Genomic DNA, 57,671 nt, shown 5'->3' on the forward strand with positions numbered 1-57,671 from the left:
GCCGTGCCCCGGTCACCGTCGCCGCCCTGCGCCGCAACGCCCCGGACATGCCGCGCCCGTTCCGGGTCAAGGGCATGGGCGTACTCGGCCCACTGTCGTTCATCATCGCCGCACTGATCGTGTACTGGTCGGGCTGGAACACCGTGTCGTGGCTGCTGGCCCTGCAAATCGTGATGTTCGTGCTGTACCTGCTGTGCGGCCGCTTCGTCCCCACCCAACACCTTTCGCTGGGCCAACAGGTGCGCTCGTCCGCCTGGCTGATCGGCTTCTACGCCGTGACCATCCTGCTGTCCTGGCTCGGTAGCTTCGGCGGCCTGGGCGTCATCGGGCATCCGTTCGACACCGTGGTCGTCGCTGCCTGCGCCTTGGGCATCTACTACTGGGGCGCCGCGACCGGCGTGCCGGCCCACCTGGTGCGCCTGGATGGTGATGACGAAAGCGAGGCTTTCACCGAGTCGACTGGCCTCATCGCCGGCAAGCCGGCTCCCACACCTACAGCGGTGAGCCACTAAGCGCAGGCTTGCCGGTGATAACGCCGCGACAGCCTCCCAAGCCATACGTTGAATACTCAATGGACCCGAACATGAAACACATCCATGTCATCGACTCCCACACCGGCGGCGAACCGACCCGCCTTGTGATCAAAGGCTTCCCCTTGCTCAATGGTCGCAGCATGGCCGAGCAACGCGACGAGCTGCGTGAGCTGCATGACCACTGGCGCCGCGCCTGCCTGCTGGAGCCACGCGGCAACGATGTGCTGGTGGGCGCGCTGTACTGCGAGCCAGTGTCGGCGGACGCCACCTGCGGGGTGATCTTCTTCAACAATGCCGGTTACCTGAACATGTGTGGCCACGGCACCATCGGCCTGGTCGCTTCGCTGCAGCACCTGGGGTTGATCGAACCCGGCGTGCACAAGATCGACACCCCGGTCGGCCAGGTCAGCGCCACGCTGCATGACGATGGCGCCGTGACCGTCGGCAACGTGCCAGCCTACCGCTTCCGCCAGCACGTCGCGGTCGATGTACCGGGCCATGGCGTGGTGCATGGCGATATTGCCTGGGGTGGCAACTGGTTCTTCCTGGTGTCCGAGCACGGCCAGCGCATCGAGCTGAACAACGTCGAAGCCCTCACCGACTACACCTGGGCCATGCTCAAGGCCCTGGAGGCCCAGGGCATCACCGGTGAAAACGACGCGCCCATCGACCACGTCGAGCTGTTCGCCGCCGACGAAAACGCCGACAGCCGCAACTTCGTGATGTGCCCCGGCAAGGCCTACGACCGCTCGCCCTGCGGCACCGGCACCAGCGCCAAGCTGGCCTGCCTGGCCGCTGACGGCAAGCTCGCCGAAGGCCAGACCTGGACCCAGGCAAGCATCACCGGCAGCCAGTTCCAGGGCCGATTCGAACGTGAGGGCGAGCGCATCCGCCCGTTCATCACCGGTCGCGCCCACATGACCGCCGACGCCACCCTGTTGATTGACGAACAAGACCCTTTCGCCTGGGGCATCTGACCTGCCTTCGGCACCTTCCCTCGACACCTGAATACTGCAAGGAGTGACACCCATGACCGACAACATCTTCACCGGCTGCATGCCTGCTTTGATGACCCCCTGCACCGCCGAGCGCAAACCCGACTTCGACGCGCTGGTGCGCAAGGGCCACGAGCTGATCGAAGCCGGCATGAGCGCCGTGGTGTACTGCGGCTCGATGGGCGACTGGCCGCTGCTGACCGAGGCCGAGCGCCAGGAAGGCGTGGCGCGCCTGGTGGCCGCTGGTATCCCGACCATCGTCGGCACCGGCGCGGTGAACACCCGCGAAGCCGTTTCGCATGCGGCCCACGCCGCCAAGGTCGGTGCCGCCGGCCTGATGGTTATCCCTCGGGTGCTGTCCCGTGGCGCCTCGCTGATCGCCCAGAAGCACCATTTCTCGGCCATTCTGCAGGCCGCGCCGAAACTGCCGGCGGTAATCTACAACAGCCCCTACTACGGCTTCGCCACCCGCGCCGACCTGTTCTTCGAACTGCGCCGCGAGTACCCGAACCTGATCGGCTTCAAGGAGTTCGGTGGTGGCGCCGACCTGCGCTACGCCGCTGAGCACATCACCTCCAAGGACGACGACGTGACCTTGATGGTCGGTGTCGACACCCAGGTGGTGCATGGCTTCGTCAACTGCAACGCCACCGGCGCCATCACCGGTATCGGCAATGCCCTGCCCCGTGAAGTGCTGCACCTGGTGAGCCTGAGCAAGCAGGCCGCCAAGGGCGATGCCAAGGCCGTCGCCTGGCCCGCGAGCTGGAGTCGGCGCTGGCGGTGCTGTCGTCGTTCGATGAAGGGTGCGACCTGGTGCTGTACTACAAGCACCTGATGGTGCTCAACGGCGACAGCGAATACACCCTGCACTTCAACGAGACCGACGTGCTCACCGACGCCCAGCGCAACTACGCCGAACAGCAATACGCGCTGTTCCGCCAGTGGTACGCCAACTGGTCGGCCGAACAGAACGTCGCCTGATTAGCGGGGCGCAGCGCGCCCCCAAGCTCTGAACCTGATTCCCAAGGAGGCCCCATGCCCCTGACAGGCAACCTGCTGATTGGCCAACGCGCCGTCACCGGCAGCCGCGAAGCGATCCGCGCCATCGACCCTGCCACTAACCAAACGCTCGAACCGGCCTACGCCGGTGGCACTGGCGAGCATGTGGCCCAAGCCTGCGCACTGGCCTGGGCGGCGTTCGATGCCTATCGCGAAACCACACTGGAACAACGCGCCCGCTTTCTTGAAACCATCGCCGAACAGATCGAAGCACTGGGTGATGCCCTGATCGACCGCGCCGTCGCCGAAACGGGCTTGCCCAAGGCGCGTATCCAGGGTGAGCGCGGTCGTACCTGCACCCAGCTGCGCACCTTTGCCCGCGTCGTGCGTGCGGGTGAATGGCTGGACGTGCGCGTCGACAACGCCCTGCCCACGCGTCAGCCATTGCCACGCCCTGACTTGCGTCAGCGCCAGGTGGCCCTGGGACCGGTGGCGGTATTTGGCGCCAGCAACTTCCCCTTGGCCTTCTCCGTTGCCGGTGGCGACACCGCCTCTGCGCTGGCAGCCGGCTGCCCGGTAGTGGTCAAGGCCCACAGCGCCCACCCCGGCACCAGCGAATTGGTCGGCCAGGCCGTGGCCCGCGCTGTAGAACAATGCGCCTTGCCCGAAGGTGTGTTCTCGCTGCTGTACGGCTCGGGGCGTGAAGTCGGTATCGCTCTGGTCAGCGACCCACGCATCAAGGCCGTCGGTTTTACCGGTTCACGCAGCGGTGGCATTGCCTTGTGCCAAGCCGCTCAAGCTCGCCCGGAACCTATCCCGGTGTACGCGGAAATGAGTTCGATCAACCCGGTATTCCTGTTCGATGCCGCGCTGCAAGCCCGTGGCCAGGCACTGGCGCAAGGCTTCGTCGCTTCGTTGACCCAAGGCGCCGGCCAGTTCTGCACCAACCCTGGCCTGGTGATTGCCCGCCAGGGGCCGGCACTGCAAAGTTTCATCACGGCGGCCAGCGAGCAGGTACAGCGCGCAGCAGCGCAGACCATGCTGACCCCCGGCATCTTCAGTGCCTATGAAGCCGGTGTCGGTGCACTGGCCGAGAACGCCAACGCCCATGTCGCCGCCAGCGGCCAGGCTCAACAAGGGCCAAATCAGTGCCAGGCCCAGCTGTTCGTCACCCAGGCCAACGCATTCCTCACCGACCCGGCATTGCAGGCCGAAGTGTTCGGCGCCGCCTCGCTGGTGGTCGCCTGCGAAAGCGACGAGCAGATCCGCCAGGTCGCCGAGCACCTGGAAGGCCAATTGACCGCAACCCTGCATATGGATGAGGCCGACCTGCAGAGCGCTCGCGCCCTGCTGCCGACCCTGGAACGCAAGGCGGGGCGCATTCTGGTCAATGGCTGGCCGACCGGGGTCGAGGTGTGCGACGCGATGGTCCATGGCGGGCCGTTCCCTGCCACCTCCGATGCCCGTTCCACCTCGGTGGGTACCGCGGCCATCCAGCGCTTCCTGCGCCCGGTGTGCTACCAGGACTTCCCGGACGCCTTGCTGCCCGAAGCACTCAGGCACGGTAACCCCTTGCAGCTGCGCCGGCTGCTCGACGGCAAGCGAGAAGGCTAGATCATGGTCGACGCCCTCTCCTCTGCTGATACCGACATCGCCGTGGTTGGCGCTGGCATCGTCGGCGTCGCCTGTGCCTTGCAACTGGCTCGCCAGGGCCGCCGGGTGCTGCTGATCGACCGCCAGGAACCTGGCTACGGCGCCTCTTACGGCAATGCCGGGCACCTGGCGACCGAGCAGGTGTTCCCCATCGCCGACCTGTCGATTCTCAAGCGTCTGCCACGCATGCTGCTGGACCCGATGGGCCCTTTGCGGCTGGACTGGAAGTACCTGCCCAAGGCCTTGCCCTGGTTCACCCGCTTGCTGCTCAACCTGCGCCCTGCGCCTTTCCAGCGCAGCGTGGCAGGTATCCGGGCGTTGAATGAAGCCAGCCTGGGTGCATGGCAACGGTTGTTGACGTCGATCGAGCGCAGCCATCTGCTCAGGAGGACGGCTCGCTGCTGGTGTTCGAACGACCGGAATCGCGACAGGCGCTCGATGCCTTGCAGGCGCGCATGCGTCAGCAGGCCGTGCCGGTCGAGCACTGGTCCGGCCACGCGGTACAGGCAGCAGCGCCGCAATTGAACCCGCAGATTCAGGGCGGTTTGTTCTTCCCGCGCACCGGGCATTTCCTCGACCCTTACCGCGTGGTCGCTGAATTGCTCGATGCCGCTCAAGCCTGTGGCGTGCGGTTCGCCCGGCATGAGGTCGTGGGTGCAAGACTGGACGCTCAGGGCGTGATCTTGGCCACTGGTCAGGGCCAAGTGAAAGCGCGTCAGGTACTGGTTGCCTGTGGGGCTCATTCGGCGAAGCTCACCACCGCGCTGACCGGCAAACCGGTGCCGCTGGACACCGAGCGCGGCTATCACCTGATGCTGCCTGGCGAACATCAGCGCTTGCCGTTCGCGGTCACCTCACTGGAGCGCAAGTTCATCATGACGCCCATGGCCGATGGCCTGCGCCTGGCTGGCACGGTGGAGTTCGCCGGGCTCGATGCGCCACCGAGCATGCAACGCGCCTGGCAGTTGCACCACTTGAGCAAGGGGTTGTTCCGGCGTGACCTCAGTGCTGAGGGGCAACGCCATGGATGGGCTTTCGACCGTCACTACCGGACTCGTTGCCGGTTATCGACCGGGTATGCGAAGGACGGGTGTTGCTGGCGTTCGGGCATCAGCATCTGGGGCTGACCCAGGCGGCGGTGACGGCGGAGTGGGTGGCGAAAATGCTGGCGGGCAACAGTGGACCGCAGATGGGGGCTTATCGGTTGGATCGGTTCTGATACACCGCCGACACGGACAATGTGGTGTATGGCACCGGCTTTGCCGGTGATCGCCGGCAAGCCGGCTCCTACAAGCGAGTGCGTAGCACTCCAGGAGTTGACTTGCTGGCGATCGAGCTGCAGAGCTGCCCCTCAGCGATAGCGCTCGAGCCAGTGCGCATAGGGCGCCGGCAAGGTCCACGAGGCTTTATCGACGCCCAGCTCCTTGGCCGCGAAATACGACCAGTGCGGGTCTGCCAAATGAGCACGCCCCACCGATACCAGGTCCAGCTGATCAGCCTTCAGCGCCCCTTCCGCCAACTGCGGGGTACCGAAGCCCCACGCAGAAGTTACCGGCAGACCGGCCTCGCGGCGCACACGCTCGGCAATCGGCCCCATGAAGGCGGGCCCCCATGGGATGTTGGTTTCGGGAATGGTGAAACCGACGCTGACACTCAGCAGGTCCAACCCGCCAGCCTTGAAACGACGCGCCAACTCGATCGATTCCTCAAGGGTCTGCTCGTCCCGGCCGTCATATTCCAGCACGCCGAAACGGGCGGTCAGCGGCAGGTGCTCAGGCCATACTTCACGCACGGCGGCGAGGGTTTCCAGCAGGAAGCGGCTGCGGTTCTCGAAGCTGCCGCCATAGGCATCGGTGCGTTGGTTGGAGTGCTCGGAGAAGAAGCTCTGGCCCAGATAACCATGGGCAAAGTGCAGTTCGATCCATTCGAACCCGGCATCACGGGCACGGCGGGCGGCATCGACGAAGTCCTGCTTGACCCGGGCGATGTCGTCGAGGGTCATGGCACGCGGCACTTTCGGCAGGTGGGCACCGAAGGCGATGGCCGACGGGGCGATGGTTTCCCAGCCGCGGGCGTCGTCGGCGGTAATGTGGTCATCGCCTCCCACGGGCGGTTGGCGCTGGCCTTGCGCCCGGCATGGGCGATCTGGATGCCCGGCACCGAGCCTGCGGCTTTGATCGCCTTCACCACCGGGACGAAAGCCTCGGCATGGGCATCGCTCCAGATACCCGCGCAACCGGGGGTGATACGCCCTTCCGGCGACACCGCGGTAGCCTCGACCACCAGCAGGCCGGCACCACCACGGGCAAGGCCTGCCAGGTGAACGTGGTGCCAATCGTTGATCATGCCGTCCTCGGCCATGTACTGGCACATAGGCGGAATGGCGATGCGGTTACGCAGGGTGACGTCCTTGAGGGTATAGGGTTCGAACAACGCAGACATGGGAACACTCCGAAGGGGAACGATATTTACGATAGTTCGATCATATTCGAACTATGGCAATTTGTGAAACCCCCGTTATCATGGCGACCATGCGAGCCTACAAACATCCCAACCCCGAAGACCTGATTCTGGAACGCGTGCTCTACGCCCTGAGCGACCCTGTGCGTCTGGAAATCGTGCGCCATCTGGCCGGCGTGGCCGAAGCCAGTTGCGGCGAACTGGACGGTGGTCGGCCAAAATCGAGCATGTCCCACCACTTCCGGTTTTGCGGGATGCGGGGCTGGTGCACACGCGTAACGTTGGCACCACGCATATGAATTCGCTACGCAGCGAAATGCTCGATGAGCGGTTTCCCGGTTTGCTGGCGTGCATCCTGCGGCAGATGTAGCTGGCGCCGGCCTCTTCGCGGGTAAACCCGCTCCCACAGGGCCTTCACATCATTGAAGATTGTGAAGATCCTGTGGGAGCGGGTTTACCCGCGAAGAGGCCGCTTCAGAGCACTTCAATCCTGCTCCTTGCGCAGGCCAAAACGACACACCTGCCCCCGCGCAACATGCACTCCAGGTGGCTCACCTCGCCTCCACCCAGTGCCCCGATCAACGCCAGGTCCAGCTCACACACCACCGGATGCGCCTTGGCCAGGTGGTGGAACACGCAGTTGTGCGCAACGATCTGCGGCTCGCCGGATGAGCGAAAGAACACTTCGGCTTCATAGCCGGCAGTGTTCATGTGCTGGACGATCCGCGCCTCATCGACCACTTGGTGCTCCAAATCCGCCGCCAGCTTGCGCCCCAACTGGCGCATCAGCGCCAGCAAGGCGTCCTGCCCCATCAGCCCGGCGACTTCACCAATCAGCAGGTTGGCCAGCAGCGGATACTGCCGAGGGAACAACTCCCGTCCGTGGTCGGTAAGCTGATGCAGCTGCTCCGGGCGCCGCCCGGTTGGCCGGGTGGCGCCGCGCTGAACCAGGCCGTCGCGTTCCAGCGAAGCCAGGTGCTGGCGTACCGCCGTGCGGGTGACCGCCAGGGCCTGCGCAAGGTCATCGATGCTCATGCCTGCGGGCTGATGCAGCAACGCATGGAGCAGGTCCTGCTGGGTACGACCGAGTCCTTCAAGCATCAGAATTTGTCCGGGAACTGTTTGACCAGCGCGGCCGTCAAGGCATCGGCCAGCGCCAGGATGTGCTCACGCATCATCGACCAGGTACGCGCTTCACCGGCATAGTCGCCAGCAGCGAGTTGGTCGATTTGCGCCACATGATGCCCGCCATGGGCACTGAGCATCGTGATCAGCGTTGCTTCCGGCAAATTCGGATTGGCCTTGGCCAGGAATGCGGCAATCGCCTTGGCGTTGGTGGTCAACTCGTCGACAGCGGCCTGCTGGCCCTTCTTGTCCTTGGCCACGGTGGCATCGCTGTAGTGCTTGATGGCCCCCAGTGCCCGCCCAACAGCTTGAACAGCTGGTCGGCCGCCACCTGGCCGTACAACGGGGCGATGCTGTTGGCAATGCGGGTGGCATTGCTGACCACTTCATTTCCGGCAACTTCGGCTTGCTTGGCATTGCCAGCCTGATTGGCGACCGCGTAGTTGCGGACCCAGAACACATGCTCGACCCAAAGGTCACGCAGGGCAAGGCGTGTGGTCAATGCGGCTGATTCGGCGGGTTTGGCGGTGGGAGTGGAGTAGCTTTGGCTCCATGCCGGCTGGGCGCACAGGGCGAGCAGCAGTAAGGCAGCAATCTTGATGTTCATGACGGCACCCTCCTGGAGGGGATCGACTGACAAGATTAATTTAAGCATCAAAATATGTTTTTATTCTAGGTGATAGGGAATTCCGATCAGTGGCGATGCGCGTCCGCGCAAGCAGAATGGGGCTTGCCTTGGGTTTTGTAGTGGTGCGCAGATCGAGCGCCGCCCGCGGCGCATCGCGAGCAAGGCTCGCTCCTACGTTTGTTTCGGGCCAGTTATGTCTGTGGAATTTGCGCGCGGGCGCTTTGGAGCATGGCGTGATATCGAGTCAAACAAACAAGGCGGTCGCGCGAGCCTGTCACAGGCGTTATTGGCCGTAAACAAACGTAGGAGCGAGCCTTGCTCGCGATGCGCCGCGCGGGCGGCGCTCGATCTCGAAAACGCCGAAAATGCCATGGCGAACCCTTCCAACCCCATAAAAAAAACCACGAGGTCTCCCCCGTGGTTTTTCGATCACAACACAGTCGCTTACAGCGCCATATCGTTCTCAGGCTTGCTTTCCAGCGGTTGGCTCACGCCAGTGCTGGTACCGACGCTCTGGTCGATCACCGGAGGCTTCTCCAGCTGCAGCACTTCAGCGGTGTAGTTCCACTCTTTCTGAGTGGCCGCCGCCGAATCGTTCAGCTTGGTGCCGTAGCTCGGGATGATTTCCTTGATCTTGGCCTGCCACTCAGGGGTCGCGACCTTCTCCTTGAACACGGTTTCCAGCACGTGCAGCATGATCGGCGCGGCAGTCGAAGCACCTGGCGAGGCACCCAGCAGGCCGGCGATGGTACGGTCTTGCGAGGCAACCACTTCGGTACCCAGCTTCAGCACGCCGCCTTGGGCTTCGTCACGCTTGATGATCTGCACACGCTGACCGGCCTGCCACAGCTTCCAGTCTTCCTTCTTGGCGTTCGGGAAGTAGGTGCGCAGGGCTTCGAAGCGGTCATCGTCAGACTGCATCAGCTGGCCAGCGAGGTATTCCACCAGCGGGTACTGGTCGATACCGACCTTGGCCATCGGCCACACGTTGTGGGTGGTGGTGCTGCTCAGCAGGTCCAGGTACGAGCCGTTCTTCAGGAACTTGGTCGAGAAGGTGGCGAATGGCCCGAACAGGATCACGCGCTTGCCGTCCAGCACGCGGGTGTCCAGGTGCGGAACCGACATGGGTGGTGCGCCGGTCGAGGCAATGCCGTAGGCCTTGGCCATGTGCTGCATGGCGACGGTCGGGTTCTCGGTGACCAGGAACGAGCCACCCACCGGGAAGCCTGCGTATTCCTTGGCTTCAGGAATGCCCGACTTCTGCAGCAGCTTCAGCGCGCCGCCGCCGGCACCGATGAACAGGAACTTGGCGTCGGTGGCCGACTCGGTACCGTCCTTCAGGTTCTTGTACTCGACGTGCCACGAGCCGTCTTCGTTGCGGGTGATGTCCTGTACTTCGCTGGACAGTTTCAGGTCGAACTTGTCCTGGGTCTTCAGGTGGCCGACGAACTGGCGGGTGATTTCGCCGAAGTTGACGTCGGTGCCGATCGGGGTCCAGGTCACGGCCAGCTTCTGGTTCGGGTCGCGGCCTTCCATCATCAGCGGGACCCACTTGGCGATCTGCGCGTGGTCCTCGGAATACTGCATCGGACGGAACAGCGGGCTCGCCTGCAGCGCGTCATAGCGCTTTTTCAGGAACTTGATGTTGTCGTCGCCCCACACGAAGCTCATGTGCGGCGTGGTGTTGATGAACGAGTGCGGGTTCTTCAACACGCCCTGGCGTACCTGCCAGGCCCAGAACTGACGGGAGATCTGGAACGATTCGTTGATTTCGATGGCCTTGGAGATGTTGACGTTGCCGTCTTTGTCTTCCGGGGTGTAGTTCAGCTCGGCCAGCGCAGAGTGGCCGGTACCGGCGTTGTTCCAGCCGTTGGAGCTTTCTTCGGCGACGCCGTCCAGGCGCTCGACCATCTCCATCGACCAGCTTGGCTCCAGCTCGTGCAGCCACACGGCCAGGGTGGAGCTCATGATGCCGCCGCCAACGAGCAGCACATCGACTTTCTTGGTTTCTGCGGCGTGCGCCTGCATGAAGCTTGCGGCGACAGCCAGACCCAGCAAGGTCTTGCCAGCTTTCTTGAACATTGATCAATTCCAGTCAGTAGAACGGAGGGGGGGCCTGTGGCTGGCCCAGAGGTTTCCGTGTTCTTCAGCGCAGGCTTGTTGTGATCATTGTTCAGCAGCCAGAGAACCAAGAAACGATCCAGCCTTTTGTCGAATTGACCGACAAAGCTGAATCGTTTCGCTGATTGTATCTTAAATGCCAGCACAAACAAATTGGCGCCCGGAACGTCAAGGCGACGGGTTGTCCCAGCGGCAGGTTGTCACGCCTGCATCTGCCGGATGCGCTTCTTGTCGATCTTGCCGACGCTGGTCTTGGGAATTTCGGCCACGAACTCGATCTGCCGTGGAATAGCCCACTTGTTGATCTGGCCGCGCTCGACGAACTGCTGCAAGTGCGCCACCAGCCCCTGCGGGTCAAGGCTGGTGCCCGGCGTGCACACCACCATCGCCATCGGCCGCTCGCCCCATTGCGCATCGGGCACGCCCACCACCGCCACGGCATCCACAGCAGCATGCTGGCTGATCAGGTTTTCCAGGGCCAACGAGCTGATCCACTCGCCACCGGTCTTGATCACGTCCTTGATCCGGTCCTTGATTTCGAGCACGCCCTGGCGGTCGATCGAGCCCATGTCACCGGTATGCAGCCAGCCACCCTGCCAAAGCTCGGCGCCCATCTGCGGCTCGTGCAGGTACCCCTGCGTCAGCCAGGGTGCCCGCACCACGATCTCCCCCAGCGACTCGCCATCGTGCGGCACATCGCAACCGTTGGCGTCGACGATGCGCACATCGACCATGCCCACAGGCGTGCCGGTCTTGATACGCAGAGCGATCTGTTCATCCATCGGCAAGGCCAGGTCGTCGTCGCGCAGGTGGGTGAGCGTCAGCAGCGGGCAGGTTTCCGACATGCCGTAGCCACAGTGAATCAGCATGCCGCGCTCACTGGCCTGCCGGGCCAGGCCGTGGGTCAGTGCGCTGCCGCCGAGCAGCATCTTCCAGCCGCTCAAGTCGGTACGCTGGCCTTCGTCACTGGCCAGCATCATTTGCAAGATGGTCGGCACACAGTGAGAGAAGGTCACGCCCTCCTCACGGAACAACCGCACCAGCTTGTCCGGCTCGTAGCGCCCTGGGTACACCTGCTTCACACCAAGCATGGTCGCCACGTACGGCACACCCCAGGCATGCACGTGGAACATCGGCGTGATTGGCATGTACACATCGTTGGAACGCAGCAGCGGCTGGCCTTCGTAAGCGGCAAAGGTGCCCAGCTCGTTGAGGGTGTGCAGCACCAGCTGGCGATGCGAGAAATACACGCCCTTGGGGTTGCCGGTTGTGCCGGTGGTGTAGAACAGCGTCGCCACCGAGTGCTCGTCGAAGTCATCGAAGTCGGCCTGGCTGGAGGCATTGCCCAACTGCGTTTCATACTCGCCCAGCACTGGCAATGTGGTGCTCGAGGGTTCGCCGTCGGTGAGCTGCAGGTAACCTTTGACCGTGGTCAGCTGGCCGTGGATCTGCTCCAGCAACGGCAGAAAGTCGTCATGCACCAGCACCAGGTCATCCTGGGCATGGTTCATGGTGTACAGCACCTGCTCGGCCGACAGACGAATATTCACCGTATGCAGCACCGCACCGAGCATGGGCACGGCGAAGAAGCACTCCAGCGCTCGGTGGCTGTCCCAGTCCATCAAAGCCACGGTATCGCCCGGCTTGACCCCGGCCGCGCGCAGCACGTTGGCCAGGCGCTGCACGCGCTCATTGAGCGTGCGGTAGCTGTAGCGCAGCTTGTCGGCATAGACAATCTGCTGGTCAGGCTGGTGACGCACGCCGGTCATCAGCAGTCGCTTGATCAGCAAGGGGTAGGCGTAGGCGCCGTCTGCCGGTGGCATTATTTTTGTGGTGGCCATGTAGGGTCGTTCCCGGTTTCAGTATTCGATGGAATGCGTTGTGCGCCTAGGCCGCCTCACGGGCCTGGGGCACAGGCGCATGTGGCTCGGCGCTGGCAGTCACCGTGTTCTTGCTGGGCAGCAGGAAATACGACAGCGCCGGAATCAGGATCAGTGCCCCCAGCATGTTCCACAGGAACATGAAGGTCAGCAGGATGCCCATGTCGGCCTGGAACTTGATGGGCGACCAGGCCCAGCCCACCACGCCCGCCGCCAAGGTGATGCCAACCAGGCCCACCACCCGACCGGTGAACGCCACCGCGTTCTGGTAAGCCTCGGCCAGCGAACGTCCCTGGCGCTGGTAATGCAGCTGCACGCTGAGCAGGTACAACGCGTAGTCCACGCCGATGCCTACGCCCAGGGCGATCACCGGCAAGGTCGCGACCTTCACGCCAATGCCCATGACTACCATCAGCGCCTCGCACAGTACCGAGGTCAGCACCAGCGGCAGCAACGCCACCACGGTGGCCCGCCAGCTGCGGAAGGTGAACAGGCAGAACACGGTCACCGCCAGGTACACGAACAGCAGCATGGTGCGGTTGGCGTCACGGACCACGATGTTGGTGGCGGCTTCGATCCCGGCATTACCGGCTGCCAGCAGGAATTGGCGGTCCGGGCTGCTGTTGTCACGGGCAAAGCGCTCGGCGATGGCGACGACATCGTCCAGCGTCTGGGCCTTGTGGTCTTTCAGGAAGGCAATGACCGGCATCATCGAGCAGTCATTGTTGAACAGTTCCGGTGCGTTGACCGAGGCCTGCTGCGCGGCGTAGTTGAGCATGTCCTGGTTGCGCTGCAGGCTGTTCATCTTGGGGTTGCCCTCGAATGAACCTGCAGTGATCTGGCGCACCGCATTGACCAGCGACACGGTGGTCTGCACGCCTGGATACTGCTGCATCTCCCAGGCCAGGCGATCGGCCAGCATCAGGGTCTGGTAGTTCAGGCAACCTTCCGGGGCAGTCTTGATCATTACCGCGAACTGGTCGCTGGACAGCGCGTAGTGTTGGGTGATGTAGGCATTGTCGCGGTTGTAACGTGAGTCAGCGCGCAATTCGGGGGCGCCGCTGTCCAGGTCGCCGATTTTCAGCTGCAGGCTGACCATGAAACCGACCACGCCCAGCATGGTGGCCGCCAGCACGGCACCGGTGGCCCACTTGCGCGTGGTGAAGCGGTCGAGCAAGTCCCACAGTTTGCCAAAGCCACGGTGCTCGGCGGCCCGCGAGTCGATGCGCAGCGCGCGCTCGGCCGCCTTGCGCCCTACCCCCACATACGACAACGCCACCGGAATCAGCAGCAGCGATGTGAAGATCAGCACCGCGACACCGATACTGGCGGTAATGGCCAGGTCCTGGATCACCGGAATGTCGATCAGCATCAGCACCGCGAACCCCACGGCGTCGGCCAGCAGCGCCGTGACACCGGCCACGAACAGACGGCGGAAGGTGTAGCGAGCAGCGACCAGCTTGTGGGTGCCACGGCCGATGTCCTGGAGGATGCCGTTCATTTTCTGCGCCGCGTGGGAAACGCCGATGGCGAAAATCAGGAACGGCACCAGGATCGAATAGGGGTCGATGGCGTAGCCCAACCAACCGACGATACCCAGCTGCCACACCACGGCGGCCAGCGAGCAGAACACCACCAGCAAGGTACTGCGCACGCAACGGGTATAGAGGAAGATGATCACCAACGAGGTGACCACGGCCAGGGCAAAGAACAGCATCACCTGAATCAGCCCGTCGATCAGGTCGCCCATCAGCTTGGCGAAACCAATCACCCGAACCTTGTACTTGCCGCTGCCCTCCTTGCCTTCAACACGCGCCTTGCTGTCGCCAGCGAACTCATACTTGTCGCGCAGTTGCTGTTCAAGCATCTGCGAAAACTGCCGGTAGTCGATGCCCTGGCCGCTGGCCAGATCGCGCTCCAGCAACGGCACCACCAGCATGCTCGACTTGAAATCGGTGGCCACCAGGCTGCCGACGATGCCGGCGCGGCCGATGTTCTGGCGCAGTTGCTCAAGGTCGGCTGGCCGGCCCTGGTAGTCATCGGGCATGACCGTGCCGCCCTGGAAGCCTTCCTCGGTGACTTCGGTCCAACGCACCCCGGGACTCCACAACGACTTCATCCACGCCCGGTCCACACCTTGGGCCAGGAACAGCTCATCGTTGACCTGCTTGAGCACTTCAAGGTACTCGGGGTCGAAGATGTCGCCCTGGGTGTTTTCCACCACCACCCGTACCGTGTTGCCCAGCCCACGCAGGGACTTGCGGTTCTCCAGGTAGTTCTGGATGTACGGCTGGCTCTGCGGAATCATCTTCTCGAAGCTTGGGCGCAGCTCAAGGCGGGTCAGCGCCACATAGCCCAGCACCAGGGTGACCAGCACCATGAACACCATGAACAGTGGGCGGTGGTTGAACACCAGGCGCTCCAGCAGGTTGCCCGAGCGGTGGTCGAAGTCGCGCAGGTCGCGGATCACCGGCATGGTGTCTTGCTTGATGTTGGCCATCACGGAGTTCTCTTTGCGATTTTTTATGGGTCTTGTCGTGCAGGCAGTACCCGCACGCCGCGTTCGCCGACCAGCACATTGCCATCGGCCAGGCCCTGCACCGCGCCGGCCACCGGGGCCAGTGGCGCAGTGGCCTGCAAGGTGAAACCAGCGCCACCGTCATGGCTGCGCAAGGCATGGCCGGCCTGGCTGAACAGCCAGATGTCACCGCTGGCATCCTGGCTGGCAGCGGTGATGCTCAGGGGCAGGCCGGTGTCCACCTTGGCCCAGCTCTGGCCGCCATCGGTGCTGCGTGCCACATGCCCGCGCAGGCCGTAGGCAAGTACCGCGTGGGGGGTCGCCAGCACACCGAACCAGGTGCCCTGGTAAGGGCTTGGCAAGGCCGTGAAGCGTTGCTGCCCGGCACTCCACTTGAGCAACAGGCCTTGCTCGCCAGCGATGTACACCGCATCGTCGGCGGTGGCGATGCTGGTCAGGTGCAGGCCCTGCGGGTTGTCGGTCTGGGCCTGCATCGGCACCCAGCTGCGCCCGCCGTCATCCGTGCGCAGAATCAGGTTGAACACGCCCACCGCATACCCATGCAAGGCATCGGTAAAGGCCACATCGAGCAGGGGCTTGTCCGCGCCCTCCTCCACCAGCCGCTGGCCTTCGGCTACCCATGTCGACCACTGCGCATCGCCCGGTTCGGCCAAGGCCCGCGCCTGATAGTGCGCCAGCACCAGGGCACCGATCTGGCGGCCATCAAGCTGTTTTTCCCAACTGGCACCGGCATCGCGGCTGTGCAACACCACACCGTCGTTGCCCACCGCCCAACCTTCGCTGGCGGTGGGAAACACCACGGCATTGAGGTCGGCACTCACCGGCACCTTGGCCTGTTGCCAATCGCGCCCCTGGTTATCGGAAAACACCACGTGGCCGCGCGCCCCGACGGCGACCAAGCGCGCCCCGGCTCGCGTCACGTCGCGCAACGGGCCGGTGGCTGCCAGCGCACTGGGCTTGGCCGGCAGGTCCAGCACGTCGACATACTCTGCCGCGACCGCCACACCGTGCCCGCAGGCCAACGCCAGCGCCAGCGCCAACGGCGCATATTTGTTGAATGGAACCATGCCCTGTCCTCTTGCACGGAACACCGGGCAGCCTCAAGACGCTGCCCGGCGCAGGCCTCTTGGGGTCAACGAATACCGGCGCCAGCCAGTGCCTCGGGCGACCACTGTGCCTTCGACAAAGGCGCGATGTACTCGATGCCGCCGTGGGGGCCGATCAGGCCGTTGATGTTGTAGCTGCCGCCCACCAGGTCGTAGACCACATGCGGGTTGTTGTTGGGCGTCTGCACGTCGTAGCTCTGGGTGAAGAAGCTGTACGAGCCGCGATACAGCTGGCCACGGGCGTCGTACTGGTCGGAAGCCAGGGCGAACCAGCTGTCCTCGTCCAGGTAGAAGCGGCGCTTGGCGTAGATGTGGCGGGCGTTGCCCTTGAGAGTGCCCTCAACCACCCATACGCGGTGCTTCTCCCAGCGCACCTGGTCGGAAGCCAAGTGTTTCGGGGTGGTCAGCACCTTGGGGTCCTTGATGTAGGTCAGCCGGTAGGTGTTGTAGGGCACATACATCTCCTGCTTGCCCACCAGGTGCCAGTCGTAGCGGTCCAGCGCGCCGTTGAACACGTAGATGTCATCGAAGGTGCCGGAGCCTGCAGTGCCTGGGTTCGGCGTGTCGTACGCCAGGTTCGGCGCCAGCTTCACCCGACGCTGCCCCGGCAGGTATTGCCAGGCACGGCGCTCCTGCACCAACGGGTTGGCGGCGTCCTTGATCATCATCGACTCACCAGCACGGCGCGCCGGGCCTTCGTAATACAGCTTGGTCTGGAAGTAGATGTCCTTGGCGTCGATGACCTTGTTCAGGTCTTCGTAGATCGGGTAGCCGTTGAAGGCCAGGCCCGTGGTGGCCAAGGCCGCTACACCCGCTGCGTCGACGTTCCAGGAGTCGTACTTGGCCTTCTGTGCCACGCCCTGGTAGCGCAGCAGGTGGTTCCACATGGCTTCGGCGCCGTTCTGCGGAATCGGGAACGGCACACCCGGCAGCACATTCTCGATGGCCATGCCGTTTTCCAGCGACTTGGCGGCACTGGCGTTCTTCAGGGTGTTGTCCAGCAGCACCTTGGGCAGCGCTGCGGTGCGGTGGGTGGGGTACACCTCGATGCGGAAGGTGGGGAAGCGCTTGGCCAGTTCCACGGTCGTCGCAGTCAGTTGGCCCTTGTACTGATCAACGTTCTTGCCATCGATCACCAGCAGCGGTTTTTCATTGGGGAAAGGGTCTGGGCGCAAACTGTCGCCGGTCTTGAAGCCGGCCGGCGGGGTGGTCAGACCGCCCTGGTAGGCCGGGATCGAACCATCGGCGTTCGCGGCCTTTTCGGCCCCCACCAGGGTCAGGTCCTTGCCCAGGCGGGAAACGTCCTGGGTGGAGGCGGCCGCGTGGGCATGGCTGGCCATGGCGGCCACCAGCGAGGCAGCCAGCAGGCTGTTCAGGTAGTTCATCGCGATTCTCCGCTTGTTGTTGTAATCAGGAATCAGAAGGTGGTCTTGAACGATGCGGTGAGCATGCCGCGGTCCTTGAGCAGCGGTGCCAGGCCCGCTTGGGAGGTGATCTGCCCAGGAATGCACTGGTAGCGCCCGTTGACACCGGGGGTGTTGTTGTCGGTACCGGTTTCGCAGGTATCGAACTTGCCGAAGGAGTCGACGTACTTCAGGTCGAACTTGTACTTCTGGTAGACGTCGGCGGCGATGCCCACCGAGTAGCTGCCGGAGTCTTCGTTGCCGCCCAGCTGGATCGCCGAGTTGCCCTTCAGGCCCACGTTGTAGGAAAGCGGCATCGACAGGTCGACACCGGGCAGGGCCTGGTACCAGGTGGGCGTGAAGTTGACGGCCAGGGTGTAGGCATTGGTGGTGGCCTTGTCGACACCGCGGTAGCTGGAGTCGCCCTTGTAGGTGTGCTCGGCCTTGTCGACGCTGACCAGGTGGGTCATGGCGCCTTCCACCGCCAGCGATGAGGCGTCCCACAGCGGCGTGTCGCCAAAGGTCACCAGGCCGTTGAGCACTACGTGGAAAGTCTTGCCGCGTGCCAGCCCCGTTTCACCATTGCCGGGCACGGCGCCGATCAGGTTGGTGCCGCCCGCAGTGCCGGCCAGCGCGTCGTACAGCGGCCCGTTGATAGTGCTGAAGTTGCTGATCAGCGGCATGTTCTCGCGGTAGTTGAGGTCAAGTCCGACGCTCACCGGGCCGACGTTCTTGGCCAGGCTGATGCCATAGATGTCGATGTCGTCGGCATACGCGGCCATGTAGCTGGAGCCTGCCAGGCTGCCGTTGTGCAGGTTGGGGGCGTTGATCAGCACTGCCGGGGTCGGGTCGGAGGTGTTGCGGTAGTAAAAGCCCAGGGTGCCGTCGAGCCATTCGGGGCTCCACTTCACCATCAGCCCGTAGTCGCCCGAGTTGTGCGGGCGAATATCGTGGCCTCGGGGCGCGCCGTAAAACGCACCCGCGCCGCCCACGGCATTAGGCACCGGCAGCCAGAAGATTTCGCCGCCATCGCCGAGCATGTCATAGGCGCCCATGTAGGTCCCGCCTTCGGGCAGACGCGAGTTCTCGAACTCGAAGAAGTACTGGGCGGCGATGGTCAGCTCAGGGTTGACGGTGAAGCTCAGCGACAGCTGCTTGCGCGGAAGGAACAGCTCCTTGGTTTCGGTGCCCGGCACGTTGTACAGCTTGGCCAGATCCAGGGCCGACTGGCCGTAGTTGATGCCGTTAGCCGCGTTGAACAGCGTTTCGCCCCAGTACACCGAGTGCCAGCCGAGTTTGCCGCTGAGCATCGACTCGTCGCCGACTTCGGTGTTGTAGAACACGAAGGCATCCAGCACTTCGCCGGACGGGCCGTTGTAATAGCGGTCGGTGTAACGGCTCAAGCCATGGCGCTGCGAGGCCCCGCCTGCCAGTACGGTTCCGGCGGGCAAACCACCTGCCGGGCGGGCAAGCACCAGGTTGCCGGCATTGCCCTGCTGGCCGGGGAACGGGTTGGAATTGGAGCCGACGTTGTCGTAGGCGTGGTCGTACCAGCTGGCGGCACTGACGCGCATGCCCATGGTGTCCTGGTACACCACATCCAGTTCAGTCAGCAGGTCGACCCGTTGAGTGACCGCGCTGCCGACACTGAAGTTCTTGTCGCCGTCGTTGAGGTTGGCGGTACGGCCGATCTTGGCATTTTCGCCTTCCACGCGCTGGCCATAGCTGAGCTTGGCGGTGTTGTCGAAGCGCACACGCCAGTCGGGGTCGGCGATGTCCAGTTGAAACGCCTGGGTAGCCGGAGCAGCGGCAACCAGTATTGCCGTGGCCAGCAGGCTACGGGGGCAAGTGCAGAAGAGAACGTTCTTATTGTTGTTCATGCGATGTCTCTGCTTAGGGTGAACCAGGCCCAGGTGGCCGCCTGGCGCTACGGCTTAACGATCGAGTTGCTGGATAAGCTCCTCGGCGAACGGCCACGGGCCAAAGCCCGAGGCGGGGTTGAGATGGCCGACAGCGCCCAGCTCGACCAGCTCGCTGCCCCACTGCGCCGCCATGCGGGCGACAGCGGTTGCGCTGGCAAGGTGGTCGTTGCTGCTGGCGGCAACGATGCTGGGAAACGGCAGCGGCCGGGTTGGCAGCGGTGCCCAGCCGTTCTCGCGCAGGGATTCGGGGGTCGGGTAGCCCTGTGGCCAGTTGGCTTCGAGGTCAGGTGGAGCAGCGAGCAAGGCGCCTTTGATGGCGTGTTGGTGACGTGCGGCCCAGTGCGCAACCATCAATACGCCGGCACTGTGCGCCACCAGAATCACCGGCCCCTGAATAGCCGACAGTTCGCGCTGGATGGCCTCGACTCGGGCCGCGCAATTGAGCTTGTCGGTTTCCAGTGGTGGCACGCTGCGCACCTTGGCCAAACGTGCCTGCAACAGGGTTTGCCAGTGCTCAGGCACATGGTCACGCAGGCCAGGCACGATCAGCACGGTTGCGGTGGTTTGCAGTTTTTCCACGTCAGGCCCCTTGGTCTGGATTGGTCGGTCGCTTGCCGACTGCTTGGGGCCAACAGTAAAGAAGCGCACTGCCAGGCGCTTTACATTGGGCGTCACGCACTTTTCATTTGATGACAGCACCACGACAGGGGTTGCCGTATACGGCAAGGACTGGATCAATGGTGCGGTAAACGGCTTTGCATCCCATGACACAAGCGCTATAAGTGACTACCCGCCAACGTAGCGGAGCGCCTTTCAAGAACGCGTGGAAAACAACAAGATGACCGTCCTCGCCCGTGCTGCCAGCCTGACCAATTTTCTGGAAGTCACCCGCCATTTGGGCCTTAACGGCCATGGCCTGCTGGCCCAGGCGGGCTTGAGCGCCTCGCTGCTCGATGCCCCTGACCAACGCATACCTGTTGCGGCGGCCATTACCGTGCTGGAAGAGTCGGCGCGCCTGAGCGGCTGCGAAACCTTCGGCCTGCGCATGGCCGAGTTGCGCCAGTTATCTGACTTTGGCGAGGTGAGTTTGCTGCTGAGCCACCAACGCACCTTGCGCGATGCGTTGCAGGTGATCGTGCAGTACCGTCACCTGCTGAACAATGCGTTGGCGATTCATATCGAAGAGTCGAGCAAGACGGTGATCATTCGCCAGGAGGTGATCCTCGACCAGCCCATGCACAGCCGTCAGGCGATCGAGCTGGCGATTGGTGTGATGCACCGGTTCTGTTCGGCGTTGCTGGGGGCGCACTGGCACCCGATCAGCGCCAACTTCACCCATGCGGCGCCGGCGGACTTGGCGATTCACAGGCGGATCTTCGGCTGCAAGCTGGAGTTCAACAGTGACTTCAACGGTATCGTCTGCCCTTCGGCTGACCTTGACGCGGCCAACCCGCTGGCCAACGAGGCCATGGCGCGGATTGCCCAACGGTATCTGGATACGCTGCACAGCCAGGGCAATCTGCCGTTGGTGCTTGAGGTGCGCAAGGCGATCTTTCTGCTGATGCCGATGGGGCGGGCGACCATCGAGCACATTGCCCAGACGCAGGGGATGAACGTACGGACGTTGCAGCGGCGGCTGGAAGAAGGTGGGGTGACGTTCAGTGACCTGATCAATGGTGTGCGGCGGGACTTGGTGTTGCGGTATCTGGAAAGTCCTGGGTACTCGTTGGGGCGGATTGCCGACATGCTGGGGTATTCGATGCCCAGTTCGTTTACCCGGTGGTTCATCAACCAGTTTGGTCAGCCGCCGGCGAGTTGGCGTGCGCAGCACGCGAAAGCGCTGTCGTAAGCGCAACACTGTTCTGCCTGCCTGCCTGCCTGCTCTGCTCTGTTTTTGATCTTGCTCCTAAGCGCGCGATAGTCCAGGCGCCACAAACTGCGACTTCAGGAGGCCGAGTGGAGGTCTTGCGGAGGGAGGTGACGGGCATGGACGCCCGTCAAGCGCTGCGGCCCAGGATGGGCCGTACAGCGCGGTCCTCCCGGGAGCAAGACCGGAGCGAGGGAACCCCGGAGCGTAGCGTAGGGGCCGGATGTAGGAGCCAGACTTTTTTGGTTACTTTTTGGGGCGTTTGCCAAAAAGTGACCCGCTGTAAGAGCGGAAAGGTGATTAAGCGTCACCTTGGCAAATGGATATGCTCACCAACTTTAAAACCCACTAAAAACCAAACGGCGGCATTTAAACAGTGTGAATATCCATTTGCCATGGAGGCGCTCATTCACCTTTTCGCCTTTACGGCGACCTACTTTTGCTCTTGGGCAAAAGTAGGCAAAAACCGCTCGCTCCTACATCCGGCCCCTACGCTGCGCTCCGGGGTCCCCTCGCTCCGGTCTTGCTCCCGGGAGGACCGCGCTGTACGGCCCATCCTGGGCCGCAGCGCTTGACGGGCATCCATGCCCGTCACCTCCCTCCGCAAGACCTCCACTCGGCCTACTGACGTCGCAATTTGTGGCGCCTGAACTAGCGCGCACTAGAAGCAAAAGCAAACACAAGAGCAAGAGCGAGCGCGGAGCTGAGCCTGTTAATTAACTGCTGGTCAGGGGAGTACGATAAATACTTGATCGCCCCTCTCTCAACTTGATAGCAACCCACTTTGATTGCCGTCGAGTTAAGCAAATACCCCGTCTCCAGATTGAACCGCAAACCATGCGCCCGACACTGGATCACACGCCCTTGCAACTGCCCACCACACAATGACGCCCCCTGATGCGGACACCCATCGTCAATGGCATGCAACCGCCCATCGATATTGAACAACGCCAGGCTCTTGTCCTCGAACTCGAACAATGCACGCCCACCACAGCTCGGCAGTTTTTCGGCTGGAACAGCAACACGCCGCATCATGCCCCCACCCCCGCCGACCGCGCCAACGCCGCCCGCAACGCCCCCAGCAATACCTCCGGCGACTGCGCCCCCGACAGGTACAAATGCTGGTCGAACACAAAACACGGCACACCATTGGCCGCCATCCCCGCCCCGGCATTGATGAAGGGGCTACCATCCCCCAACAGCACATCAGCCAGCGCTTCCGACGGCAAACCACAACCCTGCGCAATGTCCAGCAGAGTGGCGCGATCACCTATGTCTTCGCCCCTGTGGAAGTAAGCCGCAAACAACCGCTCCAGCAGCGCCTCGACCTGCTGCGCCGAACCCACCCGCGCAGCACGCTGCAACAACCGGTGGGCATCAGCGCTGTTGGGCATGCGCGCAATGGTGCCAAAGTCGATCGCCTCCCCCACCAGGCTCGCCGCCTCTCGCACCTGCCGCTGGCGCTGCAGCACCGCTTGCTCACTGCCCAGCCGACGCCGGTAGAACTCAGCGAACGGCACGCCTCCAGCAGGCAGTTCAGGCAACAGTTGCACCCCCTGCCACGTCAAGCTCACCTCCACATCCGGCTGCTCTTCCCGCAACCGCTCAAGCGCACGCTGCAATTGGCGCTTGCCAATCAAACACCAGGGGCAGACGAAATCGAAGAACACTTCCACCGACAACAAACGCTTCACGAACGAGCCTCCAGCACACCATTGGCAGCCTTCACATCACCACCACCAAGCGCCAGCCGCGCCATGTCCCGGTGGTAATGGCGCTTGGCAAAAATGAACACCGCCGCAGCGCCAATGCTGATCAGCGGCACCAGTTGAAACGCAGCCTGCAAACCGATCAGGTCCGAAACCTTGCCGGTAATCAGTGGCCCGGTAGCCAGCCCCAGCAGGTTGTTGGCCAAGGTCAGCGTGGCGAACGCCGTGCCATGCACCGAGTAATGGGTCAGGTTGGCGACCATGGCGCTGGACGGGCCGTTGGTGCCCGCCGCGATCATCATGCCCAGGCAAATCAGCACCAGTTGCACCGGCCCCGTCGGTAACGCGAAGGCCACCGACAACAACAGGCAACTGCCTAGGCAATAACCAATGGCCAGGCTGATCTTGCGGTCCGGGCAATGACGCCCCAGGCGGTCGCACAGCATGCCGCACAGCACGATGCCCACACCGCTGCAGAGCACGATGACCGCAGCCACGGCGCCGGCCTGTTCAGTGGTCATCGCGTAATAACGGTTCAGGTAGCTGGGCATCCACACGATCACCGTGCCACCCACGAACAACTGCAAGCCACTGCCGACATAGGCGCTGATCACCGAGCGGCTCGAATACAACGTGCGCAGCGGGCGGAGGGCCTTTTGCGCGGCCTTGTCGGCCTGCTCGGCCAGCCGCTTGGGCGCAATGCGCGCCTCGCGCACAACAATCGGGTACAGCACCGCCAGCAGCAGGCCAAAAAACGCCATGCCAGCAAACGCCCAGCGCCAACCGAAATGGTGCGCCATCACCCCGCCCAGGCCCATGCCCAGCACCGAGCCGAACATGCCACCGGCCATGAACGAACCAGCCAGCGTCGCGCGCATCTCCCGCGGGAACACCGACACCACCACGGCAATGCCGACACTGCCGTAGGCCGCCTCGCCCACACCCACCAGGAAACGTGCAATGAACATCTCCTGGTAGTTCTCCGCCAAACCACAACCCAACGTGGCCAGGCTCCACAACACCGCCATCAGGGTCAGGCTCTTCACCCGTCCGTAACGGTCGGCCAGCAACGACAGCGGAAAAGTCAGCAACCCCACCATCAACGCGACGATACCGCTGAGCAGCCCGAGCTGGCTGTCGCTCAGGGCCCATTCGCTTTTGAGCAGGGGGAACACGGCATTGAGCACTTGCCGTGACATGTAGTCGGAGATCAACAGACCAAAGGTCAGAGCGAAGACGATCCAGGCATAGCGACGCGGGATGCCAAGCGAAGTGTCTTCACCGGCCTGGGCGGATGTGGCGTGGTAGGCGGCCATGCTGCCTCCTTGGGAATCTGGCGTAGGTTGTTTTTGTTGTTATCGGTAAAGCCAAAATCTGTGCTGCGCATGCTGTCCTCATCGCCGGCAAGCCGGCTTGCCGGCGATGGGGCCGGTCAGCCGTCACGCACGCTGCGGTACGCCCTTCTGCCCGGAACGGCGGTTGGGCGCCATGCCGTTGGCCAGCAAGGTTTGCTCGACGGTGTCGTACTGCTCGCCGATGCGGTAGATCGCCCGGGCCTCTTTGCCAGTGGCCACTTCACGGCCCAGTTCATGGGCCACACGCACGGTCTGCTGAATCTGCTGCACCGAAGTGAACGGCTTGCCGTGCTGGTCGATGATGGTGTCTTCGATACCGCAACGTGGGTGCAGGCCCATGGCGAGCGCCATGGTGTTGAACGGCAGCACGTTCTTGAGCAGCGATTCGGCAGTCAAGGTGCAGCCATCCGGCGCGCGGTGCACAAAGTTGAAGAAGTTGAACGGGTTCGGGCCGTCGAAGCCGCCGCCGATGCCGATCCAGGTCAGGTTGAGCGGGCCCTTGTAGACGCCCTTGCGCACCAGGCGCTCGAGGGTTTCCAGCGCGTGCATGCCGGTCAGCTGGAAGTGCGGCTGGATATTGCTGGCCTGCAAGCGGCGCAGGTGCTCCTCGACCCAGGCCGGGCCTGCCGGCACGGTCATTTCGCTGTAGGCCGCCTGAATGGCCGGGTTGGCCAGCGAGGTGCCTTCCAGGTATTCCGGGTACAGCAGCTCCATGATGTTCATCTGGGTGGTGTTGATCGCCACCGTCACCTGGTCCGGCTTGGGGGTGAGCTCGGCCAGCATGTGGCGGGTGTCGTCGCTCAGCCATTTGGCTGCTTCACCCTCGCCTTCCGGGGCGAAGGAAATCGAACCGCCCACCTGGATGATCATGTCCGGCACTGCTTCGCGCACGCCAGCAATCAGCTCGTTGAACTTGGACAGGCGCTTGGAACCTGTGCCATCGAGTTCACGTACATGCAGGTGCAGGACAGTGGCACCGGCCTCGTAGCAGTCGACCGCTTTTTGCACCTGCTCGTCCATGGTCACCGGGATGTCTTGCGGGAAGTCCTCGGGCATCCACTCCGGGCCGTAAGGCGCCACGGTGATGACGACTTTCTCCATGTTTTCCGGGTGCAACGAATCGTCGAAGAATTGCATGTCAGGGTCCTCGTTCTTGTTGTGGCCTGCACGGCTCAGAAAGTCTTGTCGCCAATGATTCCGGCGCGTTCCATCTTGCGGTGGCAGGCGGGGTAATCCATCACGGCGTAATGCTGGGTGCTGCGGTTGTCCCAAATGGCGATGCTGTTGGGCTTCCAGCGCCAGCGCACCTGGTATTCGGGGATGTACACCTGGCTCACCAGGTAGCGCAGCAGGTCGGCGGCACCGGGGTTGGCGTCCTGGCCGAAGCGCACCCGCTGCGGGGTGTGGTAGTTGCTGAAGTGGGTGACGAAGGCATTGACGAACAGCACCTGCTCGCCGGTTTCCGGGTGGGTGCGCACTACCGGGTGTTCGGCGTCCGGGTACTGGGCCTTGAGCGCCAGGCGCTTGTCGATGGGCATGGCCGCACCGAAGCTGGCCTCGATGCTGTGACGGGCGCGCAGGCCTTCGATCTTCTGTTTCACCTCGGCTGGCAGCTTTTCGTAGGCCAGCACCATGTTGGCCCACATGGTGTCGCCGCCCACCGGTGGGCACTCCACACAGCGCAGCACGCAGCCCAGAGGCGGTGCTTCGCGCCAGGTGGCATCGGTGTGCCAGGCGTTTTCGTAGCGGTCCACGGGCTGGTCGGGGCGCTTGTAGATCTGCACCAGGCCTGGGTGGTCCGGGTCGCTGCCCGCCACCGGATGGTCTTCCAACTCGCCAAAGCGGCGGGCGAAGGCCACATGCTCGGCACGGCTGATGTCCTGGTCGCGCAGGAACAACACCCGGTGCTTGAGCAGCTGGGCACGGATTTCGGCGAACAGGCCGTCATCATGAATCGCGTCGGCCAGTTTGACGCCCGTCAACTCGGCACCGATGGCGCAGGTCAGTTGTTCGACTTGCATGGCACAGCCCTCAGATGACGAAGATCGACGAGCCAGTGGTCTTGCGCGATTCCAGATCACGGTGAGCCTGGACCGCATCGCGCAGGGCATAGTGCTGGTTGATTTCGATCTTGATCCGGCCGCTGCTGACGTGGTCGAACAGCTCGCCTGCCAGGGCCGCCTTCTCGGCCGGGTCGGCGATATAGTCGGCCAGCGCCGGACGGGTCAGGTGCAGCGAGCCCTTCATCGCCAGGATCTGCGGGTTGAACGGTTCGATGGCGCCGGAGGCGGTGCCTACGCACACCATCAGACCACGGCGCTTGAGCGAGTCCAGCGAAGACATGAAGGTGGTGCGGCCAACACTGTCGAAGACCACGTTCACGCCCACGCCATCGGTCAGCTCACGCACGCGCTGAGCAACGTTTTCATGGCTGTAGTTGATGGTGTGGTCACAGCCATGGGCGCGAGCCACATCGGCCTTGGCGTCGGTCGACACGGTACCGATCACGGTCAGGCCCAGCAGCTTGGCCCACTGCGACACGATCAGCCCCACTCCGCCGGCCGCCGCGTGCAGCAAAATGCTGTCACCGGGCTTGAAGTCGTAGATGCGGCGCATCAGGTACGAAGCCGTCAGCCCGCGCATGGTCATGGCCGCAGCGGTTTCGAAGGCGATGGTTTCCGGCAGTTTGATCAGCGGCGCCGCCGGGATCAGACGCTCGGTGCTGTAGGCGCCCAGGGTGTTGAGAAAGCCGGTGTAGGTGACCCGGTCGCCCACCGCAACATGGGTGACGCCTTCGCCCACCGCCTGCACCACGCCCGAGGCTTCCACGCCCATGCCGTTGGCCAGGGGGATCGGGTAGGTGCCGTTACGGAAGTAGGTATCGGCATAGTTCAGGCCGACCGCGACGTGACGCAGGCGCACCTGGCCAGGGCCGGGCTCCCCCACTTCGACGTCTTCGTAACGCAGGACCTCAGGCCCTCCGGTTTCGTAAAAGCGAACTGCTTTGGCCATGCCAATCTCCCCGATCTGTTGTTCTTATGTGCGCCATGGCGCTGGTGTAGGGCGAATTTAGGCCGTTGCGTCGGGCGGCGCTTCTCATCGGACGACAGCCGCTTTTCATTTCATGACAGCGGCTGTCGAAACCGCTGATCAGTAGGCCGAGAGGCCACCGTCCACGGCGATGGCCTGGCCGGTCATGTAGCTGTTGTCGCGGGCACACAGCATCAACATCACCGCAACGATTTCATCGGGCGTGCCCAGGCGCTTCATCGGCGAGCCTTGGGCGAGAAAGCCTTGCTGCTCGGCCACTTCACTGTCGGTGACCATGGGCGTAGCGCTGTAGAACGGGCACACGGCGTTGATGCGAATGCCCTGGCGGGCGTACTCCACCGCCGCGGTTCGCGTCAGCCCCACCACTGCGTGCTTGGCGGCAGCGTAGGCCGCGAGCTTGGGCGCCCCGCCCAGGCCGGCCATGGAGGCGACATTGAGAATGACCCCACCGCCCTGGGCCAGCATCTGCCTGATCTGCTGCTGCATGCCAAAGAACACGCCCTTGGCATTCACGGCGAAGCTCTGCTCCAGTTCGTGTTCGGTGGTGTCGATGAAGCGCTTCATCGGCGTGAGGATTCCGGCGTTGTTGACGCCCACATCGAGGCGGCCAAACACCTTCACCGCCGCCTCGACCAATGCCTTGACCTGCGCCTCGCAGGTCACGTCGCAAGGCTGGGCAAGCACCTGGGTGCCGGTTGCCCGCAACGCCATGGCAACCTGCTCGAGCTCGGCACTGTCACGGTCGCCCAGCACCAGCTTGGCACCCAGGCCGGCAAGGCGTTTGGCCAACAGCGCGCCAAAACCACTGGCGGCGCCCGTGATCATCACCACCTGATCACGATATGAGTCGACATTCATGCCTGCGCCCCCGCTGCGGCCCGGGCAAGAATCTTCTTCGCCAGGCTCATGCGGTGCACTTCGTTCGGGCCATCGTAAATGCGGAAACTGCGGGCATCGCGGAAGATCCGCTCGACAACCGATTCCCCGGTCACCCCTTGCCCACCCAACACCTGCACGCAGCGGTCGATCACCCGCCAGATACCCTCCGAGCTGAGCACCTTGGCCATGCTCGACTCGAAGTTGCCGCGCTCGCCCTGGTCCAGCACCCAGGCGCAATGCCAGATGGCCAGGCGCGTGGTGTGCAGGTCCATTTCGTTGTCGGCCAGCATGAAGCCCACCCCCTGGTGCTCGCCCAAAGCCTTGCCGAACGACACCCGGCGGTTGGCGTAGGCGCACGCCTCGTCATGGGCCCGGCGGGCCTGGCCGAGCCAGCGCATGCAGTGGGTGAGGCGCGCCGGGGCCAGGCGCACCTGGGCGTACCGAAAGCCCTTGCCGAGCTCGCCCAGCACATCGCTGGCCGGCACCCGCAGGTTGTCGAAACGCAGCACCGCGTGGCCACCGGCGAAGCAGCTGTCGAGCGAGCCCATCATGCGTTCGAGGATGAACCCTGGGCGGTCGGTGTCGGTGAGGAACATGGTCGCGCTGCCGTCCTCCATGCGCGCCATGATGATCGCCAGCTGCGCGCCTTCGGCCCCAGTGATGAACCACTTCTGGCCGTTGATCACGTAGTCGTCACCGTCGCGTACGGCCGTGGTGGTGAGCATCGACGGGTCGGAACCGGCCCCCGGGCTTGGCTCGGTCATGGCGAAACATGAGCGAATGCGCCCCTGTACCAGCGGCAGCAACCAGCGGTCTTTCTGGGCCGGGGTCGCAACTTGTTCCAACAGGTGAATGTTGCCTTCGTCCGGCGCGTGAATGTTGAGGGCCACCGGGCCCAGCGGCGAGTAGCCGGCCTCCTCGAACACGATGGCCTTTTCGATGTGGCTCAGGCCCAGCCCACCCATCTCGCGCGAGGCGTGGGGTGTCAGCAGGCCTTCGGCACGGGCCAGCGCCAGCAGCTCCTGACGCAGTTCGGAAGAAGGCCCATGGGCGGTCTGGCGCGGGTCCTGTTCAAACGGAATGACGACCTCGGCGACAAAACGACGAACCTTGGCTTGCAGTTCAAGCAGTTCGGAAGGCAGAGCGAAGTGCATGGTGGGAAGTCCTTAGTTGGCAATGAGGAAAGTCAGGCGCGCAGGCGATGCGGGTCGATGGCGCTGAACAGGTGTTCCATGACGGTCTGCTGGATCGCAGCCTTGCTCGGGTCGTAGGGGGTGAAGTTGTGCGTTCGGATAATCGCCCGCACCACCTGCGTACCGCGCATGTCGACGTCGACGATGTTGAGGCAGGCGTGGTCCTGCTCGAACGCAGCCAGGCCACGCAGCCCTGCACCGCTGGCCCAGGCCAGGAGAATGCGGTTGACGGCGTCGTGGGTGACCAGCAACAGCGACGACCAGTCGGGTTCGGCCAGCAGTTGCTGGAAGCCCTCCAGCACGCGCTGCTCGAAGGCGACCCAAGGCTCGCCCCGCAAGAAGGCGGCACCGGCCAGGTGGGCGCACTGGTAGGCTTCGGTCACCTCCTGCTGCAGGCATTCATGGGGGATCTCACGCAGCCGGCCAGCACGGACCTCACGCAGTTGGCTGCACTGTTCGACCCTCAGCGGCCGTTCACCCAGCACGTGGTCCAGGGTTTGCCGGGTGCGGGGGTAGTCCGAACACACTGCACGGTCGAACGGCGTGTCGGCCAATACCTTGCCCAGCACCTGCGCTTGCCATGCGCCGGTTTCCGAAAGGGGCACGCTGCGCGGGTCCAGCGGGCGGCCGGTGGCGTCGAAATAGCTGACATGGCCATGGCGAACCAGATAACAACGGCGACGACGCAAGGGCTCAGTCATGGGCGAGTACCTTGGGGTTGCTGATGCTCAGTTGCGCACGGTTGACCTTGTGCAGCGCCGGCCACAGGCGCGCCGGGTCGAACGCGCCCTGGCGGATTTGGCGGGCCAACTCGCCACGGGCTTGCTCCAGGCTCAATTCAAGTGGGTCTGGCAGCGCCAGCAGCTCGGCCAGCACATGCCGCTCAAGCTCAATGCAGGCCGGCCCCTGTTCAATTTCGCGGCTGGCCATGAGCATCGCGCTGGCGACCATGCGCGCCTCGTAATGCAGCGTCCCCGGCATGGCAGGCAGCAGTTGCGTAAGCAGCACTTCACGTGCCGTGGCCAGCAGGTCGCAGGCATCGGGTGCGTTCATAGGTGTTCTCCACGGGTGAGCAGCAGGATTTCCTGTTCCAGTTCGGCCACCATGCGCCCAGTCAGCGCCAGCTCCAGCGAACGTTGCTGGCCAGACACATGGCGCTCGGCTTGCTGCAAGGCGATCACCGCCCAGCGCAGGTGGGCCATGACCTGCCAGAAGGCCAGCGACTCACCGTCAAGCTCCAGGGCTGACACACTGTGGTAGCCCGCCAGCATGTCCTCCAGCCGACCGATGCCACCTGCTTCCAGGTCCGGGCGACTGAAACGCCAGCAGCGCGCGGTGAACCAGCCGAGGTCCTCGCGTGGGTCGCCCCAGCCGGCGAATTCCCAGTCCAGTACGCCGGTCAGCTCACTGCCGTCGACCAGGTAATTGCCGGTGCGGTAGTCGCGGTGGATCAGCCGCGGTGGCAAGGGTGTCGGCCTGTTCTCTTCACACCAGCGCAAGCCCCACTCCAGCACCGGGTGGGCGCCCGGCAACGCATCGAGAAAACGGCGGTACTGCTCGATACTGGCGAGCGCGGGGTCTGCTGCTGGCTGGGGCAAGAACGCCAGTGCCGGTTGCGGAGGGATCACGCGATGCAGGCGCGCCAGGTTGGCCCCCAACTGTTCGCACAGGTTGGGGCGCCCCTCGGGCAGGTTGGGCGCGCGGGTCAGGTGGTGGCCGCTGGCGGTACCGCCGAGGGCCTGCATGATGAAGAATTCGCGGCCAATCACGCTGCGGTCAAGGCACAGCCACAGCGGCTCGGGCACCTTCACACCAGCCTGATGGGCGATGCTCAGCACCGCGAACTCCTGCTCACGGCTCATGCTCGCGGCCACCACCGATGCCGCGTCGGTGCGCAGTACCCAGCGTTGTGGTGTGTGGTTTACACGCCCCTGCAGCAGCCAGTTCTCCTGGATGGCACCGCCGGACAGGCGCTCGCTGTGCTCGATGACGACGGGCTGGTCCAGTAACTGCGACAACCAGGCGGACAACGCCTGCTGGATCTGCTGTGGGTGAAGAAGGCTTGCCATGGGGTTTCGATCTCACTCGTTCGCACTTGGCCAGTGCATAGGCAAGATCACTGCCAGCGTTTGAATTAATTATTTTTATTCAATAAAAACAAAGAATTACGAGATAATAGCGGTGCTGGCGCAGCCGGTGTCGTGGCAAATCTGAACGCGGTGAAAGCAAGGCTGAAAGACGCACGTCAGAAATGAAATGCCGGTGCCCTGCCTCAAGCTTCCTCGACAACAGTGCCCCTCTCTCGGCTAGGATGGCAGCACTACAAGAACGACAGTCCAAGGCCGCCATGGACCTCCCACTGCTCAAGCTCAACCAGCTACGCCCCCCCGCCGAGCCCGCCAAGGCACTGGTGCGCACACGCCTGCTGCAACAACTTGCCAGCGTCCAGGAACAAGGTGCCGTCACACTGCTGCAAGCCCCTTTGGGCTATGGCAAAAGCACCCTGCTGGCCCAGTTCGCCCGCAGCCTGACCGGCGCCACTGCCTGGCTGCGCCTGACCCCAGCCGAGAACCAGCCGCTCAGCCTGCTGCTGCACTTGCACGCGGCCCTGCGACTGCCTGCCAGCCAGCGCAACAGCTCACAGCCCGAACCGTTGTGGAGCCAGATCGTCGCCGACCTGGAAGCACGCCACGAACCCTTGACCCTGCTGCTGGACGACCTGCACCTGCTCAGCGCCCCCAACGCCTGGCAGTACCTCGACACGCTGCTGCATTTCCCGCCTGCAGCCTTGCGCCTTGTGGCCGCCAGCGAAGGCCCGCCGCGCCTGCCGCTGGCCCACCTGCGCCGAGATGGGCGCCTGCAGGTACTGGACACCCGTGAGCTGGCGCTGGACAGCGAAGAAACCCGCCAACTGGCCAGCCGTAGCGACGTGCCATTGGGCACCGACGCGCTGTACCAGTTGCGCGCGGGCAGCGAAGGCTGGATCAGCGGCGTCTTGTTCTGGTTCCAGGCCTACCGCCAGGCGCAGTACAGCAGCGGCCAACTACCCGACGACTTGCGCCCGATCACCCGCCAGGCTTACGCCGATGCCCGCCAGTTTCTGGAAGAAGAGCGCCTGCGCAAGCTTACCCCCGGCCTGCTGCAGTTTCTCGAACGTACCGCCGTCGCCCAGGTGTTCGATGCCGACCTGGCCGGCGAACTGAGCGCCACCCACGATGCCCGCGACGCCCTGCGCCAGTTGCAGCGCCTGGACTTGTTCGTCAATGCACGCCCCGGCGAGCCTACCGAATACCGTTACCACCCAGCCCTGCGTAACGGCCTCTACCAGCGCCTGGAACAACGCGACCCGCAGCACCTGCGCCAGTTGCATCGTCAGGCCGCCGATTGGCTGCTGGCGCGGCGGCGCTACACCGAGGCGATCTACCAGTTCGGCCGCGCCCGCGACCTGGACGCCGTGCTCAATGCCGTCGACCAGCACGCCTTCGAGCTGTTGCGCGAGGGCAAGGTCAATGTTCTGGTCGATGTGCTCGACGAAGTGGCCGGGCATGCCGGCAGCGACAGTTTTACCCTGGCCGTCACCGAAGCCTCCACGGTCATGGTGACCAACGATATCGCCCAGGCCAGCCAGTGCATCCGCAGGCTGCAGCGCCTGCAACGGCGCCAGCCACACCCCAAGCACCCCGAGCGGGTGCAGCAGACCGTGATGTTTCTGCGCAGCCGCCTGGCCTACCTGGGCGGCAACCTCAGCCACAGCCTGGCCATCGCCGCACAGGCGCTGCAGCGTTTCGCGCAACACAACGCAGCGCGCTCGGTGCTGTATTTCGACCGCGCCAGCTGCCTGTTCGCCCTCGGCCAACTGCCCCAGGCGTACAGCGAGGCCGAACGCGCTTTGCACGAGCTGCAAGGTTTTGGCCTGAGCGGCTACACCAACCTGCTGCACCTGCTGCTGGCCCAGATCGACCTTGCCCAAGGCAACAGCGAAGCGGCCTGGCGGCGCCTGCACGGCATGGCAGAAACGCCAGCGGCGGGCAGCTCCGGGCGTTTTTATGAGCTGTTCCGTCACCTGGGCAAGGGCCTGGCCCTGCTGCAGGCCAACCAGCTCAGCCAGGCTCGGCAATGCCTGGCCCAGGCCGAACTGTTGGCCATGGGCTTTCCCCACAGCGCCGCCTTGCCCTGGGTGTTCCACCACCAGGCCTGTCTGCACTGGGCGCTCGGCGAAACCGCGCTGGCCAAGGCACGCTGGGAAGAAGTGCGCCGCCTGGCCCGCCAGTACCGGCTGTTCACCCTCTACCGCCAGGCAGGCGCATGGCTGGCGCGCCTGGCCGTGCGTGAAAACGACCAGGATTACCTGCTCGACTGGCTCGGCCAGTGGCACTGGTGCGCACGCCAGTACGGCGATGAGTTGATGCCCGAGGAATGGCTGGCCTATGCCTGGGTGCAGCGCCATTTGGGCCAACACACCAAGGCCCAACAGATTCAGGCAACGCTCAAGGACCAGGCGCTGGCGCAGGACAACCACCGTCTGCTGCTCGATACACTGCTGCTCGAAGCCGGGCTCGCCCACGACCGTAAAGACCGCGACCAGGCCTTGCATAGCCTTGAACACGCGTTGCAGCTTTCCGACCGGCACGACTTTGGCCAGTTGTTGCAGTACGAGGGTGACACCCATCTGGAAGGCCTGCGCCAGTTGTTGCTTCAACCTGTACGCGAACAGCTTGGCTTGCAGGCGCCAGCGCCCTCACGCGAACGCCTCAACGCACTGTTCCGTCCGTTGCTGGCCGGCAAGGACCCGGCCGATTCAGCGCTGATCGTGCCGTTGTCTCGACGCGAGCTGGACGTTCTGCAACGCATGGCCCGCGGCCAGACCAACCAGCAGATTGCCGATGCACTGTTCATCAGCCACAGCACGGTCAAGACCCACATCAACAACCTGTTCCGCAAACTCGACGTCGCCGACCGAGACAGTGCCCTGTGCTCGGCCAAGGAACTGCAACTGCTGGACTGACCTCCACCGGGGGCCAGGCGCCATTTCCACCCCCCAATCCACCGGGGGGTTGGACGCCTGCCCCAGGGGCTGCCTGTTACAACATGCCGAAACCCCTCACCCAGGAATTCGGCATGCCCAGCTACAACGCCCCGCTGCGCGATATCGCCTTCGTTGCGCATGAACTGCTCGACCTGAGCAGTCACTACCAGCACCTCAGCGGCTGCGAAGCCGTCGATGCCGCCACCTTCGATGCCATCGTCGAAGAAGGCGCCAAGTTCGCGGAACAAGAGCTGGCCCCGCTCAATGCCGTGGGCGACCAGCACGGCTGCCAGTGGCATGACGGCAAGGTCACCACCCCGCCCGGTTTTGCCGAAGCATTCGAGCGTTATGCCGCCAACGGCTGGCTGGGCCTGGACAAGCACCCGGCCTTCGGCGGCCAGGGTTTGCCCCCTTCGCTGGGCTTCGTCAACTACGAGATGGTCTGCAGCGCCAACCATGCCTGGGGCATGTACGGCAACCTCACCGGCGGCGCCATCAGCACCCTCAGCGAACATGCCGACGAAGCCCTGCAGCAGCGATTTCTGCCACCGATGATCGCCGGTCGCTGGGGCGGCACCATGTGCCTGACCGAGGCCCACTGCGGCTCGGACCTGGGCCTGCTGCGCACCAGTGCTCACCCCGGGGCCAATGGCAGCTACCGCATCAGCGGCAGCAAGATGTTCATCTCGGCCGGCGACCACGACCTGACCGAAAACATCGTGCATCTGGTACTGGCGCGCATCGAGGGTGCGCCAGCGGGGGTCAAGGGCATCTCGCTGTTCGCGGTGCCGAAGATCCAGGTCGATGCCGATGGCAAGCTGGGCGCACCCAACGGCGTGAGCTGCGGCTCGATCGAACACAAGATGGGCATCCACGGCAATGCCACTTGCGTGCTCAACTTCGACAGTGCCTGCGGCTACCTGCTGGGTGAGGCCAACCGTGGCCTGAACGCCATGTTCACCTACATCAACGAGTCGCGCCTGGCGGTTTCGCAGCAGGCCCAGGCCCACGCCGAAGCCTCGTTCCAGGGCGCCCTGGCCTATGCCCGGGAGCGCGTGCAGATGCGCGCCACCCCACGCCTTAAAGCGGACCAACCCGCCGACCCGATCATCGGCCATGCCGATGTGCGGCGCATTCTGCTGACACAAAAAGCCTTCGCTGAAGGCGGGCGCATGCTCACCTACACCTGTGCCCAGGGTGTCGACCTGCTGCACCACGGCGCCACGCCAGGCGCACGTCAGGCTGCGGCCCGCCGCCTGGCGCTGCTGACGCCCATCGCCAAAGGGTTCCTGACCGAAACCGGCATCGAGGCGGCGCAGTTGGGTATCCAGGTGTTCGGCGGCCACGGCTACATCCGCGAATGGGGCATGGAGCAGATTGCCCGTGATGTACGCATCACCGCCATCTACGAGGGCACCAACACCATTCAGGGCCTCGACCTGCTGACCCGCAAAGTATTCGCCGATGGAGGCGAGGCGCTGGCCGAACTGCTGGGTGAAATCGAAAACTTCACCCGCGACACCGTCGTCCCCGTCGAACTGGTCAAGGCACTGCAGCAGCGCGTAACGGCCTGGCGCGAGGTCAGCGACTGGCTGCGCGAAACTGGCGGCGAGGATGCCAACCTGGTCGGCGCCAGCGCCTTCGATTACCTGATGCTCAGCGGCTACACGCTGATCGGCTACTTCTGGCTGCGTGCCGCCGACCTGGCCGAGCGTGCGCTGGCAGAAGGCAGCACCGAGGTAGCGTTCTATCAGGGCAAGCGTGAAACCGCACGCTTCTACCTGCAGCGCCTGCTACCCCGCGCCGACCTGCATCACACGCTGATCCGCAGTGGTAGCCAGAACCTGATGGCCATCAGCGACGCCGCCTTCGCTCGCTGACGTTTCCCTGCAAGCCCGCTGCCCTCTTCCGGGTAGCGGAATCTTTAGGTGGCGTCGGGTTGCTCCTCACCGCCACCTCGTTTTGCCCTAGCCCCACCCGAATTCAGTAAAAGAGGGTTCCCATGACGCAGTTGATCGACTACCGCCGCGACCACGAACTGGCCCTGATCGGCCTCTGCCACGCGCCCGTCAATGCCTTGGGCCATGCCCTGCGCCAGGCCCTGGCCGCCGCCTGTTCACAAGCGGCCAAAGACCCGAGCGTGAAGGCCATCATCCTTCACGGCCAGCAACTTCCCTTCAGTGCCGGTGCCGACATCGCCGAGTTCGGCAGCCCGCTCACCTGGCAAGAACCTGCCTTGCCGCAACTGCTGGTCGAGCTGGCAGGCATCGACAAACCCATGATCGCAGCCATTGACGGCGTTGCCCTCGGCGGTGGCCTGGAGCTGGCCCTGGCCTGTCGCTACCGCATCGCGCGCGTGGACGCCCGATTGGGCCTGCCGGAAGTGCGCCTGGGGCTGATCCCCGGTGCCGGTGGCACCCAGCGCCTGCCACGGTTGATCGGCGTTGAGCCGGCTCTGGAGATGATGCTCAGCGGCGACCCGATCGCCGCACGACAGGGGCATGGCCTGGGTTTGGTCGATGAACTGGTCGAGCGGGATCAGGACCTGCTTGTCCAAGCCTGCGCCTTTGCGCGCGCCATACTGGCCGAGCCAACTGCAACAGATGCAGAACGCCCACCGCTCAGCGAAGGGTTGCCCAAGGACTTCTTCCAACAACGTGAAGCCCAACTGTCCGCCCGCAAGCCAGGCCAGCTGGCCCCGCAACTGGTGTTGTCGGCCGTGCGTGCCGCCTGCGAACTGCCTCTGCCACGGGGGCTGGCACTGGAACAATTGTTGTTCCGTCGGGCGCTGGACAACCCCCAGGCCACCGCGCTGCGCCACCAGTTCTTCGCCGAGCGCGAGGCCCTGAGAATTCCTGGCATCGACGCCTCGACACCGCTGCGCACCATTGCCCGCGTGGCCGTGATCGGCGCTGGCACCATGGGTGCCGGCACCGCCATGAACTTCATCAACGCAGGTCTGCCGGTCACCCTGCTGGAGCTCAAGCCCGAAGCACTGGACCGTGGCCTTGCGCATATCCGCAAGCTGTACGAAGGCAGCGTCAAACGCGGCAAGCTGGCCCCGGCACAACTTGAACAGCGCATGGCCCTGTTGCAGGGCACGCTCGACTACGCCGACCTCGCCGAGGCCGACCTGGTGATCGAAGCCGTGTTCGAAAACCTGGCCATCAAGCAGAACGTGTTCCGCACCCTCGACAAGGTGTGCAAGCCCGGTGCGATTCTGGCCAGCAACACCTCGACCCTGGATGTCGACCTGATCGCCGCCTGCACCCGTCGCCCACAGGATGTGGTCGGCCTGCACTTCTTCAGCCCGGCCAACGTCATGCGCCTGCTCGAAGTGGTGCGCGGCCGGGCCACCGCAGCAGACGTGCTGGCCACCACGCTGAAGATCGCCAAGCGCATCGGCAAACTGCCAGTGGTGTCCGGCGTGTGCTTCGGTTTCATCGGCAACCGTATGCTCGAACCCTATGCCCGCGAGGCCCATCGCCTGGTGCTCGAGGGCGCGACGCCCGCGCAGGTGGACAAGGTGCTGACCGACCTGGGCCTGGCCATGGGCGTGTTCGCCATGTATGACCTGGCCGGCATCGATATCGGCTACCTGGTGCGTGAAGCGCGCCGCAAGGAAATTGCCCATGACCCGAGTTATTTCCGCCTGGCAGACGCGCTCTACAGCCTGGGCCGCCACGGCCAGAAAACCGGGCGCGGGTTCTACCGCTACGAAGGCCGAGAACGCCTCGAAGACCCCGAAGTCATGCAGATCGCCGAGCGCCTGGCCGCTGAACTGGGCATCACCCGGCGCAGCATCAGCGACGAAGAAATCCACGACCGCTGCCTGTTCATGCTGATCAACGAAGGCCTGCAACTGCTCGACGAAGGCATAGCCCTGCGCAGCGGCGACGTCGACCTGGTGTGGACCAACGGCTACGGCTTCCCGGCCTGGCGTGGAGGCCCGCTGCACTATGCCCGGCATCTGGGCCTGGACCGGGTGCTGGCCGGCATCGAACAGCACCGTGAACGCCTTGGTGACTACGGCCAGATGTGGCTGCAGCCCGCCGCGCTGCTCACGCGCATGGCCAATTCCGGCAAAACCCGCACTCAGCCCGCCTGACCGAGGAACCCGTCATGAAAGAAGCTGTGATTCTCTCCACCGCCCGCACGCCCATCGGCAAGGCCTTTCGCGGTGGCCTGAACAACATCCATTCGCCCAGCCTGGCCGCCCACGCAATCAAGGCCGCCGTGGAACGCGCCGGTATCGAAGCCGATGAAATCGAAGATCTGGTGATGGGCACCGCCATGCCGTCCGGCACCGCCGGCTGGAACCTGGGGCGCATGAGCGCCCTGGCCGCCGGCCTGCCCGTGTCGGTCAGCGGCCAGACCCTCGACCGCCAGTGCGCCTCAGGCCTGATGGCCATCGCCACCGCCGCCAAGCAGATCATCGTCGATGGCATGCAGGCCACCATCGGTGCCGGCCACGAGAACATCAGCGCGGTGCAAACGCGCAACCTGGAATGGGCGCTCGCCGAACAGGACAGTCAGGTGATCCGGCATGCCGCACACGCCTACATGCCCATGCTGCACACCGCCGAGCATGTCGCCAGGCGCTATGGCATCAGCCGCGAGGCACAAGATGCCTACGCCCTGCAGTCCCAGCAGCGCACCGCCGCCGCGCAGATGGCCGGCCTGTTCGAAACCGAGATCGTGCCAATTACCACCCAACAGGCGGTCACCGATAAGCAGACTGGCGAAGTCAGCTACCGCCGCGTGAGCTTGAGCCTGGACGAAGGCAACCGCCCGAAAACCATCTTGGACGACCTCACCCGCCTGCAACCGGTGGTTGAAGGCGGCTGCGTCACCGCCGGCAACGCCAGCCAGCTGTCCGATGGCGCCAGCGCCTGCGTGCTGATGGACGCGCGCCTGGCCGAGCAGCGCAACCTCAGGCCGCTGGGCCTGTATCGCGGCATTGCCGTGGCCGGCCTGGCCCCGGAGGAAATGGGCATTGGCCCGGTGTATGCCGTGCCCAAGCTGCTCAAGCAGCACGGCCTGAAGGTGGACGACATTGGCCTTTGGGAGCTCAACGAAGCCTTCGCCTGCCAGGTGCTGTACTGCCGCGACCGCCTGCACATCGACCCGGCGCGGCTGAACGTCAACGGCGGCGCCATCGCCATCGGCCACCCGTACGGCATGAGCGGCGCGCGGATGGTTGGCCATGCCCTGCTCGAAGGCAAGCGCCGTGGCGTGAAGTACGTGGTGGTGACCATGTGCGTGGGCGGCGGCATGGGTGCCGCTGGTTTGTTCGAAGTGCTGTGAGTTTTTCGGCTGCTAGCGCTCATCGCGCAGCAAACCTTAGTAAGGCCGCCGCTAACCCGTGGGAGCTGGCGAAGCCTGCGATCGAGGGCACAGCCCTCGCACAAACCGATATTGGGGGCCGCTTTGCGGCCCATCGCAGGCTTCGCCAGCTCCCACAGATCTCCCACAGATCTTTTGGCGACCTTTGCACCTGACAAGGACCCAACCATGCTCGACAACACCTTCTCCCTGACCGGCAAAACCGTCCTGGTCACCGGCGCCTCCAGCGGCCTGGGGGCCCACTTCGCCCGCCTGGCCCACGCTGCCGGCGCCCGCGTGGTGCTGGGTGCCCGGCGTATCGAACGCCTATTGCACCTGGCCGAAGAACTCCAGGCCAATGGCGGCCAAGCCCTGGCCGTGGCCCTGGACGTCACCCAGCGCGACAGCATCGAAATGGCCTTCGACCACGCCGAAGCCTGCTTTGGCGTGATCGACGTGGTCATCAACAATGCCGGCATCGGCGACCCCGGCCGTTTTCTGGAACTGACTCCGGCCGACTGGCAACGCATGCTCGCCACCAACCTCGACGGCGTGTTCCACGTCGCCCAGTGCGCCGGCCAGCGCCTGGTCAAGGCCGGCCGCCCAGGCAGCATCATCAACATCGCCTCGATCCTTGGCTTGCGCGTGGGCAGCGGCCTGAGCCATTACTGCACGGCCAAGGCCGGCGTGGTGCAGTTGACCAAAGCCATGGCGCTGGAACTGGCCCGCCACCGCATTCGCGTCAATGCCATCGCCCCCGGTTACTTCAAGACCGAGATGAACGATGCCTACTTCGACAGCGACAGTGGCCAGCGCTACATCGAGCAGCAGGTGCCCATGCGCCGCCTGGGGCAGTTGAACGAGCTGGACGGGCCAGTGCTGTTGCTGGCCAGCGAAGCCGGTGCCTTCATGACCGGCAGCGTGCTGGCGGTCGATGGCGGGCATCTGGTCAACCCGCTGTAGCGCAGGAGCAGCCCATGCCAGCCGAGCCAACCCTGCCACGCGTCGTCGCGCTGATCACCCACTTGCATCAGCCACGTGGTCGCAGCCGTGTGGCCCGCTTGTTCGAACAGGTGAGCGCCGATTACAAAGGCCGCGCACGCATCGAGATCATCGAAACCACCCTGGCCCGCCTGCTGCCACAGGCGCAGGCGCTGGAGCGCCAGCAGCAGGCGGACATCATCCTCTGCTCGGGCGCCAGCGCAGAGTATTTGCGCCAGCGCCTGTCGACGACAGTGGTGGCGATGCACATGGGCGAGCAAGACCTGATCCGGGCGCTGGACCAGGCCAGCACGCAAACGCACCAGGTGGGCGTTCTGAGCTTCGGCCAGGGCCATCCGGAACTGCAGGCCATGCAGTCGCTGTTCAGCCTGGCCATACGCGAGCGCACCTACACCAACCTGGAACACGCCCGCGAACAAGTCGGGCGTTTGGTGGAGGACGGTTACCGGGTGATCATCGGTTCCTCGACCATCGCCCAACTGGCCGACGCCGCGGGCGCTCAGGGCCTGCTGGCGCTGGACACCGACAGCGTGCGCCGTAGCCTCGACCACGCCCTGTCGGTGTGCCAGCGCCGCAAGCCAGGCCACTCGCTCCGTTTCACCGCCCGCTACCGATTCGAGCAGATCCTCGGCGAAGCGCCCGCCATGCGCGCCACCGTGCGTCTGGCGCAGCGCTATGCGAGCACCGACGCCACGGTGTTGATCACAGGCGAAAGCGGCACCGGCAAAGAGCTGCTCGCGCAAAGCCTGCACAACGCCAGTCCCCGCCAGGCGGCGCCGTTCGTGGCAATCAACTGCGCCGCCTTCCCCGAGTCGCTGCTGGAAAGCGAACTGTTCGGCTATGAAGACGGGGCCTTCACCGGTTCACGCAAGGGCGGCAAGCCCGGCCTGATCGAACTGGCCCACACCGGCACCTTGTTTCTCGATGAAATCGGCGACATGCCCCTGCCCCTGCAAACCCGCTTGCTGCGCGTGTTGCAGGAGCGTGAAGTGCTGCGCCTGGGGGCCTGCGAACCCACCCCGGTGGACATCCGCATCGTCGCCGCCACCCACTGCGACCTGCGCACGCGCATGGCCGAAAAGCAGTTTCGCGAAGACCTCTATTACCGCCTGAACATCCTGCACCTGGCTGTGCCGCCCCTGCGCGAGCGGGTACAGGACATCCTCCCGCTGTTCAGTGCCATGACGGCACACCACGGCTTGCCCGCCCTCAGCGCCGAGCAACTACAACCCTTGCTGCCCCACCTGCTGCGTCATCGCTGGCCGGGCAATGTGCGCGAGTTGCAGAACATCGCCGAACGGGCCGCCATCGCGCTGCCTGTGCTGGAAGGTGAAGACAGTGGCGGGCTTGCCAGACTGTTCCCGGAGTTTTTCCAGCAAGGCCAAACCGAGCAAACACTTGCGCCCCCCGACAACCTGCGCAGCCTGGGCAAGGCCGCCGAAGCAGCCCACGCGCGCCAGGTAGTGGAAACCTGCCAGGGCGACCTGGACGAAGCCGCGCGCTGCCTGGGGGTGAGCCGCAGTACGCTGTGGCGACGCTTGCGCAGCGGCAAGATGGAGTATGCTGGCAGACCCCAGACTGCCTGAACCGAGGTCTCCCCCATGCTTGGCGTCACCGACTACGGCGCATTCGTGATTGCGTTCATCGTCCTGCTGGCCATCCCAGGCCCCGGCAACTTTGCCCTGATCACCGCCACCGGCAAGGGCGGCATCAAGGCGGGGCTGGCCGCCACCTGTGGGGTGATTTTCGGTGACCAGGTGCTGCTGTGGCTGGCAGTGGCGGGCGTTGCCACATTGCTGGCGACGTACCCGGCGGCCTTCCATGTGGTGCAGTGGGCAGGCGCGATGTACCTGGCTTACCTGGGGCTGCGCATGCTGCTGAGCAAACCCGGTGACGCGCCCCGGGCGAGCCGCATGGACAACGGCCACTACCTGCGCCAGACCATGATGATCACCCTGCTCAACCCCAAGGCGATCATGTTCTACATGGCGTTTTTCCCGCTGTTCATCGACCCGGTCAAACACCAGGGCCTGGTTACCTTTGGCTTTCTGGCGGCAACCGTGGCGGCGGTGACCTTCCTGTATGGGCTGATTGCCGTGGTGCTGACCCATCTGCTGGCCGAGCGTATGCGGGCCAACCCGCGCATGACGAACCTGTTCGAGCGGTTGGCGGGGGCTTGCCTGGTGGGGTTCGGCATCAAGTTGGCGGCGATGCGCTGAAATGATGAACACCGGCCTCTTTCAGGCCCCATCCTCGTGCTCATCCTGAGGGGCTGACTGACGGGCGCATTCCCGTAGCCAGTTCATGAACACCTGCAGCCGCTTGGGCACGGTCCCCAGCGGCGGGTGAACCAGGTAATAGTCGTAGTGGCCTGAGCGGCTGAAATCGGCAAGCGGCAGAACCAGTTCACCGCTGTCCACCCGCTTCTGCACCAGTTGCTGGCGGCCAATCGCGATGCCGACGTGGTTCATGGCGGCGGTCACACTGAGGTCGGAGCGGTCGAAGGTGAGGCTACGTTCGGGCAGTGCCGCCAGCAGGTTGTGTTGCTCCGCCCAGAGCGTCCACTCGGCATCGAAAGCGGCATGGTCCCAGGCCAGGGAGTCATGCAGCAGGGTGCAGTGCTTCAGGTTCTGCGGGTTCTCCTGCAGACGATGGCGGCGCGCATACTCAGGGCTGCATACCGGGGCCATACGTTCGCGCATCAAGCGCTGGCTCACCAGCCCCGGAAACTCACCATTGGCGTAGTACAGCGCCAGGTCGATCTTGCGGGTGCGAAAGTCGACATTGTCATTGCCTACCCGCAGGTCCAATGCCACCAGGGGGTAACGCTCGACAAACTCCGCCAGCCTCGGAACCAGCCAGCATTGGGCGATGGAAGGCCTTACGTAGATCGCCAGGGAGCCCGCGATGTCGGCTTGCGACGATTGCTCGAGCGCTTCGGACAACTCGCCCATCGCATGCTGCAGGATTTCAAAGATCCGCTCGCCTTCATCGGTGAGGCAAACCTGCCGGGTAAGGCGCTGGAACAGCTTCATGTCCAGCGCGGCTTCCAGCCGGCTTATACGGTGGTTTACAGCGCTGGCGGTCAAGCACAGTTCCTGCGCCGCACGGGCGAAACTCAGGTGGCGCGCGGCAACCAGAAAGGTGTGAAGATTGGCGAACTGGCTGCTGTTGAGCCTGGAACTGATACGCGGAGGCAGGTTGAGCACGGCAGGTTCCCTCAAACATCCGAAGGATGCGGCAGGAGAATTATCCTGCCACATCCGATTTTGCGCATGAATCAGCGATAGCCTGTCGTGCCCGCGCCACTCAGGGCGCTATCACCCCTTGGCCAGCAGTTCACGCCCCTTGGCCAGGTAAGCGTCCATCTCATCGGCCGGCACCATGTTGCCGCCTGTCGCCCAGACCAGATGAGTGGCTTGTGCCATGGCCTCGCTGCCCAGGCCCACACGCGCCAGGTAGTCTTGTTGGTCGGCAAGCACCCTGGCAATGCCGGGCACACCGGCGAGCGCGGAAGGTTCGAGGCGCTGCCCTTCACTGCGTTCCATCAGGGCCAGCAGGCTGTACATTTCTTCGTCGCTGACGGTGTAGAAACCCTCTAGCGAGCGCTGCATGGCCTTGCCGACAAAACCAGAAGCGCGCCCCACCGCCAGGCCATCGGCGGCCGTCACGTTGTCGATACCGAAGTCCTGCACGCTCACTTCATCGTGCAGCCCGGTATAGACGCCCAGCATCATGCAGGGCGAGTGCGTGGGTTCGGCGAAGATGCAGTGGACGTGGTCACCGAAGGCCAGTTTCAGGCCAAAGGCCACACCGCCCGGGGCTCCGCCCACGCCGCAAGGCAGGTAGACGAACAACGGGTGTTGCGCGTCGCAGGTGATGTTGGCAGCCGCCAGTTGCTGTTTCAGGCGCTCGCCCGCCACCGAGTAGCCGAGGAACAGGTTCACCGAGTTTTCATCGTCGACGAAATGGCAGGTGGCGTCGGCCTGCGCCTGTTGGCGGCCTTGTGCAACCGCCACGCTGTAGTCGGAGGCGTACTCGACCACGGTCACGCCGTGAGAACGCAACTTGTCCTTCTTCCATTGCCGCGCATCCGCCGACATGTGCACGGTGACCTGAAAGCCCAGTGCAGCGCCCATGATGCCGATGGACATGCCCAGGTTGCCCGTCGAACCCACGGCGATCTTGTACTGGCCAAAAAAGGCTCGTGCCTTGTCGCTGTCCAGCAGCGCGTAGTCGTCTTCGAGGGTCAGCAGGTTCGCGGCCAAGGCCAGGTCTTCGGCATGCTTGAGCACTTCATAGATACCGCCGCGCGCCTTGATGGAGCCGGAAATCGGCAGATGGCTGTCGCGCTTGAGCCACAGCGCCCCAGGCAATGCCTGGCCGTAGCGCTCAGCAAGCGCTTGCTGCAGTTGCGGCACAGGCACGATGTCCGATTCGATGATGCCGCCACTGCTTTGCGTCTCCACGAACACACGCTGCAGGTACGGCGCAAAACGCGTCAGCCGTGCGCTGGCATCGGCCACATCGGCGGCCGTCAGCCCCACATCGCCCAGCGCCTGCGCGGCAGGCGCCACGCCAGGGTTGAACCAGGTGGTTTCCTGCAGCGCGACCAGGTCGCGAATCAACGGATGGCTGGCGTACCAGTTTTCAAGTGTCTTGCCCAGAATCATGGCGGGGTCCCTTTGAACAATCAGGCTGAAATACGGGTTGAATCAAACGAACTGCGCCAGCAACAGGGTCAGCCCCAGCGCAATCAATGAAGCCAGTACAGTGGCCGAGGTGAATTTCTTCAACGCATCGGCGAGTGAAACGCCCAGGTACTCCTTGACCACCCAGAAGGCCGAGTCTGTGACGTGGGTCCAGCCAATGGCGCCGGCACCAATGGCAATGCAGATGATTTCCTTGCTCACGGTGGGGTGAGCACCCAGCATCGGCATCACCATACCTGCGGCGCTGATCATTGCCACCGTCGCCGAACCGACGGCGAAGTGCATCAAGCCAGCCACCAGCCAGGCCAGAACGATGGGGTTCATGTTCAATTGGGTCAGCGAGGCGGACAGCGCGTTACCCACGCCGCTGTCGACCAGGATGCCATTGAAGGCCCCACCGGCGCCGATGATCAGCAGAATGCTGGCCAGTGGCGGAAAGCTTTTTTGCGTGTGCGCGAGCAGGTCCGGCATGCGCAAGCCGCGGCGCAACCCCAGTGCCCAGTAGGCGAACAGCACTGCAATCGACAGGGCGATCAGCGGCGTGCCGAGGAACGACACCAGGCTCAGCAGCCCGGACTCATGGGGCAGCCCGGCGGCAAAGCTTTTCCCGACCATCAGTACCAGTGGCAACAGGATGGTCAGCAGGGTCACGCCAAGGCCGGGCAAGTCGCGGGGCGCGTTGTCGACGCCGTGTTCTTCGAGGAACGCGGCTTGAGTGTCTGGCGCTTCACGCTTGCACACCAGCTTGATCCACAGCGGCCCGGCAACGATGGCCGTCGGCAGCGCGACCATCAGGCCGTACAGGATGACCTTGCCCACATCGGCGCCAAGCATCCCGGTGATCGCCATGGCGGCAGGGTGCGGTGGCAGCATGCAATGCACGGCCATCAGCGACACGGCCAGCGGCACGCCCAGGTACAGGAGGTTGATCCGGGTTTCTTTGGCGACCACATAAACCAACGGAATCAGCAGCACGAAACCCACTTCGAAGAATACCGGGATGCCGGCGATGAAGCCCACGAGCATCATGGCCCATGAGGCGCGTTCCTTACCCAGGGCGCGCAATAGCGTCTGGGCGATGCGCTCGGCGCCACCGGACTCTTCCAGCATCTTGCCGAGGATGCCGCCCAGGCCGATGACGGTTGCCAGGAAGCCGAGCGTGCCGCCAACGCCTTTTTCATAGGACGCGGCCATGTCGGCCAGGGGCATGCCGGAACCGATGCCCACCACGAGGCTGGCGGCCGTCAGGGCCAGGAACGCGTGGACACGCACTTTGACGATGAGGAAAACAATCAGAAGGATGGCGCAAAACAGCACCAGCAAGAGGGTGGGACCACTGTGCATACAATCTCCGGAAAAGCGCTTTTATTGTTGAAATCGGTGATCGGGATCACTCGGCTTTCCGGCATTAGAGGGCGTGACGCAGGGGGCTGACAAAGGATGGTTTTTCAGGGGATGGGTGATGTGGGGTCATCTGTGGAGGGACCGTTGATTTGAACAATTGTTCTTCACGGAATCGTGGGGAAGAGGGCCTGACTTGAGTTTTGAGGGGGGGCGTAAATCGAGCGCCGCCCGCGCGGCGCATCGCGAGCAAGGCTCGCTCCTACGTTTGTTTCGGGCCAATTATTCCTGTGAGAATTGTGCGCGAACGCTCTTGGCGCATGGCGCGATATCGAGTTGTACAAACAAAGCGGTCGCGCGCGCCTGCCACAGGCGTTACTGGCCCGAAACAAACGTAGGAGCGAGCCTTGCTCGCGATGCGCCGCGCGGGCGGCGCTCGATCTCGAAAACGCCAAAAATGTCATGGCGAACCCTAACAATCCCCCTGACGGCCGCTTTTCAGCCCCATTTCCTACATTCCTGCCTCAGATTTTTCCCATTCCTTGTAGTCCATTTCCGAATCATACTGCTGCCCCTGCCAAACCATTGCGACTCTCTGGATTGGGCTCTAGTCTCGGCCAGTCGTTACTCATTCAACGACCGGCTTTGACAGGCTGACCGACTCAAGAATTTGTTGCAGCGCTTCATGGCAGCTGTGCATGGGGCACCTTCGTGTGCGCCGGGTTCCTTGGGTCACCGGTCTGTCAACCCATGTACGGCTGCCTCCATTCGTTTGACAGCGGTGCCAGGCAGCTCCACCTGACTCAAGGAGTTTTCATGCGCAAGATGGTCCCCGATCCACCCCACCCTTTCGAACTGCAAGACACCCTGATCAAAACCTCGGAGTACGTGCTCTGCGCCCTGTCCGTGGCCCAGCAATCCGTGCAACTGAAACCCACATCGCCCAGCTCCGTCGTAATGCAGGCCGTCATCCACGAGATGGAAGCGGTACAAGCGCTGGTCGAGTCGGCATTGCTGCAATTGCAGATGCAAGCCCATTTACCGGCAGAGCCACGAACGCTGCACTAGAGCCGAAGCAATGCGCTTCCTGCGAAAGCAGAAAACATGCTCAAGGCCACCACTAACCCGTGGGAGCTGGCGAAGCCTGCGATGGGCCGCGCAGCGGACCCTATAGCGGTTTTTGCGAGGGCTGCGCCATCGATCGCAGGCTACGCCAGCTCCCACGAAACCTTCTTAAAATCAGCTTGTTAGCTGTTGTGGGTTTACCCACGAAAGGGCCGGCCCAGGCAGCTAAAGAGTCAGGGAGATTGGACAATGTCCACACAGCACAGCAACCCCCGCACCACAGTAGGCAAAACCCGCTTCTACCAAGGCGAAGGCCAAACCCAACCGCTGTTTCGCATCGAGCCCGATATCCCCTGCGAATACGCCCGGGAACAGGCATCCGAACTGATGGGCTATGTGAGAGACATGACGCTGGCCGGCGTGATGGAGCGCGATGAGAAGCTCATCTGGGCCTCGCATTACTTGAGCGCCATGGCCAAGGCGCTGTTGGACGATGCCGAGTTGGGGATGATGAAACATTAAGGCTGCAAAACGAAAAAGCCCCTGAAAACTCATCGCTTTCAGGGACTTCGTCTACTAAATGTATGGCGAAGGGATAGAAACTTAACCCCCCGGGGGGTGGGTAGGTCATTGGAAGGTTGCTCAATTCCCGCCCCGAGGAAAAAGACGAGCGCCTGCAGCAGTGCACCTCGCTAGCCACCGGGTGGATAAAGCTAAAGCCAGCCTGTTAAGTTTCAACCTTGCGCATAATTGAAAATGGCCAACGCGGTGAGCAGCACAATGTGGATGCCTAACAGACTCACCAGCAGTCGTCTCATGTGCGGCGGGAAGCGTTTAACTTCATCGATGTCAATCAACCCCCTGCGCACAAAGATTTTCGGTACAGCCAGCACCATGGAGATCAACCCCGTGCGCATGACCTTGCCCAATAAACCTGCATGTTGAAATGTATTTTTATTGCCGGTCACGAAGATGCAACTCGTAAGAAACGACTCAAAGCGCTCAGTGTATTTATAGGCTATGTAACACTGCACGACCATCGCCAGCATCATGGGGGCAATGATCAGCAACGCAATCAACCCAGGGTGAACTTCATTCACTCCGATACCTCGCTGTATAAAAAGTCACCCACCATCTCGCCTCCCTTGCTCCCGAAATCACCGAACACCTTACCGCCCACGGCACCACCGACGACAGCACAAGCGAGTGCTCCGGGGCCGCCCGTACTGACCCCCAGAACAACGGCACAAACACCAGTACCTGCCATACCGCCCAAATACCCCCCGGCGCTGCCACCCGCCAGGCTCCCCATCAACATCGAGCTTTCAACATATTTGGCACGTCGACACTGGTCTTCTCGGCCCGTCGTGCAGGCTTTATGAATCGCTAGGCCTGTGGATGCCACATCCAGCGCAGTACCGAAATACGTGCCTTTCTTGACCAGATTTGATGCTCTGGCAACACCTGACACCTTGTCGGCATAGCCCGCGATTTCACCGTGATGCAAATAACTTCGCGTCGAAATGCCCAATGCCTGTTTTATCTTCCCCTGGTTACGTAAGCCTGAGCCGTATGCGGCAACATTCCCCAACTGCTGTTCGAGTTTCATGAACAAGGTGGTGCGCTTTGCGTAGAACGCATCGCGCGCACTAAGGGTGCCAGAACCAAGGTAGTCGCGATGCAGTTTTTCGATATCTTCAAGGGTGGCCTTGATAGTGCTCAAATGCTTGCTCCACCCCTCGCTGGCCGCACCAGCCCCCATTGAGGCGTTGGCCAGCACACTTTGCAGTAAATCGAAGTGTTCCAGAAAAAAATCATCCGCCTCCACCCCGCTGCTCAACAGTTCAGTGTGAACCTGAGCAGCCTTGGACATCAGGAATGCTTCGTGGCTGGTGCAAGAAGGTGTATCGGGGTCCCCCACGATTACCAACTCCCCGGCCATGACCACGCTGTTGGCAATGTGCGCGTTCAGGACATCGAACTTGCCTCTGGCGTGTCCAGTAACCGGTGTACTGGCCTTCAAAGACTGGTAAGACTGGGTCTTGGCGTTGATGAAGCTGCGTGCATCAGACATTGCCTTACCTCACGCGTGCTTCTTGTTGTTGATGCGGTCCCAGCCCCCCGTCACATTGCCGCCACCACTGCCATCGGAACGTTTCTGACGGGTGTAGGTGGTCTTAATACGCCCGTAGTTCAACTGAACAACTTCGATGGGCACACCAGAACTAGCGTTTTGCGAGTAGTCGGCAATGATCACCTCTTCCAAGACAATCTCGTAGTACTTGAGCTTGTCGCTGCCAGCCCGGCACAACGCCAGCTTCACTTCCTTGAGGTGCTGGCCCGCACAACTGGCTTCCAGCAGTTTGCAACTGGCACTGTCGAGATATTTGGTGAAGGTGAAGTTGCTAAGGGTCGTACGACCTGATGTTGCCCCGCCGGATGAGCTCGCGGTGGCAGATGTGCTTTGATTGACACCAAAGTTGTAGCTCGTGATCTCGATCCAGTTGGTGTACTGCTCATCCAGCGCTTCACCAGCAATATCGTCGATTTTAATGTAGGCGTCGAAGGCCATACTTACCGCTCCTTGGTAATGGTTGGGTTACATCCTGATGAAAACGTGTGACACTTTTTTCAACAAGATGTTCCCTGGCACGTTCGAGCGGCCCAGCGCCTATGGCCAGATATTGCTCCCCACCGGGTAGTTGCCGATGGGCACAGGGCACGGCCCCAATGTTCGGTTAGCGCCTCAGCGCTAGCCCAACATTTAAGGTGGTAATCGAGGGTTCTGGTTGTGGCTGAGCCATTGGGGACCAAATCACGCTGGGCCAACATTTCGAACTGACCGTCAGGCCACTGAAATCCAAAGCTATCAACTGAATGCTCAGCAAAGCGGCGTATAACGAAAAAGCCCCTGAAAACTCATCGTTTTCAGGGGCTTCGTCTACCACATGTATGGCGGAGAGATAGGGATTTGAACCCTAGGTACTGTTGCCAGTACAACGGATTTCGAATCCGTCCCGTTCGACCACTCCGGCATCTCTCCAATGCCGCGCATCATACCAGCGAATTCTGAAAACGCAAACCTTTATTTGCAAAAAAATCGCGTGGTATCAGGCGCTTGCGTGAACGTGCGCCTTACAGCGGCACGCCCAGGCGCTTGGCAACTTCTTCGTAGGCTTCGATCACGTCGCCCAGACCCTGGCGGAAGCGGTCCTTGTCCATCTTCTTGCGGGTTTCTTTGTCCCACAGACGGCAGCCGTCCGGGCTGAACTCGTCACCCAGGACGATCTGGCCGTGGAACACGCCGAACTCCAGCTTGAAGTCGACCAGCAGCAGGCCGGCGTCGTCGAACAGCTTGTTCAGCACTTCGTTGACCTTCAGCGACAGCTTCTTCATTTCTGCCAGCTGCTCGGCGGTGCCCCAGCCGAAGGCAACGACGTGGGATTCGTTGATGAAGGGGTCGCCCTTCTCGTCGTTCTTCAGGAACAGCTCGAAAGTGGACGGCTCGAGCTTGATGCCCTCTTCCACGCCCAGGCGCTTGACCAGGCTGCCAGCGGCATAGTTACGCACTACGCACTCGACCGGGATCATGTCCAGCTTCTTCACCAGGCACTCGTTGTCGCCCAGCAGCTTGTCGAACTGGGTCGGCACGCCGGCTTCTTCCAGTTTCTGCATGATGAAGGCGTTGAACTTGTTGTTCACCATGCCTTTGCGGTCGAGCTGTTCGATACGCTTGCCGTCGAACGCCGAGGTGTCGTTACGGAACAGCAGGATCAAGCGGTCGGCGTCGTCGGTCTTGTAAACCGATTTGGCTTTGCCGCGGTAGAGTTCTTCGCGTTTTTCCATGATGGAGGGCTCCGCTTGCTTGAGTGGTTGGGCTAGGCGATTTCGCGCCAGTCGAGCCCGTGTTCCTGATTCGCCACCTGGAGCCAGTCCGGGTCGCACCCAAGGGTGTCGACAAAGCACTGGCGGGCCAGTTGTGGCAGGTTGTTCTTGCTGCTGAGGTGGGCCAGCACCAGGTGTTGCAGGTGCTGCCAGCCCAGCTCGGCCACCAGGTTTGCGGCCTGGTGGTTGTTCAAATGTCCTTGGCTACCGCCGACCCGCAATTTCAGAAACTGCGGGTAATGGCCGCGAGCGAGCAGGTCGCGGCAATGGTTGGCCTCGATCAGCAGTGCATCCAGGCCTTGGTAACGCTCGACCAGGTGCATGTCGTACGAGCCCAGGTCGGTCAGCATGCCGAAACGTCGGCGACCGTCACTGAACACGTACTGCAACGGTTCGTATGCATCGTGCTCGACCCGCACAGCGTTCACTTCCAGGCTGCCAATGCGCAAGGTGTCGCCACAGGCAAGAAAACCGGCGACCTCCACCGGCTTGCGCAAACCGCGCAATGTGCCTTGGCTGAGGTAGACCGGTACATTGTAGCGCCGTGACAGCAAGCCCACCCCATGCACGTGGTCGGCATGTTCGTGGGTCACCAGCACCGCGCTCAGTTGCTGCGCCGACACCCCGAGCAGCGCCAGGCGCCGCTCGGTTTCGCGCAGGGAAAAGCCGCAATCGACCAGGATGAAGGTGTCACCACTGGCGATCAGCGTGCCGTTTCCCTGGCTGCCGCTTCCGAGTACCGCGAAGCGCACTTAGCCCAGGTGGTCCTGAATGGCGCTCAACACGCGGCGGGCGACATCGGCCGGGGCCACGGTGTTGATGTTCTTCTCGACCGTGACCTGCACGCTTTCGCCAACCTTGCTCAGGCGCACCTGATAACGCTCGGCGCGGGCTTCACGCTCTTCCTTGGTCGGTTCGCTGCCGAACATACGGCTGAAGAAGCCAGGCTCGTTCTGCTTGTCTTCAGGCTTTTCCGACAGGTTGATGTAGTACAGGCCCAGGCTGCGGTTGATGTCCTCGACACGCCACTCGCCACCCTGCTCCAGGGCACGGCCTACGCTGGACCAAGCGCGGTCCAGGTCGGCGCCCAGGTACAGCACCGGGTTGCCGCTGCCGTCTTCGCTCAGGCTGACGCGGCTCGGGGCGTCGAAGTCGCGGGCGGCCAGCAGCGACACCGAACCGCCTTTCTCGGCGCTGCGGTTCATGCTGGCCAGCATTTCGTCGACCAGCAGGGCATCGGCCCCGGTGTTGCTGGAGGTGGACGGGAAATCAGGCTCGGCGGTGCTGCCGGCCGGGCGCTCGACGCTGACGATGTACACCTCGGAGGTGTTGCGCTGCACGCCGGGTTCCATGCGCACGCGAACACGCACTTCGCTGTCGCCGCTGCTGGCGGTGCTCGCCAGGCGCTGGCCCAGCGAGGCGGACAGTTCGTCGAAACGCTGCCAGGTGGTGTTGAACTCACCGGTCTGCGGGCGTTCTTCGGCGATGCGGAAGCCGTTGTCCTCGAAGAACTGGCGGGCCACTGGCCACACTTCGGCAGGCGAATGCTGGGCCAGCACCCAACGGCTGTTGCCGCTGCGTTGCAGGCTGTAGTCATTGGCCTCGGCAGCCGCGGTCAGCGGTTGCGGGCGTGGCACCTCGAACTCGCTAGTGGCGCGGTCGTCGGCAACGTTACGGGGGATCGGCAACAGCGGGTCAAGGCGCTTGACGTTGCTGGCGTCCGGCGGCAGCTGCATCGGCGCGGTCGGGTGCGCTTGCAGGTAATCGCTGCCGCGGTCGCGGAAATAGCCATCCTCGCCCCACAACCAGCCACAACCACTGGTGCTGGAAATGATCAGGGCGAGCGTGGAAAGACCAGCCAGTCGCTTCATGCGGTGTACTTCCTCGATTAAACCAGTACGCCGGACTGGCGCAAGGCAGTACGGACTTTTTCGTGACAGCCTTCGCTCAGCCAGGTCAGCGGCAGGCGGATGCCCTTGTGCATCAGGCCCATTTCCACCAGCGCCCACTTCACAGGGATCGGGTTGGCTTCGCAGAACAGGTCTTTGTGCAACGGCATGAGTTTTTCGTTGATCGCGCGGGCCTTCTCGGCATTGCCCTCAAGGGCGGCCTCGCACATATCGGCCATTTCGCGCGGGGCGACGTTGGCGGTAACGGAGATGTTGCCCTTTCCGCCCATCAGGATCAGCTCGACAGCGGTCGGGTCGTCGCCGGACATGACGATGAAGTCCTTGTCGACGCCGTCGAGGATGGCCTTGGCGCGCTGCAGGTCGCCGGTGGCTTCCTTGATGCCGATGATGTTCGGCACTTTCGACAGGCGGATCACGGTCTCGGCCTGCATGTCGCAGGAGGTGCGGCCGGGTACGTTGTAGAGGATCTGCGGAATGTCGACGGCTTCGGCGATGTGCTTGAAGTGCTGGTACAGGCCTTCCTGGGTCGGCTTGTTGTAGTACGGCACTACCAGCAGGCAGGCGTCGGCGCCAGCGTTCTTGGCGTTCTGGGTCAGGTGCACGGCTTCGGCGGTGGAGTTCGCACCGGTACCGGCGATGACCGGAATCGGGTTTTTGCTGTGCTTGACGCGCTCGACCACGTGCTTGATGACCAGGATGTGTTCTTCGACATCCAGGGTCGCGGACTCACCGGTGGTACCGACGGCGACGATCGCATGGGTGCCGTTTTCCAGGTGGAAGTCTACAAGTTTGTCGAGGCTGCCCCAATCAAGACGCCCTTGTGCATCCATGGGTGTGACCAATGCCACCATACTGCCCGCAATCATGTAACTGCTCCTGCCGGAAAAAGAGAGCGGTAATGGTACTGGGGGCATCGGCCTTGCACAAGCGAAGCAGGCGGGCGGAGCATTCCCCTTCGCGCCGGTTTTCGCTACCCTTGATCCTTTGATCGGTGCAGCGCGGCCCGCCGGGCCGTCGACCTTGCTCCCCGCCAGCGTCCACGTCCTCGCATGCGAGCCCCGGGCACTGCCGACAGGAGGCTTTCGCCCGTCCTGTGCCGACCGCTCATCGCTTTAGGAATGCTGCATGTCCACCCCCACCGTCCGCGAACAATTTCTTGTCATCAGTGCCTTGGGGCCCAACCCCATGGAGCTGGCCAATGTCCTTAGCCGCGCCGCCTTCGAAAACCGCTGCGCGGTGGTCACTTCGCGCCTGAGCCGCCATGGCGAGACCAGTGCCCTGATCCTGCAGGTCGGTGGCAGCTGGGACGCCCTGGCGCGCCTCGAGGCCATGCTGCCGAGCCTGGGCAAGAAACACGGCCTGACTCTGGATGTGGTGCGTAGCGCCGATCAGGAAGTGCGCCCGCAGGCCTTGCCGTACGTGGCCTACATCAGTGCCGCCTACCGCCCGGACATCATCAGCGAGCTGTGCCAGTTCTTCCTCGACCACCGCGTCGAGCTGGAAAGCCTGACCTGCGACACCTACCTGGCGCCGCAGACCGGCAGCAGCATGCTCAACGCCCAGTTCACCGTGATTCTGCCGGCCGGCACCCAGATCAGCTGGCTGCGCGACCAGTTCCTCGACTTCGCCGATGCCCTGAACCTGGATGCACTGATCGAGCCTTGGCGCCCACAGAACCCCATGTAAGGAAGCTCCCATGGCTGTAGCACTCGACCAACCCGTCGCCGATTTCCAGGCCCAGGCCACCAGCGGCCAGGCCGTGAACCTTGCCGAACTCAAGGGCCGTCAGGTGGTGCTGTACTTCTATCCGAAGGACAGCACCCCGGGCTGCACCACCGAAGGCCAGGGTTTCCGTGACCAGCACGCGGCCTTCGAGGCTGCCAACACCGTAGTGTTCGGCGTTTCGCGCGATGGCATCAAGTCCCATGAGAACTTCAAGGCCAAGCAGGGCTTCCCGTTCGAGCTGATCAGCGACAAGGACGAGGCACTGTGCCAGCTGTTCGACGTGATCAAGCTGAAGAAGCTGTATGGCAAGGAGTACATGGGCGTGGACCGTAGCACCTTCCTGATCGACAAGGACGGTGTACTGCGCCAGGAATGGCGTGGGGTGAAGGTGCCGGGGCATGTGGATGCCGTGCTGGCGGCGGCTCAGGCTTTGAGCAAGGCTTGAGATTGATGGGGGCTGCTTTGCAGCCCTTTCGCGACACAAGGCCGCTCCCACAGGATCAACCCGATTGCTGTGGGAGCGGCCTTGTGTCGCGAAAGGGCCGCAAAGCGGCCCCAACCCTTACAGCATCGGCGAAACACTCGCCTCCTGCCTCGGCCAGGCATCCAGCACGGCCTTGATCAGCGTCGCCAACGGGATCGCGAAGAAGATCCCCCAAAACCCCCACAACCCGCCGAACAGCAACACCGCGCAAATGATCGCCACCGGGTGCAGGCTCACCGCCTCGGAGAACAGCAGCGGCACCAGCACGTTGCCATCGAGCGCCTGAATGATCGCGTACACCGTCATCAAGTAAATGAACTGGTCGCCCCAACCCCATTGGAACAGCGCAATCAGTGTCACCGGCACGGTCACCACCACCGCCCCCACGTAGGGCACCACCACCGACAACCCCACCAGCAGCGCCAGCAGTGCGGCGTAATTGAGCCCCAGGCTGATGAAGGCGATATAGGTGGCAATGCCGCAGATCAGGATTTCGATGCCCTTGCCGCGAATGTAGTTGGCAATTTGCCGGTTCATTTCGCTGCCAACCCGGTTGAGCAGCGTTCGCTGGCGTGGCAGGTAACCGCTGACCCAGCGGCCGATCAACTCGCGGTCCTTGAGGAAGAAGAACACCAGAATCGGTACCAGCACCAGGTAGATCATGGCGTTGACCAGCAACGGCAGGCTGGACAGCGAGAAGGTCAGCGCCCACTGGCCAAACTTGCCGATTTCGCCACGCACCGACTCGATGGCATGCAGCACCTGCTCGTCCGACACCAGGTGCGGGTAGCGCTCAGGCAACAGCAACAGCAGCGACTGCCATTTGCCCAGCATTCCCGGCAACTCGTTGAACAGGGTGATCAACTGGTGCCAGAGCAACGGCACCAGCACCAGCAGGAACACCGCCAGCGCCCCCATGAACAGGGCGAACACCACACTCACCGCCACCCCCGTCGGCACCCGCAGGCGCTCCAGGGCATTGACCAGCCCCTGCATCAGAAAGGCCAGCACCAGGCCCGCCAGCACCGGCGCCAGCATGCCACCGAGGGTCAGTACCGCGGTGAAGGCCAGGAATAGCAGGACCGCCAGCACCACCGCTTCCTCATCGGAGAAGTAGCGCTGCATCCAGTCACGAAGCACTTTGAACATTGACGATCCTTGGAAGAACTCAGGCCTTTTTCAGCCAGTAGGTATAAGTACCGGCTTCGGCCGTTTCACGTAGCAGCGTATGACCGGCCAACTGCGCGAAAGTGCGAAAGTCGCGCTGGGAACCTGCATCGGTGGCAATCACCTTGAGCACCGCACCGCTGGCCAGCCGATTGAGCTCCATCTTGGCCTTGAGCAGCGGCAGAGGGCAGTTCAGCCCACTGGCGTCCAGTTCGGCGTCACAGGTTAAGGTGTCACTCATCGCAGGCGTCTCCAAGGCTTTGTCAGGCAGGTTGGCTAGGATACCGCCACTGGTCGCCAACGTGTGAGCGGGCTACAGTAGGGGCTTTGATCCGACGCGAGCTTCGTGCATGAATCTACTGCGCCCTACCCTGCTGACGCTGGCCTGCCTGATGGCCCTCCCCGGCCATGCCGACGACCTGCCGTCACTGGGCGACGCCAGTTCCGCAATCGTCTCGCCGCAGCAGGAGCACCAGCTTGGCCGGGCCTGGCTGAGCCTGCTGCGCGGCAACGTCAACCAGCTGAACGACCCGCAACTCAAGGACTACGTCGAAACCAGCGTGTACCGCCTGGCCGAGACCAGCCAACTGCAGGACCGGCGCCTCGAGTTC

General features: G+C 63.3%; 45 protein-coding genes, 1 tRNA gene and 7 pseudogenes (2 of these 53 only partly in view). 19 read left to right on the forward strand and 34 right to left on the reverse strand.

Going from position 1 to position 57,671, the window contains the following annotated elements; genetic code table 11:
- The 5 genes and pseudogenes from PspTeo4_RS15705 to PspTeo4_RS15725 form a co-directional block, all read left to right on the forward strand.
- A pseudogene (locus PspTeo4_RS15705) lies at window positions 1-512 on the forward strand (APC family permease); it begins 1,120 nt to the left of the window's first position.
- A gap of 71 nt (window positions 513-583) precedes the next feature.
- Complete coding sequence (locus tag PspTeo4_RS15710) at window positions 584-1,510, forward strand: 4-hydroxyproline epimerase (RefSeq protein ID WP_322364663.1); 927 nt, start codon at window positions 584-586, stop codon at window positions 1,508-1,510.
- Between the two features lie 52 nt (window positions 1,511-1,562).
- Window positions 1,563-2,509: pseudogene (locus PspTeo4_RS15715) on the forward strand (dihydrodipicolinate synthase family protein).
- A 54-nt stretch (window positions 2,510-2,563) separates the two neighbouring features.
- A complete protein-coding gene (locus PspTeo4_RS15720; protein WP_322364664.1) occupies window positions 2,564-4,141 on the forward strand; it encodes an aldehyde dehydrogenase (NADP(+)) in 1,578 nt (525 codons plus the stop codon).
- Window positions 4,142-4,144: 3 nt separating this feature from the next.
- Window positions 4,145-5,399, forward strand: a pseudogene (locus tag PspTeo4_RS15725) (NAD(P)/FAD-dependent oxidoreductase).
- 132 nt (window positions 5,400-5,531) lie between these two features.
- On the opposite strand, the pseudogene xenA reads toward PspTeo4_RS15725, so the two are convergent.
- Window positions 5,532-6,622, reverse strand: a pseudogene (xenA, locus tag PspTeo4_RS15730) (xenobiotic reductase XenA).
- A 53-nt stretch (window positions 6,623-6,675) separates the two neighbouring features.
- Between xenA and PspTeo4_RS15735 the strand changes: the two are divergent.
- Window positions 6,676-7,010, forward strand: a pseudogene (locus tag PspTeo4_RS15735) (ArsR/SmtB family transcription factor).
- A 114-nt stretch (window positions 7,011-7,124) separates the two neighbouring features.
- Here the strand turns inward: PspTeo4_RS15735 and PspTeo4_RS15740 are convergent.
- From PspTeo4_RS15740 to PspTeo4_RS15780, 9 genes and pseudogenes are all read right to left on the reverse strand, one after another.
- A pseudogene (locus PspTeo4_RS15740) lies at window positions 7,125-7,741 on the reverse strand (helix-turn-helix transcriptional regulator).
- Window positions 7,741-8,372 (reverse strand): annotated as a pseudogene (locus PspTeo4_RS15745) (hypothetical protein). The pseudogenes PspTeo4_RS15740 and PspTeo4_RS15745 overlap by 1 nt, the downstream one beginning before the upstream one ends.
- A gap of 465 nt (window positions 8,373-8,837) precedes the next feature.
- Window positions 8,838-10,475, reverse strand: coding sequence for a malate dehydrogenase (quinone) (mqo, locus tag PspTeo4_RS15750; protein WP_322364665.1), 1,638 nt, complete (start codon window positions 10,473-10,475; stop codon window positions 8,838-8,840).
- Between the two features lie 239 nt (window positions 10,476-10,714).
- On the reverse strand, window positions 10,715-12,355 hold the full coding sequence (locus PspTeo4_RS15755) for a fatty acid--CoA ligase (RefSeq protein WP_322364666.1): 1,641 nt from the start codon (window positions 12,353-12,355) through the stop codon (window positions 10,715-10,717).
- A 46-nt stretch (window positions 12,356-12,401) separates the two neighbouring features.
- Window positions 12,402-14,894, reverse strand: a complete 2,493-nt coding sequence (locus PspTeo4_RS15760; RefSeq protein WP_322364667.1) for an efflux RND transporter permease subunit — start codon at window positions 14,892-14,894, stop codon at window positions 12,402-12,404.
- A gap of 23 nt (window positions 14,895-14,917) precedes the next feature.
- Window positions 14,918-16,000 carry a WD40/YVTN/BNR-like repeat-containing protein gene (locus tag PspTeo4_RS15765; protein WP_322364668.1) on the reverse strand — a complete coding sequence of 361 codons (1,083 nt, stop codon included), beginning with the start codon at window positions 15,998-16,000 and terminating at the stop codon, window positions 14,918-14,920.
- Window positions 16,001-16,065: 65 nt separating this feature from the next.
- Window positions 16,066-17,424, reverse strand: coding sequence for a DUF1329 domain-containing protein (locus PspTeo4_RS15770; protein ID WP_322364669.1), 1,359 nt, complete (start codon window positions 17,422-17,424; stop codon window positions 16,066-16,068).
- A 32-nt stretch (window positions 17,425-17,456) separates the two neighbouring features.
- Entirely contained in the window at window positions 17,457-19,322 is a 1,866-nt protein-coding gene (locus PspTeo4_RS15775) for a DUF1302 domain-containing protein (protein WP_322364670.1), read from the reverse strand.
- Between the two features lie 54 nt (window positions 19,323-19,376).
- A complete protein-coding gene (locus PspTeo4_RS15780; RefSeq protein WP_322364880.1) occupies window positions 19,377-19,943 on the reverse strand; it encodes an RBBP9/YdeN family alpha/beta hydrolase in 567 nt (188 codons plus the stop codon).
- A 259-nt stretch (window positions 19,944-20,202) separates the two neighbouring features.
- On the opposite strand from PspTeo4_RS15780, the gene PspTeo4_RS15785 reads away from it, so the two are divergent.
- Window positions 20,203-21,213, forward strand: coding sequence for an AraC family transcriptional regulator (locus PspTeo4_RS15785; RefSeq protein WP_322364671.1), 1,011 nt, complete (start codon window positions 20,203-20,205; stop codon window positions 21,211-21,213).
- A 669-nt stretch (window positions 21,214-21,882) separates the two neighbouring features.
- Here the strand turns inward: PspTeo4_RS15785 and PspTeo4_RS15790 are convergent.
- From PspTeo4_RS15790 to PspTeo4_RS15840, 11 genes are all read right to left on the reverse strand, one after another.
- On the reverse strand, window positions 21,883-22,266 hold the full coding sequence (locus PspTeo4_RS15790) for a Rieske (2Fe-2S) protein (RefSeq protein WP_416196934.1): 384 nt from the start codon (window positions 22,264-22,266) through the stop codon (window positions 21,883-21,885).
- Window positions 22,263-22,925 carry a DsbA family oxidoreductase gene (locus PspTeo4_RS15795; RefSeq protein ID WP_322364672.1) on the reverse strand — a complete coding sequence of 221 codons (663 nt, stop codon included), beginning with the start codon at window positions 22,923-22,925 and terminating at the stop codon, window positions 22,263-22,265. The genes PspTeo4_RS15790 and PspTeo4_RS15795 overlap by 4 nt, the downstream gene beginning before the upstream one ends.
- Complete coding sequence (locus PspTeo4_RS15800; RefSeq protein WP_322364673.1) at window positions 22,922-24,256, reverse strand: MFS transporter; 1,335 nt, start codon at window positions 24,254-24,256, stop codon at window positions 22,922-22,924. The genes PspTeo4_RS15795 and PspTeo4_RS15800 overlap by 4 nt, the downstream gene beginning before the upstream one ends.
- A 123-nt stretch (window positions 24,257-24,379) precedes the next feature.
- A complete protein-coding gene (locus PspTeo4_RS15805; protein WP_322364674.1) occupies window positions 24,380-25,432 on the reverse strand; it encodes a 3-keto-5-aminohexanoate cleavage protein in 1,053 nt (350 codons plus the stop codon).
- A gap of 35 nt (window positions 25,433-25,467) precedes the next feature.
- Window positions 25,468-26,316 carry a TauD/TfdA dioxygenase family protein gene (locus PspTeo4_RS15810; RefSeq protein WP_322364675.1) on the reverse strand — a complete coding sequence of 283 codons (849 nt, stop codon included), beginning with the start codon at window positions 26,314-26,316 and terminating at the stop codon, window positions 25,468-25,470.
- 10 nt (window positions 26,317-26,326) lie between these two features.
- A complete protein-coding gene (locus PspTeo4_RS15815; RefSeq protein ID WP_322364676.1) occupies window positions 26,327-27,307 on the reverse strand; it encodes a quinone oxidoreductase in 981 nt (326 codons plus the stop codon).
- 138 nt (window positions 27,308-27,445) lie between these two features.
- The gene (locus tag PspTeo4_RS15820) at window positions 27,446-28,204 is read right to left on the reverse strand and encodes a glucose 1-dehydrogenase (RefSeq protein ID WP_322364677.1); all 759 of its coding nucleotides are present in this window, start codon (window positions 28,202-28,204) and stop codon (window positions 27,446-27,448) included.
- Window positions 28,201-29,379, reverse strand: a complete 1,179-nt coding sequence (locus PspTeo4_RS15825) for an acyl-CoA dehydrogenase family protein (RefSeq protein WP_322364678.1) — start codon at window positions 29,377-29,379, stop codon at window positions 28,201-28,203. Before PspTeo4_RS15825 ends, PspTeo4_RS15820 begins: the two co-directional genes overlap by 4 nt.
- Window positions 29,380-29,411: 32 nt before the next feature.
- Entirely contained in the window at window positions 29,412-30,119 is a 708-nt protein-coding gene (locus PspTeo4_RS15830; protein ID WP_322364679.1) for a histidine phosphatase family protein, read from the reverse strand.
- Entirely contained in the window at window positions 30,112-30,471 is a 360-nt protein-coding gene (locus tag PspTeo4_RS15835) for a DUF6285 domain-containing protein (protein WP_322364680.1), read from the reverse strand. The genes PspTeo4_RS15830 and PspTeo4_RS15835 overlap by 8 nt, the downstream gene beginning before the upstream one ends.
- Window positions 30,468-31,487 (reverse strand): phosphotransferase family protein, encoded by a 1,020-nt coding sequence (locus PspTeo4_RS15840; protein ID WP_322364681.1) that lies wholly within the window; start codon window positions 31,485-31,487, stop codon window positions 30,468-30,470. The genes PspTeo4_RS15835 and PspTeo4_RS15840 overlap by 4 nt, the downstream gene beginning before the upstream one ends.
- A 278-nt stretch (window positions 31,488-31,765) precedes the next feature.
- On the opposite strand from PspTeo4_RS15840, the gene PspTeo4_RS15845 reads away from it, so the two are divergent.
- The 7 genes from PspTeo4_RS15845 to PspTeo4_RS15875 all read left to right on the forward strand — a co-directional run bounded on the left by PspTeo4_RS15845 (window position 31,766) and on the right by PspTeo4_RS15875 (window position 42,990).
- Window positions 31,766-34,423 (forward strand): LuxR C-terminal-related transcriptional regulator, encoded by a 2,658-nt coding sequence (locus PspTeo4_RS15845; protein WP_322364682.1) that lies wholly within the window; start codon window positions 31,766-31,768, stop codon window positions 34,421-34,423.
- A 113-nt stretch (window positions 34,424-34,536) separates the two neighbouring features.
- The gene (locus tag PspTeo4_RS15850) at window positions 34,537-36,324 is read left to right on the forward strand and encodes an acyl-CoA dehydrogenase C-terminal domain-containing protein (protein ID WP_322364683.1); all 1,788 of its coding nucleotides are present in this window, start codon (window positions 34,537-34,539) and stop codon (window positions 36,322-36,324) included.
- A 122-nt stretch (window positions 36,325-36,446) separates the two neighbouring features.
- Window positions 36,447-38,552 (forward strand): 3-hydroxyacyl-CoA dehydrogenase NAD-binding domain-containing protein, encoded by a 2,106-nt coding sequence (locus PspTeo4_RS15855; protein WP_322364684.1) that lies wholly within the window; start codon window positions 36,447-36,449, stop codon window positions 38,550-38,552.
- Window positions 38,553-38,566: 14 nt separating this feature from the next.
- A complete protein-coding gene (locus tag PspTeo4_RS15860) occupies window positions 38,567-39,751 on the forward strand; it encodes an acetyl-CoA C-acyltransferase (protein WP_322364685.1) in 1,185 nt (394 codons plus the stop codon).
- A gap of 207 nt (window positions 39,752-39,958) precedes the next feature.
- The gene (locus PspTeo4_RS15865; protein ID WP_322364686.1) at window positions 39,959-40,732 is read left to right on the forward strand and encodes an SDR family NAD(P)-dependent oxidoreductase; all 774 of its coding nucleotides are present in this window, start codon (window positions 39,959-39,961) and stop codon (window positions 40,730-40,732) included.
- Between the two features lie 14 nt (window positions 40,733-40,746).
- On the forward strand, window positions 40,747-42,357 hold the full coding sequence (gene prpR, locus PspTeo4_RS15870) for a propionate catabolism operon regulatory protein PrpR (protein WP_322364687.1): 1,611 nt from the start codon (window positions 40,747-40,749) through the stop codon (window positions 42,355-42,357).
- 15 nt (window positions 42,358-42,372) lie between these two features.
- On the forward strand, window positions 42,373-42,990 hold the full coding sequence (locus tag PspTeo4_RS15875; RefSeq protein ID WP_322364689.1) for a LysE family transporter: 618 nt from the start codon (window positions 42,373-42,375) through the stop codon (window positions 42,988-42,990).
- Between the two features lie 21 nt (window positions 42,991-43,011).
- Here the strand turns inward: PspTeo4_RS15875 and dsdC are convergent, their stop codons facing one another.
- The 3 genes from dsdC to PspTeo4_RS15890 all read right to left on the reverse strand — a co-directional run bounded on the left by dsdC (window position 43,012) and on the right by PspTeo4_RS15890 (window position 46,827).
- Complete coding sequence (gene dsdC, locus PspTeo4_RS15880; RefSeq protein ID WP_322364690.1) at window positions 43,012-43,980, reverse strand: DNA-binding transcriptional regulator DsdC; 969 nt, start codon at window positions 43,978-43,980, stop codon at window positions 43,012-43,014.
- A 111-nt stretch (window positions 43,981-44,091) separates the two neighbouring features.
- Window positions 44,092-45,444, reverse strand: a complete 1,353-nt coding sequence (gene dsdA, locus PspTeo4_RS15885) for a D-serine ammonia-lyase (RefSeq protein ID WP_322364691.1) — start codon at window positions 45,442-45,444, stop codon at window positions 44,092-44,094.
- 42 nt (window positions 45,445-45,486) lie between these two features.
- Window positions 45,487-46,827 (reverse strand): gluconate:H+ symporter, encoded by a 1,341-nt coding sequence (locus PspTeo4_RS15890; protein WP_322364692.1) that lies wholly within the window; start codon window positions 46,825-46,827, stop codon window positions 45,487-45,489.
- A gap of 813 nt (window positions 46,828-47,640) precedes the next feature.
- On the opposite strand from PspTeo4_RS15890, the gene PspTeo4_RS15895 reads away from it, so the two are divergent.
- A complete protein-coding gene (locus tag PspTeo4_RS15895) occupies window positions 47,641-47,892 on the forward strand; it encodes a hypothetical protein (protein WP_322364693.1) in 252 nt (83 codons plus the stop codon).
- A 246-nt stretch (window positions 47,893-48,138) separates the two neighbouring features.
- Entirely contained in the window at window positions 48,139-48,411 is a 273-nt protein-coding gene (locus tag PspTeo4_RS15900) for a DUF3077 domain-containing protein (protein WP_322364694.1), read from the forward strand.
- 212 nt (window positions 48,412-48,623) lie between these two features.
- Here the strand turns inward: PspTeo4_RS15900 and PspTeo4_RS15905 are convergent, their stop codons facing one another.
- The 8 genes from PspTeo4_RS15905 to dapA form a co-directional block, all read right to left on the reverse strand.
- Window positions 48,624-48,989: a hypothetical protein gene (locus PspTeo4_RS15905; RefSeq protein WP_322364695.1), complete on the reverse strand. Its 366-nt coding sequence runs from the start codon at window positions 48,987-48,989 to the stop codon at window positions 48,624-48,626.
- The gene (locus PspTeo4_RS15910; RefSeq protein ID WP_322364696.1) at window positions 48,986-49,963 is read right to left on the reverse strand and encodes a hypothetical protein; all 978 of its coding nucleotides are present in this window, start codon (window positions 49,961-49,963) and stop codon (window positions 48,986-48,988) included. Before PspTeo4_RS15910 ends, PspTeo4_RS15905 begins: the two co-directional genes overlap by 4 nt.
- Before the next feature lie 9 nt (window positions 49,964-49,972).
- Entirely contained in the window at window positions 49,973-50,461 is a 489-nt protein-coding gene (locus PspTeo4_RS15915) for a type VI secretion system tube protein Hcp (protein WP_322364697.1), read from the reverse strand.
- 381 nt (window positions 50,462-50,842) lie between these two features.
- Window positions 50,843-50,932, reverse strand: a tRNA-Ser gene (locus PspTeo4_RS15920).
- A gap of 92 nt (window positions 50,933-51,024) precedes the next feature.
- On the reverse strand, window positions 51,025-51,735 hold the full coding sequence (purC, locus tag PspTeo4_RS15925) for a phosphoribosylaminoimidazolesuccinocarboxamide synthase (RefSeq protein ID WP_012315794.1): 711 nt from the start codon (window positions 51,733-51,735) through the stop codon (window positions 51,025-51,027).
- Between the two features lie 32 nt (window positions 51,736-51,767).
- Window positions 51,768-52,526, reverse strand: coding sequence for an MBL fold metallo-hydrolase (locus tag PspTeo4_RS15930; RefSeq protein WP_322364698.1), 759 nt, complete (start codon window positions 52,524-52,526; stop codon window positions 51,768-51,770).
- Window positions 52,527-53,645, reverse strand: a complete 1,119-nt coding sequence (gene bamC / locus PspTeo4_RS15935) for an outer membrane protein assembly factor BamC (RefSeq protein ID WP_322364699.1) — start codon at window positions 53,643-53,645, stop codon at window positions 52,527-52,529. It abuts the gene before it with no gap.
- A gap of 17 nt (window positions 53,646-53,662) precedes the next feature.
- Window positions 53,663-54,550 (reverse strand): 4-hydroxy-tetrahydrodipicolinate synthase, encoded by an 888-nt coding sequence (gene dapA / locus PspTeo4_RS15940; protein WP_322364700.1) that lies wholly within the window; start codon window positions 54,548-54,550, stop codon window positions 53,663-53,665.
- Between the two features lie 259 nt (window positions 54,551-54,809).
- Between dapA and PspTeo4_RS15945 the strand changes: the two genes are divergently transcribed.
- Window positions 54,810-55,370, forward strand: a complete 561-nt coding sequence (locus PspTeo4_RS15945) for a glycine cleavage system protein R (RefSeq protein ID WP_322364701.1) — start codon at window positions 54,810-54,812, stop codon at window positions 55,368-55,370.
- 10 nt (window positions 55,371-55,380) lie between these two features.
- Window positions 55,381-55,854: a peroxiredoxin gene (locus PspTeo4_RS15950; protein ID WP_322364702.1), complete on the forward strand. Its 474-nt coding sequence runs from the start codon at window positions 55,381-55,383 to the stop codon at window positions 55,852-55,854.
- Window positions 55,855-55,971: 117 nt separating this feature from the next.
- Here the strand turns inward: PspTeo4_RS15950 and PspTeo4_RS15955 are convergent, their stop codons facing one another.
- Together PspTeo4_RS15955 and PspTeo4_RS15960 are read right to left on the reverse strand one after the other, a co-directional pair.
- Entirely contained in the window at window positions 55,972-57,042 is a 1,071-nt protein-coding gene (locus tag PspTeo4_RS15955; protein WP_322364703.1) for an AI-2E family transporter, read from the reverse strand.
- 19 nt (window positions 57,043-57,061) lie between these two features.
- Window positions 57,062-57,301, reverse strand: a complete 240-nt coding sequence (locus tag PspTeo4_RS15960; RefSeq protein WP_322364704.1) for a sulfurtransferase TusA family protein — start codon at window positions 57,299-57,301, stop codon at window positions 57,062-57,064.
- Between the two features lie 109 nt (window positions 57,302-57,410).
- Here PspTeo4_RS15960 and PspTeo4_RS15965 point away from each other — a divergent pair, with 109 nt between their 5' ends.
- Window positions 57,411-57,671, forward strand: partial view of a M48 family metalloprotease gene (locus PspTeo4_RS15965; RefSeq protein ID WP_322364705.1) — the beginning only. It continues 1,176 nt past the right edge of the window; the window shows 261 of its 1,437 coding nt (coding positions 1-261); it begins with the start codon at window positions 57,411-57,413; its stop codon lies off the right edge, out of view.

It is taken from the genome of Pseudomonas sp. Teo4, from assembly GCF_034387475.1.
Lineage (GTDB): Bacteria > Pseudomonadota > Gammaproteobacteria > Pseudomonadales > Pseudomonadaceae > Aquipseudomonas.

Coding starts and splice junctions, on each gene's coding strand:
- PspTeo4_RS15815 (WP_322364676.1), bottom strand. CDS start 27,307: ATGGCCAAAGCAGTTCGCTTTTACGAAACCGGAGGGCCTGAGGTCCTG.
- PspTeo4_RS15895 (WP_322364693.1), top strand. CDS start 47,641: ATGCGCAAGATGGTCCCCGATCCACCCCACCCTTTCGAACTGCAAGAC.
- PspTeo4_RS15770 (WP_322364669.1), bottom strand. CDS start 17,424: ATGAACTACCTGAACAGCCTGCTGGCTGCCTCGCTGGTGGCCGCCATG.
- PspTeo4_RS15875 (WP_322364689.1), top strand. CDS start 42,373: ATGCTTGGCGTCACCGACTACGGCGCATTCGTGATTGCGTTCATCGTC.
- PspTeo4_RS15820 (WP_322364677.1), bottom strand. CDS start 28,204: ATGAATGTCGACTCATATCGTGATCAGGTGGTGATGATCACGGGCGCC.
- PspTeo4_RS15955 (WP_322364703.1), bottom strand. CDS start 57,042: ATGTTCAAAGTGCTTCGTGACTGGATGCAGCGCTACTTCTCCGATGAG.
- PspTeo4_RS15800 (WP_322364673.1), bottom strand. CDS start 24,256: ATGGCCGCCTACCACGCCACATCCGCCCAGGCCGGTGAAGACACTTCG.
- PspTeo4_RS15910 (WP_322364696.1), bottom strand. CDS start 49,963: ATGTCTGATGCACGCAGCTTCATCAACGCCAAGACCCAGTCTTACCAG.
- prpR (WP_322364687.1), top strand. CDS start 40,747: ATGCCAGCCGAGCCAACCCTGCCACGCGTCGTCGCGCTGATCACCCAC.
- PspTeo4_RS15835 (WP_322364680.1), bottom strand. CDS start 30,471: ATGAACGCACCCGATGCCTGCGACCTGCTGGCCACGGCACGTGAAGTG.
- PspTeo4_RS15805 (WP_322364674.1), bottom strand. CDS start 25,432: ATGCAATTCTTCGACGATTCGTTGCACCCGGAAAACATGGAGAAAGTC.
- dapA (WP_322364700.1), bottom strand. CDS start 54,550: ATGATTGCGGGCAGTATGGTGGCATTGGTCACACCCATGGATGCACAA.
- PspTeo4_RS15890 (WP_322364692.1), bottom strand. CDS start 46,827: ATGCACAGTGGTCCCACCCTCTTGCTGGTGCTGTTTTGCGCCATCCTT.
- PspTeo4_RS15785 (WP_322364671.1), top strand. CDS start 20,203: ATGACCGTCCTCGCCCGTGCTGCCAGCCTGACCAATTTTCTGGAAGTC.
- PspTeo4_RS15755 (WP_322364666.1), bottom strand. CDS start 12,355: ATGGCCACCACAAAAATAATGCCACCGGCAGACGGCGCCTACGCCTAC.
- PspTeo4_RS15840 (WP_322364681.1), bottom strand. CDS start 31,487: ATGGCAAGCCTTCTTCACCCACAGCAGATCCAGCAGGCGTTGTCCGCC.
- PspTeo4_RS15720 (WP_322364664.1), top strand. CDS start 2,564: ATGCCCCTGACAGGCAACCTGCTGATTGGCCAACGCGCCGTCACCGGC.
- dsdA (WP_322364691.1), bottom strand. CDS start 45,444: ATGATTCTGGGCAAGACACTTGAAAACTGGTACGCCAGCCATCCGTTG.
- PspTeo4_RS15775 (WP_322364670.1), bottom strand. CDS start 19,322: ATGAACAACAATAAGAACGTTCTCTTCTGCACTTGCCCCCGTAGCCTG.
- PspTeo4_RS15830 (WP_322364679.1), bottom strand. CDS start 30,119: ATGACTGAGCCCTTGCGTCGTCGCCGTTGTTATCTGGTTCGCCATGGC.
- PspTeo4_RS15825 (WP_322364678.1), bottom strand. CDS start 29,379: ATGCACTTCGCTCTGCCTTCCGAACTGCTTGAACTGCAAGCCAAGGTT.
- PspTeo4_RS15855 (WP_322364684.1), top strand. CDS start 36,447: ATGACGCAGTTGATCGACTACCGCCGCGACCACGAACTGGCCCTGATC.
- PspTeo4_RS15850 (WP_322364683.1), top strand. CDS start 34,537: ATGCCCAGCTACAACGCCCCGCTGCGCGATATCGCCTTCGTTGCGCAT.
- PspTeo4_RS15810 (WP_322364675.1), bottom strand. CDS start 26,316: ATGCAAGTCGAACAACTGACCTGCGCCATCGGTGCCGAGTTGACGGGC.
- PspTeo4_RS15790 (WP_416196934.1), bottom strand. CDS start 22,266: ATGATGCGGCGTGTTGCTGTTCCAGCCGAAAAACTGCCGAGCTGTGGT.
- PspTeo4_RS15765 (WP_322364668.1), bottom strand. CDS start 16,000: ATGGTTCCATTCAACAAATATGCGCCGTTGGCGCTGGCGCTGGCGTTG.
- PspTeo4_RS15900 (WP_322364694.1), top strand. CDS start 48,139: ATGTCCACACAGCACAGCAACCCCCGCACCACAGTAGGCAAAACCCGC.
- PspTeo4_RS15865 (WP_322364686.1), top strand. CDS start 39,959: ATGCTCGACAACACCTTCTCCCTGACCGGCAAAACCGTCCTGGTCACC.
- bamC (WP_322364699.1), bottom strand. CDS start 53,645: ATGAAGCGACTGGCTGGTCTTTCCACGCTCGCCCTGATCATTTCCAGC.
- PspTeo4_RS15960 (WP_322364704.1), bottom strand. CDS start 57,301: ATGAGTGACACCTTAACCTGTGACGCCGAACTGGACGCCAGTGGGCTG.
- purC (WP_012315794.1), bottom strand. CDS start 51,735: ATGGAAAAACGCGAAGAACTCTACCGCGGCAAAGCCAAATCGGTTTAC.
- PspTeo4_RS15915 (WP_322364697.1), bottom strand. CDS start 50,461: ATGGCCTTCGACGCCTACATTAAAATCGACGATATTGCTGGTGAAGCG.
- PspTeo4_RS15860 (WP_322364685.1), top strand. CDS start 38,567: ATGAAAGAAGCTGTGATTCTCTCCACCGCCCGCACGCCCATCGGCAAG.
- PspTeo4_RS15945 (WP_322364701.1), top strand. CDS start 54,810: ATGTCCACCCCCACCGTCCGCGAACAATTTCTTGTCATCAGTGCCTTG.
- PspTeo4_RS15760 (WP_322364667.1), bottom strand. CDS start 14,894: ATGGCCAACATCAAGCAAGACACCATGCCGGTGATCCGCGACCTGCGC.
- mqo (WP_322364665.1), bottom strand. CDS start 10,475: ATGTTCAAGAAAGCTGGCAAGACCTTGCTGGGTCTGGCTGTCGCCGCA.
- PspTeo4_RS15950 (WP_322364702.1), top strand. CDS start 55,381: ATGGCTGTAGCACTCGACCAACCCGTCGCCGATTTCCAGGCCCAGGCC.
- PspTeo4_RS15710 (WP_322364663.1), top strand. CDS start 584: ATGAAACACATCCATGTCATCGACTCCCACACCGGCGGCGAACCGACC.
- PspTeo4_RS15845 (WP_322364682.1), top strand. CDS start 31,766: ATGGACCTCCCACTGCTCAAGCTCAACCAGCTACGCCCCCCCGCCGAG.